The sequence below is a fragment of the Actinomadura logoneensis genome (genome assembly GCF_003428695.1).
Classification (GTDB): Bacteria; Actinomycetota; Actinomycetes; order Streptosporangiales; family Streptosporangiaceae; genus Spirillospora; species Spirillospora logoneensis.
Genome location: NZ_QURH01000099.1, coordinates 1 through 55,559 on the forward strand (window position 1 = coordinate 1; position 55,559 = coordinate 55,559).

General features: G+C 71.5%; 52 protein-coding genes, 4 tRNA genes and 1 pseudogene. 30 read left to right on the forward strand and 27 right to left on the reverse strand.

Annotated features, from left to right (window positions below):
* Positions 1–128: 128 nt before the first annotated feature.
* The 4 genes from DZF91_RS04725 to DZF91_RS04740 all read left to right on the forward strand — a co-directional run bounded on the left by DZF91_RS04725 (position 129) and on the right by DZF91_RS04740 (position 3,684).
* Positions 129–1,205 (forward strand): FAD-dependent oxidoreductase, encoded by a 1,077-nt coding sequence (locus tag DZF91_RS04725; protein ID WP_117356271.1) that lies wholly within the window; start codon positions 129–131, stop codon positions 1,203–1,205.
* The gene (locus DZF91_RS04730) at positions 1,202–2,494 is read left to right on the forward strand and encodes a lysine N(6)-hydroxylase/L-ornithine N(5)-oxygenase family protein (RefSeq protein ID WP_199486414.1); all 1,293 of its coding nucleotides are present in this window, start codon (positions 1,202–1,204) and stop codon (positions 2,492–2,494) included. The genes DZF91_RS04725 and DZF91_RS04730 overlap by 4 nt, the downstream gene beginning before the upstream one ends.
* Before the next feature lie 5 nt (positions 2,495–2,499).
* Positions 2,500–2,844, forward strand: a complete 345-nt coding sequence (locus DZF91_RS04735; protein WP_117356320.1) for a hypothetical protein — start codon at positions 2,500–2,502, stop codon at positions 2,842–2,844.
* Positions 2,845–3,204: 360 nt separating this feature from the next.
* Entirely contained in the window at positions 3,205–3,684 is a 480-nt protein-coding gene (locus tag DZF91_RS04740) for a hypothetical protein (RefSeq protein WP_117356272.1), read from the forward strand.
* Positions 3,685–3,794: 110 nt separating this feature from the next.
* Here DZF91_RS04740 and DZF91_RS04745 read toward each other — a convergent pair whose 3' ends face one another.
* On the reverse strand, positions 3,795–4,547 hold the full coding sequence (locus DZF91_RS04745) for an isocitrate lyase/PEP mutase family protein (RefSeq protein WP_117356273.1): 753 nt from the start codon (positions 4,545–4,547) through the stop codon (positions 3,795–3,797).
* Between the two features lie 137 nt (positions 4,548–4,684).
* Positions 4,685–5,380, reverse strand: coding sequence for a peptidylprolyl isomerase (locus tag DZF91_RS04750; protein WP_117356274.1), 696 nt, complete (start codon positions 5,378–5,380; stop codon positions 4,685–4,687).
* A gap of 87 nt (positions 5,381–5,467) precedes the next feature.
* Here DZF91_RS04750 and DZF91_RS04755 point away from each other — a divergent pair, with 87 nt between their 5' ends.
* Positions 5,468–5,686 (forward strand): DUF2277 domain-containing protein, encoded by a 219-nt coding sequence (locus DZF91_RS04755; protein ID WP_117356275.1) that lies wholly within the window; start codon positions 5,468–5,470, stop codon positions 5,684–5,686.
* 263 nt (positions 5,687–5,949) lie between these two features.
* Here the strand turns inward: DZF91_RS04755 and DZF91_RS04760 are convergent, their stop codons facing one another.
* Both DZF91_RS04760 and DZF91_RS04765 read right to left on the reverse strand, forming a co-directional pair.
* Positions 5,950–6,978 (reverse strand): aspartate-semialdehyde dehydrogenase, encoded by a 1,029-nt coding sequence (locus DZF91_RS04760; RefSeq protein ID WP_117356276.1) that lies wholly within the window; start codon positions 6,976–6,978, stop codon positions 5,950–5,952.
* A 224-nt stretch (positions 6,979–7,202) separates the two neighbouring features.
* Positions 7,203–8,357: an acyl-CoA dehydrogenase family protein gene (locus tag DZF91_RS04765; protein WP_117356277.1), complete on the reverse strand. Its 1,155-nt coding sequence runs from the start codon at positions 8,355–8,357 to the stop codon at positions 7,203–7,205.
* 132 nt (positions 8,358–8,489) lie between these two features.
* On the opposite strand from DZF91_RS04765, the gene DZF91_RS04770 reads away from it, so the two are divergent.
* A complete protein-coding gene (locus tag DZF91_RS04770; RefSeq protein ID WP_117356278.1) occupies positions 8,490–8,810 on the forward strand; it encodes a PspC domain-containing protein in 321 nt (106 codons plus the stop codon).
* A gap of 69 nt (positions 8,811–8,879) precedes the next feature.
* On the opposite strand, the gene DZF91_RS41780 is transcribed toward DZF91_RS04770, so the two are convergent.
* Together DZF91_RS41780 and DZF91_RS04780 are read right to left on the reverse strand one after the other, a co-directional pair.
* Positions 8,880–10,814: an MFS transporter gene (locus DZF91_RS41780; RefSeq protein WP_117356279.1), complete on the reverse strand. Its 1,935-nt coding sequence runs from the start codon at positions 10,812–10,814 to the stop codon at positions 8,880–8,882.
* 141 nt (positions 10,815–10,955) lie between these two features.
* The gene (locus DZF91_RS04780; protein WP_117356321.1) at positions 10,956–11,297 is read right to left on the reverse strand and encodes a metallopeptidase family protein; all 342 of its coding nucleotides are present in this window, start codon (positions 11,295–11,297) and stop codon (positions 10,956–10,958) included.
* Positions 11,298–12,047: 750 nt separating this feature from the next.
* Between DZF91_RS04780 and DZF91_RS41785 the strand changes: the two are divergent.
* The 10 genes and pseudogenes from DZF91_RS41785 to DZF91_RS04830 form a co-directional block, all read left to right on the forward strand.
* Positions 12,048–12,545: pseudogene (locus DZF91_RS41785) on the forward strand (metallophosphoesterase family protein); the annotation flags it as partial.
* A 518-nt stretch (positions 12,546–13,063) separates the two neighbouring features.
* Positions 13,064–13,136 (forward strand) — tRNA-Glu (locus tag DZF91_RS04790).
* Between the two features lie 572 nt (positions 13,137–13,708).
* A complete protein-coding gene (locus tag DZF91_RS39435) occupies positions 13,709–14,524 on the forward strand; it encodes a CHAP domain-containing protein (protein WP_158587850.1) in 816 nt (271 codons plus the stop codon).
* 191 nt (positions 14,525–14,715) lie between these two features.
* Positions 14,716–15,759 carry a ParB/Srx family N-terminal domain-containing protein gene (locus DZF91_RS04800; RefSeq protein WP_117356280.1) on the forward strand — a complete coding sequence of 348 codons (1,044 nt, stop codon included), beginning with the start codon at positions 14,716–14,718 and terminating at the stop codon, positions 15,757–15,759.
* Between the two features lie 178 nt (positions 15,760–15,937).
* Entirely contained in the window at positions 15,938–17,575 is a 1,638-nt protein-coding gene (locus DZF91_RS04805) for a serine/threonine-protein kinase (protein WP_235834088.1), read from the forward strand.
* A 95-nt stretch (positions 17,576–17,670) separates the two neighbouring features.
* A complete protein-coding gene (locus DZF91_RS04810; protein ID WP_117356281.1) occupies positions 17,671–20,244 on the forward strand; it encodes an ATP-binding protein in 2,574 nt (857 codons plus the stop codon).
* Positions 20,245–20,327: 83 nt separating this feature from the next.
* On the forward strand, positions 20,328–20,843 hold the full coding sequence (locus tag DZF91_RS04815) for a hypothetical protein (protein WP_117356282.1): 516 nt from the start codon (positions 20,328–20,330) through the stop codon (positions 20,841–20,843).
* Between the two features lie 250 nt (positions 20,844–21,093).
* The gene (locus DZF91_RS04820) at positions 21,094–21,852 is read left to right on the forward strand and encodes a L,D-transpeptidase family protein (RefSeq protein WP_117356283.1); all 759 of its coding nucleotides are present in this window, start codon (positions 21,094–21,096) and stop codon (positions 21,850–21,852) included.
* Between the two features lie 290 nt (positions 21,853–22,142).
* Complete coding sequence (locus DZF91_RS04825) at positions 22,143–22,532, forward strand: BlaI/MecI/CopY family transcriptional regulator (protein WP_117356284.1); 390 nt, start codon at positions 22,143–22,145, stop codon at positions 22,530–22,532.
* A gap of 151 nt (positions 22,533–22,683) precedes the next feature.
* Positions 22,684–23,523, forward strand: a complete 840-nt coding sequence (locus tag DZF91_RS04830) for an arylamine N-acetyltransferase family protein (RefSeq protein WP_117356285.1) — start codon at positions 22,684–22,686, stop codon at positions 23,521–23,523.
* On the opposite strand, the gene DZF91_RS04835 is transcribed toward DZF91_RS04830, so the two are convergent.
* The 3 genes from DZF91_RS04835 to DZF91_RS04845 form a co-directional block, all read right to left on the reverse strand.
* Positions 23,520–26,324 carry an FAD-binding and (Fe-S)-binding domain-containing protein gene (locus tag DZF91_RS04835; protein ID WP_117356286.1) on the reverse strand — a complete coding sequence of 935 codons (2,805 nt, stop codon included), beginning with the start codon at positions 26,322–26,324 and terminating at the stop codon, positions 23,520–23,522. The genes DZF91_RS04830 and DZF91_RS04835 overlap by 4 nt on opposite strands.
* 163 nt (positions 26,325–26,487) lie before the next feature.
* Positions 26,488–26,799, reverse strand: coding sequence for a DUF397 domain-containing protein (locus tag DZF91_RS43070; protein ID WP_407920880.1), 312 nt, complete (start codon positions 26,797–26,799; stop codon positions 26,488–26,490).
* 139 nt (positions 26,800–26,938) lie between these two features.
* Complete coding sequence (locus tag DZF91_RS04845) at positions 26,939–27,811, reverse strand: helix-turn-helix domain-containing protein (RefSeq protein ID WP_117356288.1); 873 nt, start codon at positions 27,809–27,811, stop codon at positions 26,939–26,941.
* Positions 27,812–28,679: 868 nt separating this feature from the next.
* Here DZF91_RS04845 and DZF91_RS04850 point away from each other — a divergent pair.
* Positions 28,680–30,530 carry a cyclic nucleotide-binding domain-containing protein gene (locus DZF91_RS04850; RefSeq protein ID WP_117356289.1) on the forward strand — a complete coding sequence of 617 codons (1,851 nt, stop codon included), beginning with the start codon at positions 28,680–28,682 and terminating at the stop codon, positions 30,528–30,530.
* Positions 30,531–30,708: 178 nt separating this feature from the next.
* Here DZF91_RS04850 and DZF91_RS04855 read toward each other — a convergent pair whose 3' ends face one another.
* The gene (locus tag DZF91_RS04855) at positions 30,709–31,611 is read right to left on the reverse strand and encodes a GntR family transcriptional regulator (RefSeq protein WP_235834089.1); all 903 of its coding nucleotides are present in this window, start codon (positions 31,609–31,611) and stop codon (positions 30,709–30,711) included.
* Between the two features lie 251 nt (positions 31,612–31,862).
* On the opposite strand from DZF91_RS04855, the gene DZF91_RS04860 reads away from it, so the two are divergent.
* The gene (locus DZF91_RS04860) at positions 31,863–33,092 is read left to right on the forward strand and encodes an NRAMP family divalent metal transporter (protein ID WP_117356291.1); all 1,230 of its coding nucleotides are present in this window, start codon (positions 31,863–31,865) and stop codon (positions 33,090–33,092) included.
* Positions 33,093–33,116: 24 nt separating this feature from the next.
* Here the strand turns inward: DZF91_RS04860 and DZF91_RS04865 are convergent, their stop codons facing one another.
* From DZF91_RS04865 to DZF91_RS04875, 3 genes are all read right to left on the reverse strand, one after another.
* Positions 33,117–34,448, reverse strand: coding sequence for a sensor histidine kinase (locus tag DZF91_RS04865; protein ID WP_117356323.1), 1,332 nt, complete (start codon positions 34,446–34,448; stop codon positions 33,117–33,119).
* A 353-nt stretch (positions 34,449–34,801) separates the two neighbouring features.
* The gene (locus tag DZF91_RS04870) at positions 34,802–36,562 is read right to left on the reverse strand and encodes an adenylate/guanylate cyclase domain-containing protein (RefSeq protein WP_235834090.1); all 1,761 of its coding nucleotides are present in this window, start codon (positions 36,560–36,562) and stop codon (positions 34,802–34,804) included.
* Positions 36,563–36,763: 201 nt separating this feature from the next.
* The gene (locus tag DZF91_RS04875) at positions 36,764–38,176 is read right to left on the reverse strand and encodes an amino acid permease (RefSeq protein WP_117356292.1); all 1,413 of its coding nucleotides are present in this window, start codon (positions 38,174–38,176) and stop codon (positions 36,764–36,766) included.
* 336 nt (positions 38,177–38,512) lie between these two features.
* Between DZF91_RS04875 and DZF91_RS04880 the strand changes: the two genes are divergently transcribed.
* The 3 genes from DZF91_RS04880 to DZF91_RS04890 all read left to right on the forward strand — a co-directional run bounded on the left by DZF91_RS04880 (position 38,513) and on the right by DZF91_RS04890 (position 39,802).
* A complete protein-coding gene (locus tag DZF91_RS04880) occupies positions 38,513–39,466 on the forward strand; it encodes an ABC transporter substrate-binding protein (protein ID WP_158587851.1) in 954 nt (317 codons plus the stop codon).
* Positions 39,467–39,629: 163 nt separating this feature from the next.
* Positions 39,630–39,704: transfer RNA gene (locus DZF91_RS04885), tRNA-Asp, on the forward strand.
* Positions 39,705–39,728: 24 nt separating this feature from the next.
* Positions 39,729–39,802 (forward strand) — tRNA-Phe (locus DZF91_RS04890).
* Between the two features lie 87 nt (positions 39,803–39,889).
* Here the strand turns inward: DZF91_RS04890 and DZF91_RS04895 are convergent.
* The 10 genes from DZF91_RS04895 to DZF91_RS04935 form a co-directional block, all read right to left on the reverse strand.
* On the reverse strand, positions 39,890–41,260 hold the full coding sequence (locus tag DZF91_RS04895) for a tyrosine-type recombinase/integrase (protein WP_117356294.1): 1,371 nt from the start codon (positions 41,258–41,260) through the stop codon (positions 39,890–39,892).
* Entirely contained in the window at positions 41,260–41,439 is a 180-nt protein-coding gene (locus DZF91_RS04900) for a helix-turn-helix domain-containing protein (protein WP_117356295.1), read from the reverse strand. Before DZF91_RS04900 ends, DZF91_RS04895 begins: the two co-directional genes overlap by 1 nt.
* Positions 41,421–42,851 (reverse strand): replication initiator, encoded by a 1,431-nt coding sequence (locus tag DZF91_RS04905; RefSeq protein WP_117356296.1) that lies wholly within the window; start codon positions 42,849–42,851, stop codon positions 41,421–41,423. The genes DZF91_RS04900 and DZF91_RS04905 overlap by 19 nt, the downstream gene beginning before the upstream one ends.
* A gap of 81 nt (positions 42,852–42,932) precedes the next feature.
* The gene (locus DZF91_RS39440; RefSeq protein ID WP_158587852.1) at positions 42,933–43,088 is read right to left on the reverse strand and encodes a hypothetical protein; all 156 of its coding nucleotides are present in this window, start codon (positions 43,086–43,088) and stop codon (positions 42,933–42,935) included.
* A gap of 33 nt (positions 43,089–43,121) precedes the next feature.
* Entirely contained in the window at positions 43,122–43,421 is a 300-nt protein-coding gene (locus tag DZF91_RS04910) for a hypothetical protein (protein ID WP_147340995.1), read from the reverse strand.
* Complete coding sequence (locus DZF91_RS04915; RefSeq protein WP_117356298.1) at positions 43,421–43,753, reverse strand: hypothetical protein; 333 nt, start codon at positions 43,751–43,753, stop codon at positions 43,421–43,423. Before DZF91_RS04915 ends, DZF91_RS04910 begins: the two co-directional genes overlap by 1 nt.
* A 19-nt stretch (positions 43,754–43,772) precedes the next feature.
* Entirely contained in the window at positions 43,773–44,468 is a 696-nt protein-coding gene (locus DZF91_RS04920; protein WP_117356325.1) for a DUF2637 domain-containing protein, read from the reverse strand.
* Entirely contained in the window at positions 44,468–44,713 is a 246-nt protein-coding gene (locus tag DZF91_RS04925; protein WP_117356299.1) for a hypothetical protein, read from the reverse strand. Before DZF91_RS04925 ends, DZF91_RS04920 begins: the two co-directional genes overlap by 1 nt.
* Positions 44,714–44,803: 90 nt before the next feature.
* Entirely contained in the window at positions 44,804–46,168 is a 1,365-nt protein-coding gene (locus tag DZF91_RS04930; RefSeq protein ID WP_117356300.1) for an FtsK/SpoIIIE domain-containing protein, read from the reverse strand.
* Positions 46,169–46,186: 18 nt separating this feature from the next.
* Entirely contained in the window at positions 46,187–46,537 is a 351-nt protein-coding gene (locus DZF91_RS04935) for an SCO3933 family regulatory protein (protein ID WP_117356301.1), read from the reverse strand.
* A 135-nt stretch (positions 46,538–46,672) separates the two neighbouring features.
* On the opposite strand from DZF91_RS04935, the gene DZF91_RS04940 reads away from it, so the two are divergent.
* From DZF91_RS04940 to DZF91_RS04950, 3 genes are all read left to right on the forward strand, one after another.
* Positions 46,673–47,056, forward strand: coding sequence for a GntR family transcriptional regulator (locus DZF91_RS04940; RefSeq protein WP_117356302.1), 384 nt, complete (start codon positions 46,673–46,675; stop codon positions 47,054–47,056).
* Between the two features lie 272 nt (positions 47,057–47,328).
* Positions 47,329–48,372: an AAA family ATPase gene (locus DZF91_RS04945; protein ID WP_117356303.1), complete on the forward strand. Its 1,044-nt coding sequence runs from the start codon at positions 47,329–47,331 to the stop codon at positions 48,370–48,372.
* Complete coding sequence (locus DZF91_RS04950) at positions 48,369–48,920, forward strand: guanylate kinase (RefSeq protein ID WP_117356304.1); 552 nt, start codon at positions 48,369–48,371, stop codon at positions 48,918–48,920. The genes DZF91_RS04945 and DZF91_RS04950 overlap by 4 nt, the downstream gene beginning before the upstream one ends.
* Before the next feature lie 230 nt (positions 48,921–49,150).
* Here DZF91_RS04950 and DZF91_RS38765 read toward each other — a convergent pair whose 3' ends face one another.
* Both DZF91_RS38765 and DZF91_RS04955 read right to left on the reverse strand, forming a co-directional pair.
* Positions 49,151–49,423: a hypothetical protein gene (locus DZF91_RS38765; RefSeq protein ID WP_147340996.1), complete on the reverse strand. Its 273-nt coding sequence runs from the start codon at positions 49,421–49,423 to the stop codon at positions 49,151–49,153.
* 161 nt (positions 49,424–49,584) lie between these two features.
* Positions 49,585–49,821, reverse strand: coding sequence for a hypothetical protein (locus DZF91_RS04955; protein ID WP_117356305.1), 237 nt, complete (start codon positions 49,819–49,821; stop codon positions 49,585–49,587).
* Between the two features lie 155 nt (positions 49,822–49,976).
* On the opposite strand from DZF91_RS04955, the gene DZF91_RS04960 reads away from it, so the two are divergent.
* From DZF91_RS04960 to DZF91_RS04965, 3 genes are all read left to right on the forward strand, one after another.
* Positions 49,977–50,897, forward strand: coding sequence for an AAA family ATPase (locus tag DZF91_RS04960; protein WP_199486415.1), 921 nt, complete (start codon positions 49,977–49,979; stop codon positions 50,895–50,897).
* Between the two features lie 441 nt (positions 50,898–51,338).
* Positions 51,339–52,259: a restriction endonuclease gene (locus DZF91_RS38770; RefSeq protein WP_147340997.1), complete on the forward strand. Its 921-nt coding sequence runs from the start codon at positions 51,339–51,341 to the stop codon at positions 52,257–52,259.
* Positions 52,260–52,300: 41 nt separating this feature from the next.
* Entirely contained in the window at positions 52,301–52,792 is a 492-nt protein-coding gene (locus tag DZF91_RS04965; RefSeq protein WP_158587853.1) for a restriction endonuclease, read from the forward strand.
* 209 nt (positions 52,793–53,001) lie between these two features.
* Here DZF91_RS04965 and DZF91_RS43075 read toward each other — a convergent pair whose 3' ends face one another.
* On the reverse strand, positions 53,002–53,907 hold the full coding sequence (locus tag DZF91_RS43075; RefSeq protein ID WP_407920881.1) for a GNAT family N-acetyltransferase: 906 nt from the start codon (positions 53,905–53,907) through the stop codon (positions 53,002–53,004).
* Between DZF91_RS43075 and DZF91_RS04975 the strand changes: the two genes are divergently transcribed.
* From DZF91_RS04975 to DZF91_RS04980, 3 genes are all read left to right on the forward strand, one after another.
* Positions 53,837–54,061 (forward strand): hypothetical protein, encoded by a 225-nt coding sequence (locus DZF91_RS04975; protein ID WP_235834091.1) that lies wholly within the window; start codon positions 53,837–53,839, stop codon positions 54,059–54,061. The two genes, DZF91_RS43075 and DZF91_RS04975, sit on opposite strands and share 71 nt — an antisense overlap.
* A 72-nt stretch (positions 54,062–54,133) precedes the next feature.
* A tRNA-OTHER gene (locus DZF91_RS39445) sits at positions 54,134–54,206 on the forward strand.
* Between the two features lie 86 nt (positions 54,207–54,292).
* Positions 54,293–55,231, forward strand: a complete 939-nt coding sequence (locus DZF91_RS04980) for a tyrosine-type recombinase/integrase (RefSeq protein WP_117356309.1) — start codon at positions 54,293–54,295, stop codon at positions 55,229–55,231.
* 45 nt (positions 55,232–55,276) lie between these two features.
* Here the strand turns inward: DZF91_RS04980 and DZF91_RS04985 are convergent, their stop codons facing one another.
* Positions 55,277–55,507 (reverse strand): hypothetical protein, encoded by a 231-nt coding sequence (locus DZF91_RS04985; protein ID WP_199486417.1) that lies wholly within the window; start codon positions 55,505–55,507, stop codon positions 55,277–55,279.
* Positions 55,508–55,559: the final 52 nt, after the last annotated feature.

The window sequence follows — 55,559 nt, forward strand, 5'->3', positions numbered from 1 at the left end:
CTCGCCGCCCGCCTGCTGCTGCCGCTCCGCGACGACCCGCGCGCCCGCCCCCTGCTCGCCGCGCTCACCGGCGCGCCGTCCGCGCCGCCTACTCCGTCCACCTCGGAGGCGTCGCCGGAGCATCGGCCATGAGGATCTGCGTGGTCGGGGCGGGGCTCGCCGGCGCGCTGCTCGCCTGGCGGCTGCGGCTCACCGACCGGACCGCGGAGGTCGAGCTCTCCGGCCCGCCCGAACCCGCCGACGCGACCGCCGCGTCCGGCGGCCTGGTGCGCGGCTACGAGCCCGACGCCGGGCAGCGCGCCCAGGCGACCGCGTCGCTCGCCGAGCTGTACGGCAGCCGGCTGCTGCGCGGCTGGGCGGAGTACCGGGAGACGGGCTCGGTGTACATCCAGGCCGGACCGCCGCCGCACCCGTCCGACCTGGCCGGGATCTGCGCGGCGCTGCCCGGCTCGGCCGCGCTCGCCGACGCGCCCGGCTTCCCGGACCGTCCGCCCGCCGTCGTCGAGCGGCGCGCCGGGCACGTGTCGCCGGGCGCGCTGCGCCGCGAGATCGTCGCGGACTTCCTGCGGATCGGCGGACACCGCGCCACCGCGTCCGCCACCGCCCTCACCGAGGAGCCGGACGGCGCGCTCACCCTGCACCACTGCACGCCATCCCCCGCGCACGGCATGACCACGGCGCGTGCGGGGTGCGGCGGGTCCTGCGGGACGTTCGACCTGGTCGTGCTGGCCGCCGGGCCGTGGACGCCCGGCCTGCTCGCCCGCTTCGGCCTGCCGTGCGACGGGCTGCGCACCAAGCGCATCCAGTACGCGGTGCACCGCGCCGAGAACCCGCCCGTCCGGGGGTTCGTGGACGAGACGACCAGCCTCTACGGACGCCCCCACCGCGACGGCCTGCTGATCGGCGTGCCCAGCGACCGCTACGACGTCGACCCCGACGACCGGCGGCCCGAGCCGGCGCTCGCGCACGCCGCGTCCGCGCTGGCCCGCGTCACCTTCCCCGCGCTGCGGCTCGGCCCGGCGGTCCGGACCGTCGTCGCCGCCGACTGCTACCACCCCGACCCCGGTCTGCGGCTGCGGCCGGTCACCGGCGCGCCGCCCCGGCTGTCGACCTTCACCGGCGGCAGCGGCGGCGCGGCCAAGACCGCGCTCGCCGCGTCCCTGTCCGCCGCCGGAGAACTGCTGCGGATCCGTACCCCCGCATGACCCTCGTGGAGGCACTGCCCATGTCCGAGTTCGACATCCCCCACCACCACACCGTCGGCGTCGGCGCGGGTCCGGCGAACCTGAGCCTGGCCGCCCTGTTCGAGGCCGTCGCGCCGCACCGGCTGGTCCTGCTGGAACGGCGCCCCGCCGCGTCCTGGCACCCGCAGCTTCTGCTGTCGGGCGTCCGGATGCAGACGTCCTGGCTGAAGGACCTGGTCTCGCTCGTCGACCCCACCCACCGGCTGTCGTTCGTCAACTACATGGTCTCCACCGGACGGATCTACGCGCTCATCAACGCCCAGTTCAACGTCATCCCGCGCCGGGAGTACCAGCGGTACCTGGCCTGGGCGAGCGAACAGCTCGACGGCATCCGCTACGGCGTCCAGGTGGACGAGATCTCCTACGGCGAGGACGTCGGGTTCTCCTACGTCAGCGACGGCCGGACGATCGCCCGCTCGGACCACCTCGTCCTCGGCCTGGGCAGCGTCCCGTACGTCCCGCCGGGCCTGTCCGGGATCCAGGGGGACGACGCGTTCGTGCCCGAGGAGCTGGCCGCGCGGCTGCCCGCCATGGACCGGGCCGCGCCCGTCTCGGTCGTCGGCGGCGGCCAGACCGGCGCCGAGTGCGTCATGGAACTGCTCGGCGCGGGCTTCACCGACATCACCTGGCTCGGCCGGCGGCCCTGGTTCCAGCCGATGGACGACTCGCCGCCCGCCAACGACTTCTACCGTCCGGCGTACGTGCAGTTCCTCCAGCAGGTCACCCGCGAGACGCGGCGGCGGCTCGTGGAGGGCCAGACGCTCACCGGCGACGCGATCACGCCGGGCATCCTGCAGGCCATCTACCAGGCCAACTACGACGGGATGCTCCGGCTCGACCGGTACCCGCTGACGATGCGTCCCGGCCGGGACGTCACACTGGCCGAACGCGACGGCGACGGCTTCGTGCTGTCGGCGACGTCGGCGACCGGCCACGAGAAGGTCGCCGCGCGGTACGTCGTGTTCGCCACCGGACGCGCGTTCGCCCCGCCGCCGCTCGCCCCGGCGCTCACCGAGCTGATCGACCACGACGACGCCGGGCAGATGATCGTCGACTCGGACTACTCGCTGCGCTGGAAGAACGCCGACCGCAACAAGATCTTCGTGCAGAACCGGGCGCGGTTCACGCACGGCGTCGCCGACGCGAACCTGACCCTGCTCCCGGTCCGCGCCGCGACGATCATCAACTCGCTGTTCGAGCGGGAGGTCTACACGGTCCGCGACGCCGAGCCCAGCGTCGTGTGGGGGTGAGCGGCGTGCCGATCGACTACGACGGCCGGGTGTTCCGCTCGTCGGCGGCCGAGACGGCGTCCGCCGGCGAGGTCCCGGTCGGCCGCTACCACCAGGCCGGCGACACCGTCTGGGCCGACTTCGACGGAGGCCGCGTCGTCCGCGGCTACCTGGTCGGCCGGCGCGCCCCCGACGACAGCCTGGAGCTGGCGTACTGCCAGGTCCTCGCGGACGCGACGGTGGTCAGCGGCCGGGTCCGCTCGACGCCCGAGCTGCTGCCGGACGGCCGCGTCCGGCTCCGCGAGGAGTGGGAGCGCTACGGCCCGCACGCCTCCCGCGGCGTCTCGGTGATCGAAGAGATCCCCGCCTGACCCTCCGCCGGTACCGCGCGTCATGCGCAGGCCCCGCGTCCCACCGCGGCGCCCGCGGGACGTGCCGGTCCCGGGCATATGCCGGTCCCGGGCACATGCCGGTCCCGCGGCACGTCGCGGTGCCCGCACGTGCGCCGGTGTCCCCCGCCCCTCCGGGACGCCGGTCGCGGACGGCCCGTGGAGAGCCCCGTCCTCCACGGGCCGTGCGCGGGGCGGTCCCCTTCGCCACCTGGGGATGACTCCATGGCGCCCACGGGTGGCCTGCCGGGTACACCCGGGCGCTACGGGGTGGACGGATGCCCCTTCGCGGCGGACAGTGATGCGAAGGGGTCACACAGCGTCGAGCGGGGGCGAGACGTGATGAGGAGGACCGTCGTCGCGGCGGGCGCGATCCTGCTGTGCCCGGTCACGGCGCTCAGCGGGTGCGCGCGCGGGTCCGTCGGCTCGACCATCAAGCCGGTCGGGGTCGTGACCGTCGACTCCCACCGCGGCTGCAAGCCCGGCTCCCGGATCGGCGCGTGGCACGGCCTTCCCGAGATCGAGGGGACGGGACGGAACGCGACCCTGTGGGCGCTCGCCGACCGCGTTCCGTTCCGGGCCGACCGCGACGTCCGGCTCACCCTGCGGATGACGGGCGGCGGCGACCTTCGCGTGCGGACGCGCGGACCGGGGACGCCCGACCTCGCGCCGCTGTCCGGCCCGTCCCCGGGCGGGGCCTCCTACGACCGTCCGGGCGACGAGTGGACGCTGGTGTACCGCTTCCCCAGCGCGGGATGCTGGCACCTCAAGCTCCACCGCGACGCCTCGGTGGCGGGCCTCTGGCTGACCGTCCGCCCGTAGGCGACCTGCCACCGGCCCGGCGCGGGCAGGGCCGGAGCCGGGGCGTGACCGGGACGGCATGACCGCCCGGTCATAACGTCGCCCGGCCGGGCGGCGATCATCACATCCGGTCAGGAGCGCAGGTCCGTGACGTAGTCCTTCAGGGCGCCCATGGCGTGGCGGTGCGCCTGCGGCCCCCAGGAGATCCGCGCGACGCCCAGCTCGGCGAGACGGGAGACCGTCAGGCCGGGCAGGCAGAGCGCGTTGACCGGCCCCGGCAGCTCCTTGACGAGCGTCGCGAGGGCGGTCTCGTCCCGGAGCAGGATCGGGTAGACCGAGTCGGCGCCGGCCTCCAGGTAGCGGCGGCCGCGGTCGAGCGCGGCGTCGATGTCCTCCGGGGTCGGCTCGCCCTTGCCGAGGAAGACGTCCACGCGGGCATTGATCACCAGGTCGGTGCCGTTCGCGCGCGCCGCCTCCCGGACGGCCGCCAGGTACTCGGCCTGCGCGGACGCGTCCGTCAGCCGGCCCGCGCCGTGGTCGGTGTCCTCCAGGTTGCAGCCGACCGCGCCGATCTCGGCCAGCCGGGCGACCAGGTCGGCGGCGGGCAGGCCGTACCCGGCCTCGGCGTCCACGGTGACCGGCAGATCCTCGGCGGCCCGGACGATCCGCGCGGCGACCGCGAACATCTCCTCCATCGGGGCGCCCTCGTGGTCCTCGTACCCCAGCGACGCGGCGATGGCGGCGCTGGCGGTCGCGAGCGCCGGATATCCGGTGGTCGCGACGACGCGGGCGCTCGCGGCGTCCCACACGTTCGGCAGGATCAGCGGGTCGCCCGGACGGTGCAGCTCGCGCAGCCGTGCGGCCCGGTCGTTATGGGCGGTCATGGCGGTCCTCTCGTTCGGGTTCGGTGGTGTCCACACACAAGACGCCGGAACGGGCCGGGATGTGACACCCCGGCCCGCCCTGGGCGGAACGCCCGCCGTGCTCCCGGTCAGCCGTGCTCCGGTCAGCGGTGCTCCGGTCAGCCGTGCGCGGTCACCCGGATGATCTTCACAGGGTGCTTGGGCAGGCCGTCCTGCGGGCCGCTCTGCGGGATGATGCCGCCCGCGGCGATCTCGTCCAGCACCTCCATGCCCCGGGTGACCTTTCCGAGAACGGTGTACGCGGGCGGGATGTTCGCGTGCGTGTGGACGATGAAGAACTGGCTGCCGTTGGTGTCCGGCCCCCAGTTGCCCATCGCCACGGTGCCGCGCGGGTAGGTCTCCTTGCCGGTCAGCTCGTCGTCGAACTTGTACCCGGGCCCGCCCTCCTCGGCGCGGTAGATGTCGCCGCACTGCAGGACACCGAGCCGCTCGGAGTTGGTCAGCCGCCAGCACTGCGTGTGGTCGTAGAACTTCTGCCTGGTCAGGCTGACGAAGCTGGCGACGGCGCAGGGCGCGTTCCGCCGGTCCATGCGGATCCGGACCTCGCCGTGGTTGGTGACGATCCGGACGTCCACCGTCCCGTGCGCGCGGGCCTTCGCCTTCGGCGGGTGGACGGGCTTGGCGGCCGGGTTGTCGGGCGTCGGGGTGAAGACGCAGTGGGCCGTCCGCGCCTTCGACGCCGGGGCCGCCGGGGCTGCGGCGTTCGCGGCGGCGGACGGGACGGCGACGGCCGCTCCGGTGAGAGCGGCGAGGGTGGTGGCGGTCAGGACCTGGGACATCCGGCGCGTTCTCATCCCGCCAACCTAGAGATCATCTCGTCCGGCGGGCTTCGGCAAAACCCCACGAAAGCGAATGTCGGTGGCGTGGGTCACCATGGAGGTATGTGCCGAAGCATCAAGACGCTCCGCCCGCCCTACGCCGAGGACGTCTCCGAGGACGACGTGCGCGCGGCGGCGCTCCAGTACGTCCGGAAGATCTCGGGCTTCCGCGCCCCGGCCGCGCACAACGCCGAGGCGTTCGACCGCGCCGTGGAGGAGATCACCCGCGCCAGCGCCGCCCTGCTCGACTCCCTGGAGATCCGCGGAGCGGCCAAGGTCTGACCCTCCGACCGGACGGACGGTCGGAGAACGGCGACCGGCCGACCGCGTGAAACGACGGCCGGCCGGTCGACGATGCCCATGATCACTCGAGGGATGCCCGCCTCCCCTCCGAGCGAGGCCCCCGTGGCCGCCCCGCGAGGCACCGTGGCGGCTCGGGCGAGGCTCACTCGACGGGTACGGCGTGGGCCTGCTCGACGGATTCGCCGGTGGTGCCCGCTCGGCGAGTTCGCCGGGGGCCCACGCGGCGGGTTCGGCGGTGGGGCCTACTCGGCGAGTTCGGCGGCGACGAGCTCGGCGATCTGGACGGCGTTGAGGGCCGCGCCCTTGCGCAGGTTGTCGCCCGCCGCGAACAGCGCGAGGCCGTTCTCCACCGTCTCGTCGCGGCGGATGCGGCCGACGTAGGTCGGGTCCTGCCCGGCGGCCTGCAGCGGGGTCGGGACGTCGGTGAGCGCGACGCCGGGCGCGTCCGCGAGCAGCTCGGCGGCGCGCTCCGGGCTGATCGGACGGTCGAACCGCGCGTTGATCTGCAGCGAGTGCCCGGTGAAGACCGGCACCCGGACGCAGGTCCCGGAGACCTTCAGGCCCGGGATGCCGAGGATCTTGCGGCTCTCGTTGCGGAGCTTCTGCTCCTCGTCGGTCTCGGCCAGCCCGTCGTCCACGATCGAGCCCGCCATCGGCAGCACGTTGAACGCGATCGGGCGGACGTACACGTCCGGCTCGGGGAACGTGACGGCCGAACCGTCGTGGGTGAGCGCGTCCGCGCCCTCGACGACCTTCACCGCCTGGCGGTGCAGCTCGTCCACGCCGGCGAGGCCGCTGCCGGATACCGCCTGGTAGGTGGCGACGACCAGCGCGGACAGCCCGGCCTCCTCGTGCAGCGGGCGCAGCACGGGCATCGCGGCCATGGTGGTGCAGTTCGGGTTCGCGATGATCCCCTTGGGCCGGACGCGGGCGGCCTCGGGGTTGACCTCGGAGACCACCAGCGGGACGTCCGGGTCCATCCGCCAGCCGGACGAGTTGTCGATCACGACGGCCCCGGCCGCGGCGACCTTCGGCGCGATCGCGAGCGAGGTGGTCTTGCCGGCCGAGAAGATCACGATGTCCAGGCCGCTGTAGTCGGCGGTCGCGGCGTCCTCGACGGTGATCTCCGTGTCGCCCCAGGCCAGCGTCCGCCCGGCCGACCGCGCCGAGGCGAAGAGCCGGAGCTCGTCCACCGGGAAGTTCCGCTCGGCGAGGATCCTGAGCATGACCCCGCCGACCTGTCCGGTGGCGCCGACGATCCCGATTCTCATGCCGCTCCCTACGCTGATGCCGTGACCTGGGATAACAGAGTCTGCCGAGCCCCCGGGGGAGCCGTCCAGTCAGTTACCCTTCAGAACGACTTTAAGCACTGCTACACGGTGTTCGCGCTCACCCGAAAGATCGACGGCGCCGGCACGCCCACCGGACGGCCGCGCCGACCACTCTTCCGGCCCCCGCCGATCGAGCCCCGCGCGAGCCCGCACCGGCGGAACGATCAGCGGAAGGCGTCCAGGCCGGTGATCGCCTTGCCCAGGGTCAGCAGGTGGACCTCCTGGGTCCCCTCGTAGGTCAGCACCGACTCCAGGTTGTTCATGTGCCTGATCACCGGATACTCCAGCGTGATCCCGTTCGCGCCGAGGATCGTCCGGGCCTCGCGGGCGACGTCGATCGCGGCGCGGACGTTCGCGAGCTTGCCGAACGAGACCTGCTGCGGGGTGACCCGGCCCTCGTCCTTGGTGCGGCCGATGTGCAGCGCGACCAGCCCGGCCTGCCCCAGCGCGACCTCCATCCAGGCCAGTTTCTCCTGGGTGAGCTGGAACGCGCCGATCGGACGGCCGAACTGCTCGCGCGTCCGCGCGTACTCCACGGCCGCCTCGTAACACGTCCGCCCCGCCCCGACCGCGCCCCACAGGATGCCGTAGCGCGCCTCGGACAGGCAGCTCAGCGGCCCCTTCAGCCCGGTCACCCCCGGCAGGACGGCGTCACCCGGCAGCCGCACCCCGTCCAGCACCAGCTCGGACGTCACCGACGCGCGCAACGACATCTTCCGGTGGATGTCGGACGCGCTGAACCCCGGCGTCCCGGTCGGGACGACGAACCCGCGGATCCCCTCGTCCTCGACCCTCGCCCAGACGACCGCGACGTCCGCGACCGACCCGTTGGTGATCCACATCTTGGCGCCGTCCAGCACCCAGTCCGAGCCGTCGCGGCGCGCCCGGGTGCGCATGTCGCCGGGGTCGGAACCGCGGTCGGGCTCGGTGAGGCCGAAGCAGCCGATCGCCTCGCCCGCCGCCATCCGCGGCAGCCACGCGGTCTTCTGCTCCTCCGAGCCGAACCTGTGGATCGCCGCCATCGCCAGCGAGCCCTGCACGGACACGAAGCTGCGCAGTCCCGAGTCGGCCGCCTCCAGCTCCCGGCACGCCACGCCGTAGGCGACGGCGCTCGCCCCCGCGCAGCCGTACCCGTCCAGATGCATCCCGAGGAGACCGAGTTTCCCCAGCTCAGGAGCCAGTTCACGGGCGGGGAACGTGCCGTCCTCGAACCACTGCGCCAACCGCGGGGTGATCTTCTCGGCGACGAACGCGCGGACGGTGTCCCGGACCATCCGCTCCTCGCCGGTGAGGCCGTCGTCCACGCGCAGCACGTCCATCGGGCATCCCATCCGTCGGGGGCAGGGGCGACGCCGCAAGGGTATGACGGCCCTTTTCTCGGGGACGCTCTCAGGGTCGGTTCAGGGCGAATCCCGATGCCGCGACGCGGCCGGGAGGGGGAGGATCGGAGTATGAACACGCAGAACGACACCAAGCAGCTCCGCCGCACCCGCGACGGCCGGATGATCGCCGGGGTCTGCTCCGGCGTCGGCCGCTACCTGGGAATCGACCCGAACATGGTCCGGCTGGGCCTCGGCGTCTTCACCCTGTTCGGCGGCGCGGGCATCGCGCTCTACATCATCGCCTGGCTGGTCATGCCCGAGGACGGCGCCGAGTCGTCCGTCGCCGAGGACCTCTTCCAGAAGGCCAAGGAGTCGCCGACCGTCCAGGACGCGACCCAGAAGGCCACGCAGAAGGCCAAGGAGACCTTCGGCGGCAAGAACCACCAGTGATCAACCGGCACCGGGAACCACCGGTGATCACGCGCCGTCCGCGTTGACGTCACCCGGGCCGTCGCGGGCTCACGACGCCGACGCGGACGGCCAGACGCCGCCGGATCGCGGAGACCGCGCCTCACCGGGCCGGGTCTCCGCGCCGCCGGGCGTCTCCGTCCCTGCGGCGGCGCCGTCCGCCACCACGTAAGACCCGCCCGGCCCGGACGAAACCCGCGGCTGCTGCGGCGCCTGCGGCTCGGACGAGGCCCGCGGGTGCTGCGACTCGTGCAACGCGGCCGGAACCTGAGGGTGCTGCGGCTCGGTCGGGGCATCCGGATGCCGCGCCCCGGACGCACCGCCCCGGTGCTCCAGCCCCGGCGGAACGTGAGGGTGCTGCGGTCCGGACGCAACGCGCGGGTGCTGCGAGCCGGGCGGAACGTGAGGATGCTGAGCCCCAGGCGGAACGTGCGGGCCCGGCGACCCGGGCGGAAGGTGCGGGGGCTGCGGCGGGCGCGGCTTGGACGGAGCGACCGTCGCCTGCGCCTCCCCCAAAGGCGAGGGGCCAGGGGAATCGTGCGTCCGGCGAGGATCGGCGCCGGGTTCGCCTGATGTGCCGCCGTCGCCGTGGGCCTCCCGGGCCAACTGCTCACCCCGCTCGTCCGGCCCCTGCCGCCCCTCCTGCGCCTGCTGGTCGGCCCGCCCACGCGCCAGGCCCCGCCGCCCGTCCCCGGCGACGGCGGGCGGCTCGTGAGGCGTGGCCGAGCGCTCCCGGGCCGCGGTGATCAAGGCGCCGCGGAGCTGGTTCCAGGTGAGGGTGAGCATCGCGGCGACCGAGAGGCCGAGCACTCCCGCGAGCGCGACGACGGTCTCCGGGCCGAGGTACTGCGCCGCCGCACCGCCCGCGAGGATCCCGATGCCCTGGCCCGCGAGGATGCCGGACTGGGCGAGGCCGAACGCGCGCGCACGGCCGTCCGCCGGGACGGCCGCGACGAACGCGGCGTTCGCGGCGAGCTGGTAGGCGCCGCCCACCCCGGACAGGGCGTAGATCGCGACCACGCCCCACAGCGGCGGATGCGCGCCCGCCACGATCAGCGGCGCGCAGGACAGCATGGCCATCCACCCCATCGAGCGCAGCCGGTTCGTCGGCCGGACGCAGCGGCTGAACACGAACGCGCCGATCACCATCCCGGTCGGCATCGCCGACATCAGCACCCCGACCGTGAGGGCGCTGTGGTCGAACGTGGCCGCGTACGGCGCGGCGATGCCCTCCGGGAGGACGTAGAACGCGCACAGCCACGCGAACAGCACCAGCACCCGCAGCACGGGGTCGCCGAACACCAGGCGCGCGCCGTCCCGCGTGCCGCGCCACAGGCTCCGGGTCTCCCGCTCGCGTTCGCGCGGCGCGGGCCGTCCGCGCAGCCCGGCCAGCAGGATCAGCGCGGACGCCGCGAACGTCACGGCGTTGATCCCGAGCGCCTGGTAGGTGCCGACCACCGCCACGATCGCGCCGCCCGCCGCGAACCCCAGCATCTGGGTGCCCTGGTGGGTGATGTTGTTGATGGCCGATCCGGCGACATACCTGTCACCCTCCAGGACGTCCGGGAGCAGGGCCGCGCGGGCGGCGGTGAACGGCGCGCCGAGCAGGACGGTGAGGAACAGCAGCACGCACAGCGCCCAGAACGGCATCGCGCGCAGCGCCATCAGCGCCACCAGGACCGTCCGTGCGAGGTCGCACGCCACCATGACGGTGCGCCGCGGGAACAGGTCGGCCAGCCCGGACAGCACCGGCCCGCCGACGATCGGCGGCAGGTAGGTCAGCGCGTAGGTGAGGGCCGTGTACAGCGCCGAGCCGGTCCGCTGGAACACCAGGACGGCCAGCGCCACCTGCGCGAGCTGGTCGCCGACGAACGACAGCGCCTGGGCCAGCCACAGCGCGCGGAACTCCCCCACCGCGAACACCTCGCGATAGGTGGCCTGCGCCTCCGCCGGCCGCCGGTGCCGACCGCTCTGCCGTCCAGCCACGCGCTCTCCACTCCGCTCTCCCCTCCTCCCATTAACTCACGCTGCGTGGCAGTTATGTGACCTACCGTGCCCAATTCATGGCACTCATTGCCGAGCGGACGCCTTGATCCGCCCGTGATCTGCGCCGACCCGCCCCGGCGGTCAGTACCCGAGCTCGTGCAGCCGGGCGTCGCCGATGCCGAAATGATGGGCGATCTCGTGCACGACGGTGATCCGGACCTCCTCGACGACCTCCTCGGCCGTCCGGCAGGTCCGCAGGATCTCGTCACGGTAGATCGAGATCTGATCGGGCAGGACCCCGGCGTACCAGTCACCGCGCTCGGTGAGGGGTACCCCCCGATACAGGCCGAGCAGACCTGGCTCCGGCGCCTCGTCCTCGACGACGATGACGACGTTGCGCATGTGCGCGGTCAGCTCGGCCGGGATGGTGTCGAGGGCCTGCGAGACCAGGTCCTCGAACGCCTCCCGCGACATCTCGATCACATCGCCCATTCTGCTCCACCGGAGGGAGACGCCTTGCCGCGCAGCAGCCGGAAGCCCCGCATCCCGGCCTTCCGCGTCCGCCTGCCCGCCCCCGTCCACACCCGCCTGTCGGCCGCGGCGACCCGCCTGCGGACGCCGCGCATGCGCCGCACGGGCCGGGTCCTGGCGGTGATCGCCGTCGGGCTGCTCGGCGGCCTCGCCGGACTCCTGGTGGGCGGACGGGTCGACACCCCCGTCGGCCCCACGGACGTGGCGCTCTCCCTCCGCGCGTCCTGGGACGGCGGGACGACCATCGCCATCCCGCCCCTCGGCGCCCTGCACCTGGACACCCACTGGGGCCCGGTCGCGCTGCGCGCCCAGGTCACCCAGCTGCGCCTGGAGGACGCCCGCGCGTTCATCGAGAGCGCCGACATCTCCGACCGGCAGATGACCGACCGGATCGCCGGACAGCTCTGGCACGGCGTCTGGACCATGCTGCTCCGCGCCGTCCTGGCCGCCCTGTTCTGCGCGTTCGTCGCCGGCCTGCTGATCTTCCGCTCCTGGCGGCGCGCGCTCGCCGGCTCCGGCGTCGCGCTCGCCGGGATGCTCGCGGTCGCCCTGGCCGCCTGGCTCTCCTTCAGCCCCTCGTCCCTGGCCGAACCGCGCTACACCGGCCTGCTCGCCAACGCGCCCCGCGTCGTCGGCGACGCCCGCAACCTGGTCGAGCGCTTCACCTCCTACCGCGCGCAGCTCGCCCGCCTGGTCGGCAACATGTCCCGGCTGTACGCCGCGACGTCCAGCCTCCCGACCTACGAGCCCGACCCGTCCACGCTGCGGATCGTGCACGTCTCCGACATCCACCTGAACCCGGCCGCGTGGGACGTGATCCGCTCGGTCGCCGACCAGTTCCAGGCCGACCTGATCATCGACACCGGCGACCTCATGGACCACGGCACCCGCGCCGAGGACAAGTTCGCCGACGACATCTCGACCTTCCGCGTCCCGTACGTCTACGTGCGCGGCAACCACGACGCGCGCGGCACCCAGAAGGCCGTCGCGCGGCAGAAGAACGGCGTCGTCCTGGACGACACGACCAAGCAGATCGAGAACCTCACGATCTACGGCGTCGGCGACCCCCGCTACACCCCGGACAAGTCCACCCGCGGCGACAGCGTCGGCGACGACCAGATGCGCGCCGAGGGCCTGCGCCTGGCCGAGAAGCTCCGCGCGTCCGGCACCCGCCCCGACATCGTGCTCGCCCACGACCCGGCCGAGGGCGCCGCCTTCTCCGGCCTGACCCCGCTGGTCCTCTCGGGCCACCGGCACAAGCGCGACACCTCCCTCCTCCCGACCGGCACCCGCCTGTTCGTCCAGGGCTCCACCGGCGGCGCGGGCCTGCGCGGCCTCGAACACGAGGAGCCGACCCCGATCGAGCTGTCCGTCCTCTACTTCAGCCGCGCCACCCACCGCCTCCAGGGCTGGGACGACCTGCGCCTCGGCGGCCTCGGCCTGACGTCCGCGCAGATCGAACGCCACCTCGAACCCAAGCCCGACCACCCCGTCACACCGCCCGCCCCGTCCCCCGCCCCGACCCCGTCCTCCCCCTTCCCGTCCCTGCCCGCGTCCCAGTGGCCGACGAGAACCCCGTCCGCACCGACCTGCCCGCGTCCCAGTGGCCGACGAGAACCCCGTCCGCACCGACGACTTCGCCGTCCCGTCCATAACCGTTTGTGCGTCCGCCCACGTTGTCCCCTATGCTGGGCACAGGTGGGCCACGCCCACCTTGGGCCCCCTTCGTCTAGCGGCCTAGGACGCCGCCCTTTCAAGGCGGTAGCGCCGGTTCGAATCCGGTAGGGGGTACGTCACAGACAGCCATTGCCCCGCCCGCGCCAGCGGCCGGGGCATTCGCTTTTGCGGGCATTAGCGCGCCTTGGGCCACTTGTCACTGCACCGGCTCAAACAAGACCGGACCGCACGCACTCTTTGCCCCAATGGCTGGTCACTTTCGAACGCGCCGCTCTACGCCGGGCAAGTGATCGCCAGACGCCTGCCGTCGGTGACCGTCACACCTTGCGGGCTGACATCAGCTGCCAATGGCGGACTGTGCGTGGGGCAGCGGTCGCTGGGGTGGGTGTGCTTGGGGTGGAAGTGGGATTAAGGGGGTGTTTGGGGGGTTTACGGGCTGTCAGGGGGTGGGGCTTACAGGCTGACAACAGGGGATTCTTGTGGACGGGGTGGATTGTCGGGGAGCATGATCCGCGCTCGGGGTGAGGCCGCTGTGGGGTGGTGCTCGCCCTGGGTGCCGGGGTCCCTCGCGCCTCACCCGCCGCCGCATCGGGGACGCCGGCGTTCGGGTCCGTCCCGGGCCGCCGTGTCGCGGGCCGGGTGACGGGCCGAAGTTCCATCCTCCGACCCTGGTGAAAGGGAAGAGCATGAAGTTGCTCGGCAAGGCTCTGACCGCGGCGACCGCCGTGGCTGCGCTTGGTGGGGGCGTTCTCGCCACCGCGGGACCCGCGTCCGCCGCCGGTCGTAACGGGACGTGCGACAACGGCGAGTTCTGCCTGTACTACAACAGCAACCAGAAGGGTTCGCTCTCGGACTTCACCGGGTCGATCAGCAACTACGGGGACAAGCAGCCCGGTTGCTACGACTTCAAGAGCGCGGGCGCCGGCAAGGGGAAGTGCGTCAAGAACGCCGCCGCGTCGGTCTGGAACCGCAGCAGCAAGACCGTGCGGGTGTACTTCAACAGCAACTACGGCGGTCGGTACCAGGACTTCAAGCCGGGCGTTAAGGGCAACCTCAACGCCGGTCTGAAGAACCAGAACGCCTCCCACTCGTTCGGCGTGCCGAAGCCGGGCGGCGGCCAGACGCCTCGCAACGACTACGACCACAACGCGCGCGGCTTCGCCCAGAACAACTGCACCGCCTTCGCGGCCTGGCGCATCGCGAGCCGGCTCGGGGTCCGCAACTTCAACAACCACTGGAAGACGACCTGGGGCAACGCCGGCATGTGGGACAACGCCGCGCGCCGGGTCGGTGTGCGGGTCGACAAGACGCCGAAGGTCGGCGCGATCGCCGTCAACGACGTCCACAAGGTCGGCCACGTCGCGTACGTGAACAAGGTGTACTCGGACGGCTCGTTCGACGTCGAGGAGTACAACTGGAACACCCCGCTGCACTACGGCACGCGCCACCACCTGCGGGTGAGCAACGCGCAGTCGGCCTTCCAGTGGATGCTCCACTTCTGATCGCCCGACTCCGGTTCCCCGCCGCGGCGCGGCGGGGAACCGGCCCCGGGTGAGTGTTCAGCCCCAGTACCCGGACCGTTCCGACGTATGTCGCCAGGACGGAACCGAAGGCCGTCAGCGTCGCCGTCGGAAGACGGTGGTCGCGTCGCGGACCTGGGAGGGCCGCGACGCCGGGTTCGAGGAGCTGGTCGATGCGGGTCGGAGTGCTTTCGCTGCGCGTGGCGGTCGCCGGGGCGGCACTGGCGGCAGGGGGCGGACTCGCGGCGCCGGCGCAGGCCGCGCCGTCGTTCTGCGGGCATGACCAGCGTGCGACGCCCGACGCGCGGTACCTGTGCGTCAAGACCGGCGACCTGCTGGACGTGCGGATCGGCGACGTCAAGCCGACCCAGCCGTCGCTCGGATACGACGAGGTCTACTACAAGCTCGGGCGTTACACGCTGGGCAAGGACGCGGTCAACAAGAAGTTCGACGACTGGTGCGAGGCGGACGGACGGGTCGCCGCGGCGAGCGTGAAGCCGGGCGCCCGACTGGACGATCCGTCCTCGTTCACCTGCGAGCTGCCGGTCGGCGGGGAGACAGCCGCCAGCGTCGCGGCGATGAAGACGGTCGTCATCGGCCCTGGCGGCCGTCCGTACCTGACGGACGGGCACCACACGCTCACCTCGTTCGCCGAGACCCCGGACGGCGGTCTCGACATGCATGTGCGACTCCGCGTGCTGGGGAACCTCAGCACCTTGCCCCGGAAGAGGTTCTGGGCGGAGATGGCCGCGCACAAGTGGGACTACCTGCGTGACCCGGAAGGCAAGCCCGTCAAGGTGAACAAGCTGCCGGACAGTGTCGGGCTGTCGAACTTCCAGGACGACAAGTACCGCAGCCTTCTCTACTTCGGCCGCGACATCGGCTACACGCAGAACAGCGTCCCGTTCCAGGAGTTTTACTGGGGTAGCTGGGTGCGGGACGGCAAGCCGGTCGACCTTTCCACGTGGAACGCAAACGACCTGGCGAGCTACCTGAGCACCGTCAAGACGCTGACTCAGAAGATGACGGCCCTGCCGAAGAGCACGGTCGTGGACAGCGGATTCACCGCCGGGCAACTCGGTGCGCTCGACCAGTGGAATGCCGGGGCGCCCGCCACCAAGGGCGAGTTCGACAAGCTCAGCAAGCCCTACGACGCGTCCAAGCCAGGCAAGCTCGCGTACGCGCTGGAGTACAAGCGCGTCCATGGGCTGAACTGACGTCCGGCGCGAACACGAAGCGAACCGAGCCGGACGACGTTCCTGGTCGTCGTCCGGCCCGGAATCGGCATTGCGCAATTGCGCGGGGGTTGCGCAGAGCTGCCCGTTCTCCCGGGCCGCGGACGAAGACGACGCACAGACTGGACGGCGAGGTTGACGCCGTTTCGGGAAGGTGCGCGTGGACGAGTCGTGGCGGGTGGCCGGGGTTTCGCCGTTGGAGAGCGGGGACCCGCGGCAGGTCGGGAACTACCGGCTGCTCGGCAGGCTGGGCGCGGGCGGGATGGGCGAGGTCTTCCTCGGCAGGTCGCCGGGTGGGCGGCCGGTCGCGGTGAAGGTCATCCGGCCCGGGATCGCGGCGCACGCGCGGTTCGCCCGGGAGGTGGAGGCGGCCCGGCGCGTCGGCGGGTTCCACACCGCGCAGGTCGTGGACGCCGACGCGGAGGCGCGGCCCCCGTGGCTCGTCACGGCGTACGTGGCGGGCCCCTCGCTGCGCGAGGCCGTCGAGGAGCACGGGCCGCTGCCGGCGCACACCGTGCTGGCGCTGGGCGCGGGACTGGTCGAGGGGCTCGGGGCGGTCCACGCCTGCGGGATCGTCCACCGCGACCTCAAGCCCGCGAACGTGCTGATCGCCTCGGACGGGCCGCGCATCATCGACTTCGGCATCGCGCGGGCCGTGGACGCGTCGTTGATCACCGCGTCCGGGTCGATGGTGGGGACGCCCGGGTACATGTCGCCCGAGCAGGTGCGCGGCGAGCACGAGCTGGATCCCGCGAGCGACGTGTTCTCGCTCGGCTGCGTCCTGGCGTACGCGGCGACGGGCACCGGCCCGTTCGAGGCCGGGTCGACGGCGGGGGCGATCCAACGGATCCTGTTCTCCGAGCCGGATCTGAGCCTGGTCCCGGACGGGGTGCGCGAACTGGTCGCCGACTGCCTGGCCAAGGACCCCGCGAAGCGGCCGGGCGTGGACGATCTGGCCCGGCGGCTGGCGGGCAAGGCGGCGGGGCCGGGATGGCTTCCGACGGCGGTCGACTCGATGGTGGCCGAGCGGTCCGTCGAGTTGCCGACCAGTCCGGACGTCCCGGGTGCCCCGCCCACCCGGAAGGACGCGCGGCACCGCCCGCGACCTGCGAAGAGGTGGAGGCGCCGGTACCTGGTCGGGGCTCTGGCCGCCGCCGTGTGCACGATCGTCTCGGCGGGAGCCGTGGCGGCGTGGGCGTCGGGGTTCCCCTCGCGCGGGTCGCACGAGTCGTCCTCGCCGCGGTTGGTCGCGCCTCCGATCGCGTCGGCGCCGACCTCCGCGTCCACGGCTCCGACCGCGACACCGACCACCGGCGGGACGGACCGGACGTCCGGCGCGGAACCCACCGCCGACGACTCGTCCGGTGCGTCCCCGGCGCGGACGCCGGTGCGCAAGGCCGGGCCGTCGAGCGCTCCGTGGACGAACTGCCGTCCGTACGTGCCCGTGGCGCGGGCGCAGCTCGCGATCGATCCGTGCGTGCGCCTCTCGCGGCACGGGCTCGACATGGTGGTGAACGTCCGGGCGCTGAGCTCGGCGGGGACGTCCGGGACCGTGTCGGTGTGGGTCTGGGTCGCCAACGAGACCAACAGCAAGTACCGCGCGAGTCTGCACCGGTGCCGCGTGTCCCTCGCGTCGTCCGAGGACGAGGGGATGTGCGGCCCGTTCTCCTACACGCCCGACGGTTCGGGCACGTATCACGTGGCGGCGAGCGCGGCCCGGTCCGGCCAGGCGCTTCCGCCGGAATGGCCGCCGCAGTTCACCGGGACCGGGACGCAGCCGGTGACCTGGTCAGGCTGACCCTTCCCGGTCGCTCGGGGGCGTCGGGCGGTTACGTGGGGGTTCGGGCGTTTACACTGTGGCCCACCGCACACGGACTGCCACTGGGGAGACGCATGGGCCGGATGCCGCGTCCCGGACGCCGCCCGCTGCCCGTGCCCGATCCGGGCAGTCCGCTCGGCCTCTTCGCCCGTGACCTGCGCGCCCTGCGCGAACGCGCCGGGGACCCCAGCTACCAGGCGCTCGCCCAACAGAGCGGCCGGCTCGGCTCGCCGTACTCGGCGACCTCCCTCCGCAACGCCGCGTCCGGACGGGCCGTCCCCTCGTGGGAGCTGACGCGGACGTTCGTCCGGGCGTGCGCGGCGTTCGCCCGCGAGCATCCCGAGCGGGCCGACGACCGGCCGCACGCCTGGGATGAACCGGTCCTCCTCGACGCCTGGCAGGCGCGCTGGCGCGAGGCGGCGCTGCACGACGCGCTCGCGGACGCCCCGTCCCGGTCCGCGCCGCGGGACGCGCCGCGGAGCCGTCCGCCCAGGCCGCTGACCAGGTTCGTCGGCCGCGGGAGCGAGCTGGACGAGGGCGCGCGGCTGCTCGGCGCGGCCCGGCTCGTGACGCTCACCGGCGTCGGCGGCGTCGGGAAGACGCGGCTGGCGCTGCGGCTGGCCGAGACCGTCGCGGACCTCTTCCCGGGCGGGGTGCGCTGGGCGGAACTGGCCGCGCTGACCGCTCCGGAGATGGTCGGGCACACCGTCGCCGCCGCCCTCGGCGTCCCTCTGGAAGGTCGCACGCCGCTGGACGCCGTCGCCGAGGCGCTGGGGCCGCGCGCGCCGGACGGCGACGTCCTGCTCGTCCTGGACAACTGCGAACACCTCCTCGACGCGACCGCCGCGCTGTGCCACGCGCTGCTGCAGGCCGTCCCGAACCTGCGCGTCCTGGCGAGCAGCCGGCAGCCGCTGAACGTGCCGGGCGAGCACGTCCTCCGCGTCGGCCCCCTACCCGTCCCCGGCGACGCGCCCCCGCCCGAGCACACCGACGCGCACAGCAACCCGCTGCCCGAGGACGCCGGTTGCGGCGCGGCCGTGGAGTTGTTCGTCGACCGGGCGGCGGCGGCCGTGCCCGGGTTCCGGCTGACCACGGAGAACCGCGCGGCGGTCGAGCGGCTGTGCCGGAGGCTGGAGGGCCTGCCCCTCGCCCTCGAACTGGCAGCCCGGTGGCTGCGCCTGCTGTCCGTCGAGGAGCTTCTCGAACGGCTCGACCAGCGCCTGAACCTCCTCGGCGCGGCGGGCGCGGACCGGACCGCCCCCGCCCGCCACCGCACGCTGCGCGCCGTCTTCGACTGGAGCCACGACCTGTGCCCGCCGGAGGAACGGCTCGTCTGGGAACGCCTGTCGGTGTGCGCGGACGGGGTCCGCCTGGCCGACGCCGAAGCCCTGTGCGCGGACGCCGGGCTGGGTACAACCGCCGGGCCGGGCACGGACGGCGGGCTGGGCGCGAGTGCCGTCCTGGACGCCATCGCCGGGCTGGTCGACAAGTCCCTTCTCCTCAGGGTCGAGTCGGGCGACCGGACCCGGCTCCGGATGCTGGAGACCGTCCGGCTGTACGGACGGGAGTGCCTGGCCGCCTCGCGGCGGGAGGCCGACGCGCGGAGCCGCCACCGCGCCCACTACCTGGGGCTCGCCCGCCGGGCCGAGGCCGAGTACGGCACCGCCCGGCAGCAGTCGTGGCTGCTCAGGCTCACCGGCGAGCACGCCAACCTGCGCCAGGCCCTGAGGACGGCGGACGGCGCGGAACCCGGCACGTTCGAGGGCGCCTTCGGCCTGTGGCTGTACTGGATCGCGGGCGGCGACATCGGCGAGGGCGCGCACTGGATGCGCCAGCTCGCCGAGAGGCATCCGACACCTCCGGACGACGCGTCCGCGCCCGCCTGGTGCCGCGCGATGTGGACGACCGCCTTCCTGGTCCGCATGCACGGCGACGTCGAGAGCGCGGAAAGCGTGATCGACCGCATCGACGCCGTCCTCGCCGAGCACGGCGCACGCGGCGCGGACGAAGGCGAATGGGCCGGGATCGCGGCCGCCACCGCTCAGCTGCGCGGGCTGTCCGCGCTGCTCCTGAGCGACGCCGAGGGCACCGAGAAGCACTCGGCCGCCGCGTTGCGCACCGCCGAGCGGCCCAGCATGCTGACCCGCCAGCAGGCCCTCGCCCAGCTCGGGCTGGCGGCGTCCATGCGCGGACGGCACGAGGAGGCCGCGCGGCTCATCGGCCGCGCGCTGGAGATCGCCGAGGCGAGCGGCGAGAGCTGGCACCGCTCCTACCTGCTGTGGATCCTCGCCATCGAGGACATCGAGACCGGGGCGCCGGACCGGGCCCTCCGGCTGCTGCGCAGCAGCCTCGCGCTGAAGCGCCGCCTCGGCGACCGGCTGGGCGCGGCGACGGTGAGCGAGACGCTCGCCGGGGTGCTGGCGCGGTGCGGCGATCCGCGCACGGCGGCCGTCCTGATGGGGGCCGCGCAGGCGGCCTGGCAGCCCGCCGGGGCGCCGCAGCTCTGGGGGTTCGCGGCGCTCGTCGAGCATCGGGAGCGCGCCGTCGCCGAGGTGCGGCGGCTTCTCGGGCGGGACGCGTTCGAGCGCAGCCACGGCGAGGGCGGACGGGCCGGGCTGGACCGCGTCCTGGACGCCGTCCTCGACTGACCCCCGAAAAGATGATCAATAAGTCGGACGGGGGATGTAGCATCCCACCACTTCCATCACTCCCCCGCACAAAAGGTGTCAGCATGAAGAAACTCTCCGCAGCCGTCCTCGGCGGTGCGGTTCTGGCGACGACGCTCGCCACGGCGCTCCCGGCGTCGGCGGACACCGGGCACCGGGTCGCCCCGGGCTCGTCCTTCCGGTCCGGGTCCGACGTCTCGTCCGCCGCGAAGATGGTGCGGACGGGCAAGATCCACTACTACAAGGCCAAGGAGATCCGCGGCGCGAAGGTCTGGGGCCACTGGTACTGGGCGCGCAAGGGCAACGGGCCCGCGTTCGTCTTCCTGGTGACCAAGGTCAAGGACACCCGCGGGGACGGCAAGAGCGCCGGGTTCTGCTACGACCTGTGGGGCGGCAAGAGCCACGAGCCGGTCCGCGACATGTGCTACGTCAACCGGCTCGGCGCGGGCAAGACCCGCCGGATCGCCGGGGCGATCGACGGCGCCGACCACTTCCGCGTCTACGCGGCCGTCGGCCGCCTGGACACCAAGAAGCACATCTTCTACACCTCGCTCAACGGTCCCAAGCTGCGGGTCCGCTGAACCGAGCGCACACGCGGGTTTTGACGACGGCCGGGCCCTTCGGGTTCGGCCGTCATTCCGTGGGCATTCGCACCCTTCGCCCCACTTGTCTCCCGGCGCCCGGGGGACTACTCAAGAGGGAGATCACCCTCCGACTTTTCGAGCGTCCGGGCCTCCGGGCTCACGAACCCGCATCGGGAACCCGCCCCGGGAAGCCCGACCCCTCGACCCCCCGAACTCCCGAACTCCCGAACTCCCCGAGGAGAGTTGAATGCGCCGAATCCTGCTTGGTCTCGTCCCGCTGGCGATCGCCGGGACGGTCTCGACGGCGCTGGCCGGCACCGCCGAGGCCGCCGTGAACCGAGCACCGGATCGGGCGGCCCTGGCCCCGCACGCCGCGCCGGGCGCGAAGGACGGCGTCACGGCCGCGGCCCGCACCCTGCACTACGGCGACAAGGGCGCGGCCGTGAAGTACCTCCAGAACCGGCTGCGCGCGCTGCACTACGACCCGGGCGCGGTCGACGGCCGGTACGGCAAGGACCTGCGCTACGCGGTGTACGCCTTCCAGAAGGTCAACCGCATCACCCCGAGCAGCACCGTCGGGGCCAGGACGTGGAAGGCCCTCGCGCACCCGGCGCAGCCGCCGCGCGTCCTCAAGGGAGGGGCGGCCAACCGCGTCGAGGTGTCCAAGAAGCACCAGCTCGTGGTCGTGTACCGGAACAACAAGGTGCAGCTGGTCACGCTCACGTCCACCGGGTCCGGCAAGCGGTACTGCTCGCAGGGCAAGTGCTCGTACGCCACGACGCCGTCCGGGAACTTCCGCGTCCTGCGCAAGATCAACGGCTGGCGGCACGCGCCGCTCGGCGGGCTCTACAAGCCGCTGTACTTCCACGGCGGTTACGCGCTGCACGGGTCGCCGAGCGTCCCGCTGTACCCCGCGTCGCACGGCTGCGCCCGCATCCCGATGTACCACACGGCGGACCTGCTGTTCCGTCTCGTCCCCGTCGGCACCGCCGTCTACGTGCGCTGACCGTTCCGGCACGGCGCGGTGGAGGGGTCGCCCACCGCGCCGGGTCGGTCCGGGGGCCCGGGGGTCGGTGGCGGGCTCCGGTCGGTCTGGCCCGGCGCGATGGGCGTCTTGCGGAACAGATTGATTACTCTCCGCAGCCTCTTCATTACCCTGGAGCATGATCGGTAACCGCGCGATGGGCATCCGGTGAGACGAACGGGGAACCGGGAGCGGCGAGACGTCCGGGAGCGGGCCGCGCGGTTTACGATTGCCCCAACATGCAAATGTCGGACGCAGCGGGGACGGTTCCGGTGACGCGCAGACGGCTGGGGCAACTGGAGGCGGAGGTGCTGGCCGCGCTGGCCGCCGCCGAGCGGCCGGTCTCGACCGCGCAGCTACGCGACGCGCTGACCGGCGCCCCCGCCTACACGACGGTGAACACGATCCTGTTCCGGCTGCTCGGCAAGGGCCTGGTCAGCCGGATGCGCGAGGGCCGGCACTTCCTCTACAAGCTGGCCGTGGACGAGTCCCTGCTGGTCGCCGACCAGATGCGCGCCCGGCTGCGGGTCGCCAGCGATCCCCGCGAGGTGCTCGCCCGCTTCGTCGCGACGCTGAGCCGCGAGGAGGAGCTGACGCTGCGCGCGATCCTGGCCCACCCTCACGAACCCGCCCGCGAACACCCCGACCTCGAACGGACGTGACCTCACCGCGCGGACCTGGGCCGGTCGCACCGTTGTCAGGCACTCACGTGCCGGGTGTCCGGTTTCACCCGGCGCCTGCGGTATTCCTTCGTCCGGGCGTGACAATGACCGTGTTGACCTCAAGCGTGACTGAGGTCCTACCGTTCTCGCCATGGACGACATGTGGCACGGCGACGACCTCGATCTGGACGCCTACCTGAACCGCATCGGCTTCACCGGGGAACGCGCCCCCACGCTCGCCGCGCTGCGCGCCCTCCAGCGGGGACACACCACCTCGATCCCCTTCGAGAACCTGGAGCCGGTGCTCGGCCGGCCCGTCCTGCTGGACGTGCCGTCCCTCCAGGAGAAGCTGGTCCGCTCCCCGCGCGGCGGCTACTGCTTCGAGCACACCGCGCTGTTCGCGGCGGTGCTGGAGCGGTTCGGGTTCGACTTCACCGCGCTCGTCGGCCGCGTCGTGATCGGCGCGCCGGAGGGGTCGGTCCGGCCCGCGACGCACGCGCTGGTGGTCGTGCGTCCCGAGGACGACGAGCGCGAGTGGCTGTGCGACGTCGGGTTCGGTTCCGGGCCGCTGGAGCCGCTGGTGCTGGCGGAGGGCATCGAGGTCGAGCAGGACGGCTGGGGGTTCCGCCTCGTCCGGTTGCCTGACGACGAGTTCGGCGTCCGGCACTGGACGCTGTACCAGGACGGTCCGGACGGCTGGGTGCGGCGGCACGTGTTCGCGCAGGTCCCGGCGTTCCCGGTGGACTACGCGGTGGCCAGCCACTACGTCGCCACGCACGAGCGCTCGCCGTTCACCGGGCGGGTCTTCGCGCAGAAGTTCACCACCGACTCGCTCCGCCAGCTCGACAACCTGACCCTCACCACGATCCGGCCGGACGGCAAGCGCGAGATCCGCGAACTGGAGCTCTCCGAATTCGCCGGAGTGCTCGCCGACTTCGGCCTCGTCCCGCCCGCCGAGGACCTCGAGGCGCTGCTGAAGGTCGTCGGCTAGAGCGCGTCCGCCAGGAGCTCGGCCAGGTGGACGGCGCGGCGGCCCGTCCCCTGGCCGATCTGGATCCGGCACGAGAAGCCGTCCGCCAGCACCAGGGACGCGTCGCGCGCCTTCGGGTACAGCTCGCGTTCGGCGCAGCCCTGCGAGACCTCCCAGTGCCCGCGCGCGAACCCGAAGTCGCCCGCGAGCCCGCAGCAGCCCGCGCCGACCACGTCCGTCCGGACGCCTAGCCGGTCGAGAACGCGCAGGTCAGGGGCGTAGGAGCCCTTCGCCTCCTGATGGCAGTGGACCTGCGCGACGGCGTCCCCGCCGACCGTTCCGAACGGCCACGGATCGGCGTCCGCGACGAGTTCGGCGAGCGTGACGACGGAGGCGGCGAGCCGCCGGGCGCGCGGGTCGTCCGGCAGCAGTTCGGGGGCCTCGGCACGCAGCATGACCGTGCAGGACGGTTCGAGGCCGAGGATCGGCAGCCCGGCGTCCAGCGCCGGTTCGAGCACGTCCAGCGTCCGGCGCAGAACGCGTCGGACGACGTCCAGCTGCCCGGTCGAGTGCCACGTCAGCCCGCAGCAGACGGCGCGCGGCGGCAGCACGGCCCGGTACCCGGTCGCAGTCAGAACGGCCACGGCCGCGCGCCCGACCTCGGGCGTGTGGAACGCGGTGAACGTGTCCGGCCACAGCACGACCGCCCGCCCGTCCCCCGCATCAGGCCGTCCACGACGCGACCGCGCGTCGGCGCGGAGGGTGCGGCGGAGGGGGCTGATCGCGAAAGGCGGGAGGTCGCGGCGCGGTTCGATGCCCGCCGCGCGCTTCACCGCCCCCGCGATGACCGGTCGGCGCAGCGCCGCGTTCGCGACCGCCGCGACGCCCGGGACGGCCGTCGCGAGCCGGGACCACAGCGGCAGCCATCCCATCGAGTAGTGCGCCATCGGACGCACCCTGCCCGCGTAGTGCCGGTGCAGGAACTCGGACTTGTACGTGGCCATGTCGACGTTGACCGGGCAGTCGCTCGCGCACGCCTTGCAGGACAGGCACAGGTCCAGGGCGTCGCGCGCCTCGGTCGAGCGCCAGCCGTCCGGCAGCGACTCGCCGCGGAGCAGTTCGGCCAGCACCCGCGCGCGCCCGCGCGTCGAGTGGACCTCGTCGCGGGTCACCTTGAACGACGGGCACATGGACGTCCCGCCGCGGACGGTCCGGCACGTGCCGACGCCGACGCACCGCTGCACGGCGGCGGCGAACGAGCCGCCGTCCCCGGTCAGCGCGTGCACGGGCGTGATCGTGAGTCGGTCCGCGCCCGGGCCGGGACGCAGCCGCTCGTCCAGCGGCTCCGGGTCGGTGACGACACCGGGGTTGAACGCCCGGCCGGGGTCGAAGAGGTGCTTGAACGCGGCAAAAGCCGTCCGCAGCTCCGGCGAGTACATGCGGTCCAGCAGCTCGGAGCGGGCGCGGCCGTCGCCGTGCTCGCCCGAGACCGAGCCGCCGTGCGCGACGACGAGGCCGGCCGCGTCCTCGGCGAACCCCCGGTACGCCTCCGGACGCGCCGCCAGCGGGAAGTCGAGCCGCACGTGGAGGCAGCCCTCGCCGAAATGCCCGAACGGAACGCCGCGCAGCCCGTGCGTCCGCATCAGCGCGTACAGTTCCCGCAGGTAGGACGCCAGGCGGTCGGGCGGGACGGCCGAGTCCTCCCAGCCGGGCCACGCCTCGCCGCCGTCCGGCAGCCGGGTCACGATGCCCGCGCCCGCCTCCCTGATCCACCACAGCTCCCGCATCCGGCGCGGATCGTCCACGACGACCGAGTGCGGCGCGACGCGGGCCAGCGCCGCCGCGGCCTCGCGCGCCGCCTCCGGCGTGTCCCCTCCGGCCTCGCAGTACAGCCAGCCGCCGCCCGCCGGCAGGTCGGATCCGGCGGTGCGCCGTCCGGGGCGGGCGCGCAGGGCCGCGAGCAGGTCGCTCGCCATCCCCTCGACGGTCAGCGCCGCGCCGGACGCCGCGATCGCGGGCGCGGCCTCGGCCGCCGCGTACACGTCCGGGAAGCCGAGCACCGCGAGCGCCCGCGCCTTCGGCGGCGCCACGAGCCGGACGGTCGCCTCGGTGACGATCCCGCACGTCCCCTCGGCCCCGACCAGCGCCTTCGCGACGTCGAACCCGTTCTCGGGGAGCAGGTGGTGCAGGCCGTAGCCGGACCCCTGCCGCTCGAACCGCCCGAGCTCGGTGCGCAGCACGCCCAGGTGCGCGTCGCGGAGCGCGCGCAGCCCGCGGTCGAGCGCCGGATCGTCGACACCGCCGCGGCGGGCGGTGACGTGCCGCCCGTCCGGCAGGAGGAGCCGCAGTTCCAGGACGTTCGCGGCGGTCGTGCCGTACGCGACGCTGTGCGAGCCGCACGCGTTGTTGCCGATCATCCCGCCGAGCGTGCACCGCGAGTGCGTGGACGGGTCGGGCCCGAACGTCAGCCCGTGCTCCGCCGCGGCGGCGCGCAGGTCGTCCAGGACCACCCCCGGTTCGACCACGGCCGTCCGGGCCTCGGGATCGACCGCGCGGACCGCCGTCAGGTGGCGCGAGACGTCCACGACCAGGCCGTCGCCGATCGCGTTCCCGGCCACGGACGTCCCGCCGCCACGGACGGTCACCGGGATCCCGGCCTCGGCCGCCGCCCGCCGGATCCGCTCCAGGTCCCCCGCGGTGCGCGGCTCGGCCACCGCGACCGGCACCCGCCGGTACAGGGACGCGTCCGAGGAGTAGGCCGCCCGCGTCGTCAGATCGGTGCGGACGATTCCGGAGAGTTCTCCGGCCAGGAACCCGAACATGCCCTCACGGTAACCAGAGTCGCCCGGCCTCCCCGTGGCCGGAGCGGGACGCCGCCGGAGCGGGACGCCGCCGGAGCGGGACGCCGCCGGAGCGGGACGCCGCCGCAGCGCGCCGCCGTCCCGCTTCGCACACTCGAACACACGGAATTCCGTGAAGCGGGAATCAGCCGGATCTTGGCACCATGTCACATCGTCCGGCGCGAATAGTTGTCAGAAGTCCGCGCCACCGCTCGTGGCTCAGCTCCATCTCTCCGCGCTCGGGCGCCCGCGAATCCCGCACGAGCACCACGGCGCGCCAGGGCGCGACCTCGACACACTCCTCCTGAGCACCGCTCACGCTGCTCTTGCGCCAGGTCAGCGCGTCCCCCCGGTCCGACCGAACGACCATCCAGCAACCCTCCATACATTGCTGGCGGGAGTCACCTCGCCCGTGAACGGACCGGCACACCCACCGAGCCAGGGTCGAATAGGGCATAACTCACCACAGCCTTGTGGCCTCTCCGCTCATGAGTGTAGGCGTTTGTCCTTTTCGCGCCTACACTTCGCCACAAGATCAAGTTACGCCCTATATGACCTGACGGCCCGATAGGTGTGCGTTTCGAGTTATCCCTCCCTCACCCCTCCAACTCTTCGGCGACCTGCCGGATGAGTTCGACGGTCCGGTCGGCCGGGAGCGCGGCTTCAAGCATGCGTTCGAATATGTCGCGGTACTCGGCGACCTGCGGATCCTCGCCGGTGATCGTCGCCGCGGTGCCGGGCCTGCCCTCCAGGTACAGCACGTCCGACAGCTCGCCCTCGAACTCCAGCAGGACGAACGGTCCGTACACGCCCTGGTGGTAGCCGGCCCGGAACGGGATGACCCGGACGACGAGCCGGTCCTCGTTCTCGACGCGGTCGACGATGTGCTTGAGCTGCGCCGGCATGATGCCCGGATCCTCGCCGACCCCGACGTGGCGGCGGATGGCGGCCTCGTCGAGCAGGTAGTACTGCCGGGGCGGGTTCGCGCGCTCGCGCAGCCGGCGCTGCCGCTCCAGGCGGAGCTCGATCGCCATCTGCTGGGCGGTCGGGTTCGCGAGGTCGGACGTGATCACCTGCGCGTAGTCCGAGGTCTGCAGCAGTCCCGGGATCAGCGCGTTGTGGAACTGCCGGATGACCGACGACCCGGCCGTGTAGCCGGTGAGGCTCAGCAGGCCGTCGCTGACCAGGCTCCGGTACTTGTTCCACCACGGCGTCTCGCGCGCGCCGCGGGCGAGAGTCTGCAACCGCTCCTGGCGGCTCTCGGACGTCACGTCGTACGTCATCAGCAGCGCCTGGAGATCGGTGCGGGTGATGGAGCTCTTCCCGCCCTCGACCCGGATCAGTTTGGACGGCGACCACTCCAGGGTGCGCGCCACCTGCTCCTGGGTCAGACCCTTCTCCTTGCGGAGCCTGACGAGTTCGCTGCGCAGCAACGCGCTGTCGACTACAGGACCCTGGTCCGTGGCCATCTCAGCCTCATCCTCACTGGAACGGGCGCAGGTGGGCGCGTCCGGCGTCCAAGCCCCGAACGAGCGGCACCTTCACCCGCTATCCGCTCGTTCTCACGTTGTGTAGTTGGAAGCATATAGCCGGTTGCCACATGGCAACCAGTAACAAGTCACATTGCTGGCGGTCGAGACGGAAGCAACCGGCCCGCCACCCGTCCACCCGCCGGGAGGCGTCCCGCCATCCGGCGACCGCCGAGGGCCGAACCACCGGGCCGCCCGCCCGAGAAGTGGTCGCGACTCCACCTCTGTCATGGTTTCAATCCTCTTCCTTGCGGTAAGGCAGGTGTTAGGATGCAATGTAGCAAATCGGTAGACGCTCGGATGCTCCACACCAGACTGAAGGGTTCGGGGCCCGGCCATCCCTCACCGCGCGTGAGGAGTTGCGGCTCCGTCCGCGGAGGCGCGAGCGCGCCGATCGACGCGCCGAAGCCCGGGAGGCACTGACGACGGACGCCAACCGCCCTACGGGGACGTGAGCAGAGCCGCCCCGGATCCGTCTCGACCACCGGTTCGCAGGCCAGGGGGATCGAGAGGGGACCGGGGGCGGCTCCGCAGGGGATCGCCAGGTCGCCCGCCGGAACTCGCCGTCCGCACCGAACATCCGGCTGCGGGCGCGATGACCAGCGGAAACGATGACGGTCTTCGTCAATCAAAGCACGCTCGACCGGTTCTCACCAGAGCCGGATCGGCTTCCGTTCCGGCAGCGCTCCAGCGTTGCGGGAGAGGTCGCGGAGGCCGACCACGGCGGGCCCGGCGCCCCGGCGCCCGGCCCGTGCAGCGCTTCGATTCCGGCGGTTCGAACCGCCCCCTCCCCCCTGTTGAGGGTTCTATGACCACATATCCGGATCGGCACAACCTTTTCGATCCCGACGAGCCCCCCGAACCCCACGAACCCCCTGCCTCCAAGCCCCGGCAGACCCCCGAGCCCCGCGAGTCCGCCGAACCCCGCGAGCCCGCCGGATCCCGCGAGAGCGCCGGACCCGCCGACGACACCGCCGCCCGCGCCGACGACTCCGACGAGAAGACCCGGCGCGACCGTCCGGCGGAGGAACTGCTCCGCGAGCGGGTCGACCGGCTCCGTGCCCAGGCGGAGCGGTTCGGCCCGCGCGGCGAGCGGCCCTACGCGCGGGAGCTGCGGATCACCGCCCAGGAAGGACGGTGCACCGCGCCGGAGGGACGCACCGCGCCGACCGCGGACACCTCGGACAGCTCAGCGGGCACCTCAGCGGGCATCGGTGACGATCTGCTCGCCCCGACCCAGCCGATGGCCTGGCCCCTCGAGGAGGACGGCGCGGCGGCCCCCGCGCGTCCGGGCGGGACCGGTTCCGGAGAGTGGCCGCAACTGGCCGGGACCGGTGCCCGCGGACTCCCGCCCGTCCCGGCGGCCGGGTTCGGACGCGCGCCGGGCCGAGCCGTCGAGGGGGCGGCCCGGCCCGGCGTCCCCTCCGTTCCGGAGGTCGTCCCGGACGCCGTCGCGGCGGCCCTGCCGGGCACGGTGCCGAGCGCCATGCCGGGCGAGCTCGCGGCGGCGGCCTCCGGGGGCGGCGGGCTGCCGCCGTTCCCCGGCCCCTTCGACGAGCCCGCGCTGCCCGAGCCGGAGGGCTGGACGGCGGGCTCGGCGGACTTCTGGTCGGCGCTGACCTCGGTCGAGCGGATGCGCTTCCTCAGGTCGTCCGCAGCGGAGGTCTTCCCCGCCGGGCACGTGCTGTGGCGGCAGGACGTGCTCGCCGACCACGTCGCGGTCATCTGGTCGGGGAAGGTGACGATCCGGGTGAACGAGAACGGCGTGGAGCGCATCGTGGCGGTGCGCGGCCCCGGCGATCTGATCGGCGAGCGGGCCGCGCTGCTGGTGCGGACGCGTTCGGCCACCGTCGTCGCGCTCGACCGGCTCACCGTGCTGCGGATGCCCATCGGCGAGTTCGCCGCGTTCCTGGCGGCGTTCCCGCGCGTCCTGGCCGTGCTCGACCAGCAGATGTACGCGCGGCTCACCCAGCCGCGGATCGGCGGGTACGACGCCCCGGCGGTCGCGCGGCCGACGCTGCCCGCCTTCCGCGGCTCGGGCCCGCCCCGGCTCCCGCGCGACCTGGCGGGCACGCACGAGTGGGCCGGCCAGGTCTGCTCGATCATGTTCGTGGACGTCGTGGGCTTCTCGGCCCCGCACCGCAACGACCAGGACCGGATGGAGCTGCGGCGCGTCCTGTACGAGGCGGTGCCGGCGGCGCTGGAGGGCTCGGGCGTCCCCTGGGCGGCCTGCTACCACGAGGACCGCGGCGACGGCATCCTCATCGTCGTCCCGCCGCAGACCCCGCCCGACCAGGTGGTCACCCCGATGCTGTCGCTGCTCACCGCGCGGCTGCGCCGGCACAACCACGCCGCGAGCGAGGCGATGCGGCTGCGCGTCCGGATGTCGCTGCACATCGGCCCGGTGATGCCCGACCGGGAGGGCGTGAACAGCGCGGCGGTCATCCAGGCCGCCCGCCTGCTGGACGCCCCCGACCTGCGGCACCGCATGGCCGACACCGACGCGGACGTGGGGTTCGTGGCGTCCGAGTACGTGTACGACAACGTCCTGGCCTGGGGGCCGGGCCTCATCAACCCGCGCTCGTTCCAGCGCATCCGCTTCCGCGCGAAGAACGCCGCCTACACCGGCTTCATGCACCTCTCGCAGGCCACCTCCTGACCGTCGGACCGCGATCACCCCGCCGGACGGCGGCACGGGAGCACGCCGGCCGGTTCGCGGTCCACCCGGACACCGTCCCCCGCCTCGGGCGGGGGACGGCCTCAGGAGGCGACTCGACGAGGTCCGCCGAGTCCCGCGGCGCGCGAGCCCGCGGGGCTCGGTCGTGCGCCGCCCGGGATCAGCGGGACCGGGGGCGGCGGGGGGCCGGGGGCCTGTCGCGGAAGCCCTCGGTGAGCTGGCGCTCGGCCTGGTCGAGGTAGTCGGCCATGCGGTCGGCGGCTTCGTCGAAGGCGCCCCGGTCCAGCAGCGCGGCGATCTCCTTGTTGCGGGCGAGGTAGGGCTCGTGGAAGGGGCCCGGGTCGGTCATGGAGTGGAAGGCGAGGCGGCCCTCGGCGAGGAGCTGCCGCATCGTCCGGTTCAGGCGCGGGCTGCCGTGCAGGGCGACGACCGCCTGGTGGAAGTGCATGTTGGCGCTGCCGACGGCCGTCCAGTCTCCGGCCTCGGCCGCCTTCAGTCCCTCGGCGACGGCGGCGCGCACGGCCGCGGGGTCGGCCGCCCCGGGGTGGAGCGCCGCGTGCCGGAGCGCGGTGAGCTCCAGGACGCGGCGGGCGGCGTAGATGTCGTGCAGGTCGTCCTCGGTCAGGTCGCGGACGCGGACGCCCCGGTGCAGTTCGAGGACGAGCAGCCCCTCGTGCCCGAGCAGCCGGAACGCCTCGCGCAGGGTGTTGCGGGAGACCGAGAGGGCGGCCATCAGGTCCGGATCGGAGTCCGACAGCGGATCGCCGGGCCGCAGGTCGCCCTCGATGATCGCCGTGCGGAGCACCTCGGCGGCCTGCTCGGCGAGGCTCATCCGGCCCATCCCGGCGTTGGCCGCCGCGAGCGCGGCCCACTTGCCCGCTCCGCGCGCCGCCGACGCCCTTCCGGCCTGTTCCGGGACGCTCCCCGCACGCGCCGGAACGTGCCCTGACCGCTCGGGAACGTGCCCTGACCGCTGGGGGACGTGCCCTGGCCGCTCGGGGGCGTTCCCGCCCGGGCCGTCGCCGGGTCCGTCGCCGGGTCCGTCGGCAGTGTCTGGCCGCATCCGGTCACGCTCCCTGGTGCGCCGCCGGGCGGCGGAGATCCACTCGCCGTCCGCGCAGTCTGGAGGATTGTTGAACAACCCCTACGACACCGTAGGACGGCGCGGAAGGCAAGCGCCGACCGCCGGCCGCGAAGGAGCGAATGCAGAATTGTCCAACAAGAGGCTTGTTGGACATGGGGACGGAACCTACCGTCGGTCTGGACGCCGCGGACCCGGACTGTCCGCGGCCCGGCCAGGCCAGGGAGGCCGCCATGGCCCACTCCTCCACCGAGACCGCTCCCGCCCGGCAGGCCCGCCGCGCACGCCGCCTGCCGCCCGTCTTCGGGGCGATGTTCCTGATGGCCACCAGCGCCATCGGCCCGGGCTTCATCACCCAGACCACCAGGTTCACCGCACAGCTCGGCGCCGCGTTCGCGTTCGCGATCCTCGCCTCGGTGCTTCTCGACATCGCCGTCCAGCTCAATGTCTGGCGGATCGTCGGGGTCGCCGGCCGGCGCGCCCAGGACCTCGGCAACACCGTGCTGCCCGGCGCCGGCTACGTGCTCGCCGGGCTGGACGTCGTCGGCGGCCTGATCTTCAACCTGGGCAACGTGGCGGGCTGCGCGCTCGGCCTGAACGCCCTCCTCGGCCTGGACGTCCGGACCGGCGGCGCGGTCTCCGCGCTGCTGGCGGTGGCGGTCTTCCTGGTCCGGCGGGCCGGGACGGTGATGGACCGGGTCGTCGTCGTCCTCGGCGCGCTGATGATCGCGATGACGCTCTACGTGGTGTTCGTGTCGCGTCCGCCCGTCCGGGACGCGCTGCGGCAGACCGTCGCGCCGGACCGGCTGGACTTCCTGGTGATCACGACCCTCGTCGGCGGGACGGTCGGCGGCTACATCGTCTACTCCGGCGCGCACCGGATGCTCGACTCCGGCGTCACCGGCGCGGACCGGGTCGGCGAGATCACGCGCGCGTCCGTCAACGGGATCCTGCTCACCGCGCTCATGCGGGTCCTGCTGTTCCTGGCCGTGCTCGGCGTCGTCGCGGGCGGGTACGTCCTGAACCCGGACAACCCGGCGCCGTCGGCGTTCCAGCACGCCCTGGGCGAGGCGGGCGTCCGGCTGTTCGGGCTCGTCATGTGGATCGCCGCGATCACCTCGGTGATCGGCGCGTCCTACACGTCGGTGTCGTTCACCGTCTCGTTCCACCCGCTGGTCGAGAGGTACCGGAACGCGCTGGTCGTCGCGTTCGTCGCCGTGACGGCGGTGCTCTACCTGGCGATCGGGGCCGGTCCCGTGCGGCTGCTCGTGCTCGCGGGCGCGCTGAACGGGCTGATCCTGCCGGTCGGGCTCGGGCTGCTGCTGTGGGTCGCCGCGCGCCGCTCGGACGACCTGCTGCACGCCTACCGCTATCCGCGCTGGCTGCTGGCGGCGGGACTGGTCGCGTGGGTCATCACCCTGTACCTCTCGTGGACGTCCCTGACCAAGCTCGGCACCCTCTGACACGGCCGTCCCGAGTCCTCCCGGTCACCGCGTCCCCCGTCCCTTCACCGGACGGACCCGGGGCAGCCGGAGGACGAACCGGGCACCCTGCTCGCTGTCGGCGAGCGTCAGGGTGCCGCCGTGGGAGCGGGCGATCTCGCGGGCGATCGGCAGGCCGAGGCCGGTGCCCGTGGGGTCGCGGTCGCGGCTCTCGCGGAGCCGGACGAAGCGCTGGAAGACCAGCTCTCGGTCCTGCGGCGGGATGCCCGCGCCGTCGTCGGTGACGGTCAGCACCGCGTCGTCCCCCTCGGCGGCGACCGACACCCAGATCCGGGAGGCGGCGTGCCGTTCGGCGTTGGTGAGCAGGTTGGTCAGCAGCCGCGCGAGCTGGAGCCGGTCGCCGCGCACCACGACGCCCTGGTCGAGGTCCGTCAGGGTGTGGGTGTCCCGGACGGCGCGGGCGAGCTCGGTCGAGACCAGCAGGGCGAGGTCGACCTCGTCGTCACCGGCCTCCGAGGAGGCGTCCAGGCGGGCGAGCGCGAGCAGGTCGGTGACGATCGCGTTCAGCCGGTCCAGGGACACCAGCACGTTCTGCGCGACGCGCGGCCAGTCGGCCTGGTCGGGGTACAGCAGCGCCTCCTCCAGTTGGGTGCGCGCGCCGGCGATCGGGCTGCGCAGGTCGTGGGACGCGTCGGAGGTGAACCGGCGCTGCCGCTCCAGCGCCGCGTCCAGCCGGTCCAGGGTGGAGTTCGCGGTCTCGGCGAGGTGCCGGATCTCGTCCTTGACCGGCGGCACCGGCACCCGCCGGGCGGACTCGGTCGCGGTGATCTCGGCGAGCTCGGACCGGATCGCGTTCACCGGGGCGAGCGTCCGGTCGACGGTCCGCCGGGTGAGCACCACGGTCAGCAGGACGACCAGCAGTCCCGTCGCGAGGAGGAACGCCAGCAGCGGCCCGCTCGCGTACCAGGGGCCGGCCCTCTCGGCGGCGTAGACCGTCCAGTCGCCGTCCGGCTGGAACACGCGGAAGGCGATGACGTCCATGCAGCCGTGCAGGCCGTGCGGCGGGCAGAGCACCCGGTAGGCGCTGACGGTGTCCTCGCCGGGGACGAACGACGCGATGGGCGGCTTGCCGATCAGGTCCCGCGTCGCCGACACCACCCGGCCGCGCGCGTCGAGCACCTCGGCGGCCTCGATGCCCTCGGTCGGCGGAAGCTGGCCGGGGAGCCGGTCGCGCTTGATCATCTGGATGATGCGGAGCGCCGCCGTCGTGGTCTGCTGCCGGTCGTAGTCCTCGACCCGGCCGCGCACGCCCACCACGACGAGCACGCCGACGATCACGCAGGCCAGGGCCGCCACGCTCCCGGCGACCAACGGCATGCGCACGCGTATCGGCAAGGTCCGCAGTCTGGTCACCCGTCCTCCCGTGGGGAGGTAACCACTCCATGTTTCCCGTTTCCCTCTCGCCACAGGCCAACCGGCGATAAGAGGGAGCAAAGAACTCGTCATTTTGCGACGACAAGCCCTCAAAAGCGGCCTAGTTACCTCAGATCGGTCAGCGCGCTTCCCCTGCCCGTACCGCCGGAAACGCCCGACCTTCCCTTCTTCGGCGCACGCGCGCCGCACCCCGTCGGCACGTCGCAACGTACGCGACCGCGCCCGCGCCCGCGCCCGCGTCCGCGTCCGGCAGACCGTGCCCTGCCTCCGTCCCCCTTCCGCTCCGCCCTGCGCGGTCAGCCCGCCGCGTCCGGCTCGCCCTCCGCAACGGGACGGCGGCGGACCGGCACCCGCGGGCGCGGCAGTCGCGGGAAGCGGCGGGGATCGCGCTGACCGTCCGGAGCAGCGGGCTCGGCATCGGCGGCGTCCAGGACGGCCCGGTCCGGCGGGCACGGGAGGGCGAGGCGGGTCGGCCGGCCGCGTCCGCGCAGGATGATGTTCCGGCCGAGCCGCCACTGCCCGGCCTCCGCCTCGGCGGCGAGCCCGACGACCGTCCCGGACGCCAGCACCCGCTCGTCGTGGCTCTTGGCGAGGTCGCTGAGCCGCGCGGCCTCGTTCACCGGATCGCCGATGACGGTGTACTCGAAGCGCTGCTCGGCCCCGATGTACCCGGCGACGACCGGACCGGCCGACACGCCGATGCCCGCGGCCACCCCGGGGACCTCCTCGCGCAGCCGCCGGCCCAGCTCGCGCGCCGCGCCGAGGGCCGCCCCGGCGGCGTCGTCCAGCCCGGACGGCGCGCCGAAGATCGCCAGCGCCGCGTCCCCCTCGAACTTGTTGATCCAGCCCGCGTGCGCCCCGACCACCCGGACCACCACGGCGAAGAACGCGTTGAGCAGCTCGACGACCTGGTCCGGGGACCGGGTCTCGGCCAGCCGGGTCGAGCCGGCGAGGTCCACGAACAGCACCGCGACGTCCCGGGTCTCGCCGCCGAGCTCGATGTCGTGCTCGAACGCCAGGTCCGCGACCTCCTCGCCGACGTGCCGGCCGAACAGGTCCCGCAGCCGCTCGTGCTCGCGCAGCCCGGCGACCATGTCGTTGAACCCGGCCTGGAGCTGCCCGACCTCGCTCGCGTCGTACACCTGCACCTCGGCGGACAGGTCGCCGCGCGCGACCCGCGTCATCCCGCCCCGCACCGCCTTGATCGGGTCGGCGATCGCCCGGACGGCCAGGAACGTCACGCCCGTCCCGACGCCGATGGCGGTCGTGCCGAGCGCCAGGATCGTCAGGGCCAGCTGGGTCGTCCGGATGCCGGGCGTCACCAGCGCGGCCACCCCGACGCAGAGCAGCCCGAACACCGGGACGGCGGTGCCGAGCGCCCAGGCGAGCATGACCCGCGTCGTCACCCCCGGCAGCCGGACCTCTCCCGGCACCGTCCCGTCCGGCGTAGGGGAGGCGGCCGGCGCCGCCGAAGGGGCCGCCGCGGAGGCGGGAGGGGCGCTCTTCAGGGCGAGGGCGGCGGCCGGACGCAGGAGGCGTTCGGAGAGCAGGTAGACCAGCGTGCACGTGGTGATCGCGCCGAGCAGGCAGGTGGACCCGACCTTCGTCGCCATCCGGGCGTTGAACAGCGCCGCGTCCAGCGCCGCCCAGCCGACCGCGCCGACCATCCACAGCATCCCGACCAGGAGGGTCAGCCGGAGCGGGCCGAGCAGCACCGCCCGCCGCTGCACCGCGTCCGGGACGCCGCCGTCGCGGGCCAGCCTGATGACCGGACGCCACAGGACCAGGCCGGTGGCCATCGCGACCGGACCGGCGAGCACCGGATAGCTGAAGAACGCGACGGTGTTCACGAGCCGGACGTGCTCGATGCCGTGGATGGGCGGGTCCGGGATGACGAAGGTGGCGAACAGCAGCACCACCAGCGCGCCGCCCAGGTTCGCCGTGGCCACCACGATCAGCAGCACCCAGCGGACGCGCAGCTCCAGCATCGTCCGCGGCGCGATGGGGATGAGGTCGAGTCGCGCGGCCAGGCCGCGCTTCACGGTCCTGCCGGTCACCGGTCCTCCCCCGTCGGGTGCGTCCACGATAGATCGCGCCCGGCCGGCGGCCCAGTCCGACTCACCCCGCGATGCCCGCGTTCACCCCACGATGCACCCCCGTAACGGCCGGTCCTGGCCGAAAGTCCCGAAAACGCGGCGGAGGCCCCCAGCGGATGCTGGGGACCCCCGTGCGCGGAACGCCTCGCTTCGGCGGGGACGTCAGACCGTGGCGGGCGCCTCTTCGGCCTGCTCCGCGCCGCGCACCGACGAGCGGCGCACGAACGGCCAGGCGACCAGCATGATCGCGGCCCAGCCGAGCATCACCCACAGCGCGATGCGGGTGTCGGCCTCCCACGCGATCGTCACCGTGACGAACGCGAAGAACGCCAGCACCAGGTAGCTGGTGTAGGGCGCGCCGGGCATCCGGAAGGACGACGCGGGCAGCTCACCGCGCGCGACCTTCCGCCGGTACACCAGGTGCGAGACCACGATGACGCTCCAGACGAGCAGCGCGCCGCCGGTCGAGACCGAGGTGATGTAGTCGAACGCCTTGCCCGGCGCGACCGCGTTCACGACCACGCCGATGCCCATGACCAGCGCGGAGATCACGACGGTCAGCACCGGGACGCCGCGTCCGTTCAGCCGGCTCAGGATCGCCGGGCCGTCGCCGTTCACGCCCGCCGTCCGCAGCATCCGGGACGTGGAGTACAGCCCGCCCGCGTTGCAGGACGACAGCGCCGAGGTGAGCACGACGAAGTTCACGATGTCGCCGCCGTGCGCGATGCCGACCTTGTCGAAGGCGAGCACGAACGGGCTGGAGTCCGGGGTGAACTCCGACCAGGGCACCACCGACAGGATGACCAGCAGCGAGCCGAGGTAGAACAGCGCGAACCGGATCGGCAGCGAGTTGATCGCGCGCGGGATGTTCTTCTCCGGGTCCTTGGCCTCGGCGGCGGTCACGCCGACCAGCTCGACGCCCAGGTAGGCGAACAGCACCATCTGCAGCGTCATGATCACCGGGGACGCGCCCTCGGGGAAGAACCCGCCGTGCGACCAGAGGTTGTCCACCGCGGCGGTCTTGCCCGCGTCGCCGAACCCGAACGCGACGACGGCGATCCCGATCGCGATCATCGCGACGATCGCGACCACCTTGATCATCGCGAACCAGAACTCGAGCTCGCCGAAGAGCTTCACCGAGATCAGGTTCACCGCGAACAGGATGATCAGCGCGATCAGCGCCGTCTTCCACTGGTCGAAGTGCGGGAACCACTTCTGGATGTACTTGCCGGCGGCGGTCAGCTCGGCCATCCCGGTGGTGACCCAGATGATCCAGTACGTCCAGGTGGTGGCGTAGCCCCAGAACGGACCGAGGAACTCGCGCGCGTACCCGGCGAAGCCGCCCTCGGCGCGGCGGTACATGAGAAGCTCGCCGAGCGCGCGGACGACGAAGAACAGCATCAGGCCGGCCACCAGGTAGGTGACGATCAGGCCCGGTCCGGCCTTGGCGATGTTCTTGCCCGCGCCGAGGAACAGGCCGGTGCCGATCGTCCCGCCGATGGCGAGCATCTGGATCTGACGGGTGCCGAGCCCCCGCTGGTACCCCTCGCCGGGGGTGGATTCGGAGTCAGCCATGAGCCGCCTTTCTCGTTCCGGACGCACCCGATGGGAGCGGTGCGCCACCACGGGGAGCTGGTGCAGAAGGCTACAAAAGCGAACTACGTGCTTTAAGCGCCACACCATGCACCAAACCCGGTACCTGACCGCGACCGGCCCGTTACCTGGCGTGGATCTTCCTCCCCGGATTCCAGATCGGGACACCTCCGACATCCACCCCGAAACCAGCAGGAGCGGTCCTGAAGGCCCGTCCCCACCGCGCCGCCCGACGTTTCCGCACTCCCGCCCCCCGCGGAGATGATCTTCCGTACACTGACGCCTCTTCGCAGCTCCCCCCGACGAGGAAACCCCCGCATGAAACGCTCCCTCCTCGGGCTCGCGGCGGTCGCCGCGTGCCTCGCCCTGTCCGCCGCCGGCTGCGGCTCCTCCGAAGGACTCGAGAAGCCCGTCCTGACCGTCGGCGTCGTCCCCGTCCCCGACTCCGCGCCCCTCGCCATCGCCCAGCAGCGGGGCTACTTCAAGGACGAGGGCCTCACCGTCAAGATCCGGCCGGTCAAGGCGTCCCCGGACGCGACGCCCCTGCTGCTCAACGGCTCCCTGGACCTGGCGCTGCTGAACTACGTCTCCACGTTTACCGCCCAGGACAAGGGCACGGCCGCCTTCCGCGTGGTCGCCGACTCCTACCGGGGCTCCAACGGCTCGTTCGCGGTCCTGACCGGCACGGCCCCGGGCGTCCAGGGACTCGCCGGACTGCGCGGGCGCAAGATCGCCGTCCCGGCCGTGCGCAGCGTCACGGACCTGCTCCTCGCCGTCCAGCTCCGCAACGCCGGCCTCGACCGCGACAAGGACGTCACCGTCGTCCCCGTCCCGCTGCCGAACATGGGCGCGGCCCTCAGGCAGGGCACCGTGGACGCGGTCGCCGCCGCCGAGCCGTTCGTCACCGACATCCAGGCCGCCCACGGCGGACACCTGCTCTCCGACCTGGTCACCGGCCCCACCGAGGACTTCCCGATCTCCGGCTGGGGCGGCACCGCCAAGTTCGCCGAGAAGAACCCGAGGACCGTCGCCGCCTTCCAGCGCGCCATCGCCCGCGCGAACAGGGCCGCCGCCGACCGCGCGACGGTCACCAGGGCCATCCCGACCTACACCCAGATCCCCGCCGTCACCGCCGCCAAGATCTCCCTGGGCGCCTACCCCACCCGCCTGGACGCCGCGAAACTCCAGCAGGTCGCCACCCTCATGACCCAGTACGGCTACCTCCAGAACACCCCCGACGTCCGCAAGATGATCACCCCGGCCCCGAAGTGACCGGCCCCGGCGAACCGGGGCCAACCCCTCCGATCCGGCCGCCGCTTACCGAGTTGGCACTCACCTCGGGCATCCCGTAAGCTCATGCCTGTCGCCGAGAGCGAGGGCCGAAAAAGCCCCGGTCACGGAACACCTCCGAACCAGCTAGACTCGGAGCACGCAAGGTCCTGTGGAGCAGCTAGGAGTGCTCGCCACCCTGTCAAGGTGGAGGCCGCGGGTTCAAATCCCGTCAGGACCGCAAGACGCGCCCGTCGCGCGTCATGGGTAGGTAGCTCAGTCGGTACGAGCGTCCGCCTGAAAAGCGGAAGGTCGGCGGTTCGACCCCGCCCCTGCCCACACTCTCTGAACAGCCAAAAAGCCCGGACACGTGATCGTGTCCGGGCTTTTTGACAGCAACGGTGACAGCAACGTCCCGCTACGAGCTCAGCCGAGGACGTCCCCCAGCTTCCCGAGCGCCGCCCGCTTCTCCTCAAGCGAGGTGTGAGCGTAGATCGTCATCGTGACGTCGATGTCACTGTGTCCCGCGATCTCCCGGACGACATCCGGGGCCACTCCGAGGTGGAGCAGCAGCGAGACGCAGGTGTGCCGCATGTCATGGAACCGGACGCCATCCAGACCCGCCGCCTCACGGACACGGCCCCAGCTCCGACGCAGGTTGTCCGGCTCCATCGGCGTCCCAACACGCGACGGGAAGACGAGCCCGTGTTCCTGCCAGTCCGGCCAGGCCTCCGCGCGCTCCTCCAACTGGCGGGCCCGGTGCTTCGCCAGACTGACCGCGCAGAACAGCGGCAGCGGGATGGTCCGCTCGGAGTCCTCGCTCTTGGGCGCGACGAACCGCAGCGCTCCCCCGACCCGCTGAAGGGTCTGCACCACTTCGAGCGAGCCGCCCTCGACTCCTTGGCCTGAGCAGGTCTTGCAGTCCGGACCGTCAGTCTCACCGCCCTCCCCATCGCAGGCCCGGCAGCAGATCCAGGTCACGTCATCCCAGCGCAGGCCGAGGAGTTCCCCACGCCGCAGGCCGAGGCAGAGCGCCAAGACGTACAGGGCGTGAAGCCGCTCGTCCTCCGCCGCCCGCAGGACTGCGCGGGCCTGATCAATCGTGAGGCCCCGGTTGACCCGGTACTTGGGCGCGGAGACCCGGACGAGCTTGGCGACGTTGCGGGGCACGATCTCCTCCCGGACAGCCGACTCCAGGGCGTTCCGGAGGACAGCGTGGATCGACTGGACCATGCGGGTTGAGAGCAGCGAATCGCAGCACTTCCCGCCCTTGAGGGCACAGCAGCGCGGGACATCCCGTGCGGCGTCGACCCCGTGCTTGCAGCAGAGGCACTGAGCCCGGACACGCGAGATGAAAGCTCGGACGTCCCGTGCGGCCAGCTTCCCGAGCCGCTTATTGCCCAGCTCAGGGATCAGGTAGAGCCGAATGACGCCCTCGTATCCCTGGACCGTCTTGGGCTTCCGTTCAGGCCGGACGATGTGTTCCAGCCAGTACGCGAGGTACTGCGCGAGAGTCCAGCTCTCGGCCGAGACAGGGATGCCCTGGTCGGCCTGCTCCAGGAGCTTCGTCAGCTTCTTACGGGCCTCCTCGTGTGTCCTGCCGTAGCCCTGCACCCGCTTGAGAGTGCCCGCTGTGGTGGGAACGTAGGCGGAGAAGCCGTAGCGGCCGTCCTTGCGCTGGTAGATCGTTCCTTCGCCGTTGGCCCGCTTACGGGACCGGGAACGGCGAGCCTTGGCGGGCTTCCGCTTCTCCGGCTCCTCCGGCTCGTCCGGGAACGCGAGAGTGGTGACAGACATCAGGCAGCAACCTCCGAGAGCTGGTCAAGGCACTCCACGAGCGCACTGACGGGAACGAGACGGCGACGGCCGATCTTGACCGTGCGGAGCTGGTTGGAGCGGATGAGGTTGTAGAGGGTCCAGCGGCTCACGCGGAGCCGCTCGGCGGCTTCGTCGACGGTCAGGACGAGTTCGGGCATGTGGACCTCCCTTGCGGCGAGCTGGACGGGTCGTACAGCCGGACCGGATAGCCGGAGAGCGCGGCGGACAGGATGGATTCACCAGGCGTGAGGCCGCGCCCCGCATAGGACCAGTGCGCGATCACAAGCACCTGGTCTTCGGGGGTGAGGGGTAGGCGTCCGGTCGAGGTCTCGTGTTGTTGCTGGTTGTGAGTAATGCGTGCCTGGCGTAGTGCGCCGAGGGTGGTGGAGTAGCGGCGGCTTTTGGTGGAGAAGTGGCCGCGGAAGCCGAGCATGTGAGCCCACTCGGTCAGGCGGAGGGCGGCCAGGCCGTCGAGGGAGCCGAGGCGCAGGCATTCGGCGATCAGGCGGCGGGCGTGCGGGGTGACCGGGAGGGCGTTGAGGTTGTCAGCTGGGCCGATGCGGCGGTCGAGGGTGCCCAGGCACTCGGCGGCTTTGGTGGCGTACTTGGCGATGTAGCCGGCCACGGCTTGGTCGGTGAGGTCTCCGCTGGTGGTGATCGGGCGGACGTCGAGTTGGGTGCCCCAGGTGAGGCGGCGGGACGGGACGACGGGAGCGTCCGGGGTGGTGACCGAGACCGCCGGAACGGCCTGAGTGATGGCCTCGGCGAGGGCGTCATAGGTGGCCCAGGACGGGGGCGGTGAGGTCGGGCCGTCCGGGCCGTCGAGGCGGATGACGGCGTGGAAGTGGACGATGCCCCGGCGCTGGTACTCGGCGACCTTGGCGAACGAGAGGGTCGCGGCGGCGTTCAGTTCGGCAAGGGTGAGGCCCGCGGCTTTGGCGACGCGGCGGCGGAGGGCGAGGATGAAGCGGCGCCACAGTTCCGGGGCGAGAGCGTTGAACAGGACCGAGCCTGCGTAGTCGTAGCAGTCGGGGCACAGCGGTTCGCCGAGTCGCGCATCGTCGGTGTTGTGGCGGGCGGTGCAGGAAGCGGGGCGGCCGTGGGGACAGGATCCGGCGTTGCGGCGGGGGTGGCAGGGCTGGACGTGGCCGTTCTTCTCCCGGCGGGTGTGGACAGGGCCGAAGGAGGGGGCGGTGAGGGTGACGAACGCGGCGGGGTGCGAGGTCACCGAGTCGGGGACGCCCTTTCCGCCGACCAGGCCCGCGCGGATGAGTTGGTAGGTGTCGGCCCGGTAGGTCTCGGCGCAGGCCGGGCAGCGGGACGCGCGGCGGGTCTTGCAGGCGACGCGGAGGACGCCGCCGGGTTCGTGGGCGGTGGTGTAGCGGTGGAGCTGTTCGCCGGTCAGCGGGTCGCGGTGTTCGACGCGGCCGCGCAGGCGGATCGGTTGGGCGCATCCGTTGAGGCGGCGCAGACGGGCCGCGAGACGCGGGTAGTCGGGGCCGTCGAGGTAGGCAGCGAGGGAGAACGCGGCGAGCGGGGTGACCAGCGGTGCGGCGGATGAGTGCGTCATGGTCGGCGGTCCTCCTGTCTGGGGTCGGTGCCGGGGCCGTGCGCGGCCGGCCCCGGCAAGGGCGGCGTGTGGCGAGGGGGGTCAGAAGGCGGTGGCGAAGCGGGCCAGGCCCTCGGCGATGTGGCCGAGGAGGGCGAAGAGGCCCTTGGTCGTGTGGGCGGCGATGGCCGGGTTGTTGACCACGAAGAGGATGAGGACGATCCAGAAGGCGGCGAATCCGAGGCGTCGGAAGAACATGGGCCGTGGTCCTTTCCAGGCGGGTGGGACGGTCTAGAGGAAGCCCGCGCCGAGGCAGGCGGGGCAGGTGTCGCCGTCGCTGGTCAGGCCGCCGGAGCCGCAGTCAGCGCAGCGGTAGCGGACGGGCGGCGGGATCAGCGGGCGCGGGAGTCGGATGGCCGCGCGGGTGGCGATCTCGAAGAGCGTGATCTCCTCCGAGCCGCACGAGTTGCAGGACGTCCCGTCCAGGTCGGACGGGAGGTCAGGCCAGTCGGAGGCGCGGGAGTGGCCGCAGGCCCGGCAGCGGTACCAGAACCGCGGTTCCGGTCCCGAGGTCGGAGGGATGGCGAGCATCAGGCGGCCCGGCCGGTCTTGGAGGCGCAGCGGCACTTCCCGGGGATGAACACCGCCTTGTAGGCGAGCGGCCCGAAGCACTTGGTCGCGGTGTAGTGGCCGCCCTCGGCGGTCCCGTCCTCCGGGGTGACGTCGAGGAGGGCCGCGATCCGGTCGATCTCGGCGCGCTGGCAGAACTCGCAGTCGTCCGAGTTGGTGAAGAACATCAGGTCACGGGTCCCGCGTGTGATCGGGACGCCGGGGTTCTCCTCCAGGAAGGCCGCCAGGGCGCGCAGGCCCAGGACGAACTTGAGGCGGTCGAAGAGCTCGAACGGGCGGATGAGGTCGGTCATCGTGCGTTCTCCCTTGGACTCAGGCGGCGGTCAGGTGGCCGAGCAGGTCGCGGGCGAGTTGGTCGGACACGCCCAGGCGGGCGCGTAGCGCGTCTGCGGGGATCGGGCACCCGTGACGGGCGTGGTGTTCGTCGGCGACGCGGCGCGCGAAGGCGACCAGCGGCGCGGGTGGTGAGGCGGGCTCATCCGCCGGAGCAGGCTCGGGACGAGCCGGGGCAGTGATCTGGGGGCGGACCGGAGCCGCAGCCGGAGCGGCGGGAGCGTCCGGCAGGGCGTCGGGGTTGCCGAAGGACGGCGGAACGGTCAGGGCGTCGGTAGCCGGTGCCCTCCGGGATCCCGCGTTGCGGCGTTCGAGCATGGAGACCGCGACCAGGAACGCACTGGCCGGAGTGGCGGCGACGACCCAGCCCCAGGCCGAGCGCTCCGCTTGGGCGAGGTTGGCGGCCAGCGAGAGCAGGATGCCGCCGACCAGGACAGCCGCGGGCCAGGACACCAGGGCTTCGGAGCGTCGGCCGGTTCGCCGGTCGCGCTGGCGTTCGCGGGCGGCCATGACGCACGTCAGGTCGATGCAGACCGCGACGGCCCAGGCCATTGGGCCGTGCTGTCCATGCTGGTCGGCGGTGTCGCGGATGTGGGTGAACGAGCCCGCCGCCGCGATGAGGGCCAGGACCAGCACCGGCCCGGAGTCCGCGAGCACCGCACGCGGACGCCCCATCAGGCGGCCCACCCAGCACCGACGACCTCGGCGAGCAGAGCGACCAACTCGGCGTCGCAGGTGTGGACGTCGGCCCAGTCGTCCGCGTCGGCCAGGCCGAGCGCGGTGAACGCGTCGGCGCACCGCGGGCAGCGGGCGACGTAGAGCCGCCGGGCGGCGTCCCAACCGACCGTCACCGGCGAGACGGGAACGGCGACAAGGGCAGGGCGCGGACGGCGCGGGAACGGGATGATGCGGGCGTTCATGGCGGGTACCTCCCAGGCGGTTCAGGCATGGATCGGGTAGGGACCTGGCGTGATCAGGGCTCACGCCGAGCCGAAGGAGCAGAGGCCGGCCTATGCGGCCTTGGGCCAGGCCCGCGCGGACGCAGGTGGGGCCGACGAGCCGATCAGGTCGCCCCAGGCCGGAGCGAGGTGGGCGTACTCGCGGGCGGCGGCTTCGGCGTCTTCCTCACTGACGTAGACCGAGCGCGCCCGGTACCAGGAGCCGTCCGTACCGGCGACGACGCAGACCCCGGGAGTCTCGGCGGGGATGGCGCGGGCCGCGTCCAGGGCGGCGGGGTCCATGTCGCCGAGCGTCATGTTCGCGGTCTCGGGATCGTTGACGCGGTGGCAGATTCGGCCGGAGAGCTGGGCGCGGAGCGCGGTGACGCCGGGCCCCAGGTCAGAGCCGATCCGCTGACCGCAGACCATCAGGTAGACCGCGAACGCACGGCCGAGCTGGGCGATACGCAGCAGCGCGGTTCCGGTCTTGGCGATCTCGTCCTTCTCGCTCTTGTCCGCCATGAGGAACAGTTCGGCGACCTCGTCCACCAGGACCACGATGGGAACCGGCCGCAGGTCCACCGGCAGCTTCCAGACGTTGCGCGCACCGTGCGCCCGGCACAGCGCCATCCGGTGTTCCAGTTCGCCCACCAGGTCTTCCAGCAGGACGACCGATTCCCTGCGCGTCGTGGCCAGCGCCGACAGGCGCGGAGCGTAGGGCGTGAGCTCGACCCCGCCCTTCAGGTCGAACCCGACGAGCGCGACCGGCTGAGGAGCAAGGCCCTTGATCACCGCGTTCATGAGCGTGGACTTGCCCGACTGCGTCGCCCCGGCGTTCAGGTGGTGGGGCATGGTCCGGAAGTCCATGACCCAGTCGTCGCCGTTCTCCAGCTTGCCCGGACGGACCTTGAGCAGTTCGCCGGTCTCCGGCGTCACCGTCACCTCGGTCAGCGGGTCGCGCATGGTCGCCCACAGCGTGACCCGACCGGGCCGGACGTCCACGACCCGAACCGAGTGGACGCGCCAGGCGTGCGCGATGCCCTCGGCGGCCCTCTCGTAGTCGGCGGGGACCTGTCCGTCCACGAGGCGGACGCGCACCCGCCAGCCCAGCCGAGTGGGCCGCATGAGGCCGAGTCGCGGCGCTTTCTCGACGTTGACTCGCCGAACCCGACGCCTGTACTGGACGACCGTCGCCGTGCTCCTGGCCGCTTCCCCGACGACCGGAAGAGCATCAAGCGTGAGCCGCCAGCGTCGCCGGCCTGTGGTGAGCGAGCAGCCGGACGCGACGTGATGCCACGTCAGGTAGGCCAGCACCGCGCGGCCGGGGAACTGGACGACGTACCACCACGACACGGGGTGGAAGCTGCGCCAGGCCCAGAGCCCGGCCGCCACCGCGGCAGCGGCCAGGCCCACCAGGGCGAGGATGACGTTCGCCATCTCGGGTCAGTCCCTTTCTCAGGCCGCGTCGGGAACGGCGGTGGCGGCGGGTGTGACGGCGTTGAGCTGCTTGGCGCGGTAGGCGATCCCCCACCGCTGGCGACCGCCGGTGTTCTGCTCCCAGGCCATCCCGACCAGGCCGACCGGCTGGACGACCTGTCCGACCGTCAGGTCCGGGTCGTGGGAGACGGCCACGTTGATCAGCTCGACGCGGCCCATCGCGTCGGCGGCGGACAGGCCGACGGTGAAGACGGTGTTGCCGTCCTTGTCGACCTTGATCTCTCCCGTCTCCTGCGAGACGAGCTTGGGCCGGGGCGGCGAGACGCAGACGAACGTCAGGGCCGCGGCGTCGACGGGGATGGTGCGCATGGTGACCTCCGGTGATCGAGTGACTACCTAGACAACATAGTCGTCTTAGTCGTCCAAGCTGTCAAGGACTTCCTTGTTCACTTGGTCGGCGAGCTGTGCTGAACTTGGGGGCGAGCCCCCGACGGAAGGCGGACGATGGTCAAGAAGACCGGGCGGCCCGGATACCTCCAGATCGCCGATGACCTGCGGAAACAGATCAACGACGGGACCTTGGCCCCCGGCGACGCACTGCCCTCGATCGCCGAGCTGGTGAAGCGGTACGAGTCGTCCACCGGCGTGGTGAAGTCCGCGATCGGCGTCCTCCGCACGGAGGGGAGGGTGATCGGCCAGCAGGGCAAGGGCGTGTTCGTCCGGGACGCGAGCGAGGCCGGCGCTCCCGGGGAACCGAACGCCGACGACCCGCTCATGAAGCAGCTTTCGGAGGTTCTGGCGGCCGTCCGGGACCTCGGCGAGCGTGTCGGCCGACTCGAGGCGGCGGTGTACCCAGCGACGCCGCGATCTGATCGACCCGGCAAATGATCTCGTCCAGCTCTTCTAGGATCAGTTCCAGACGTTCTTCCGGAGTCTGACCCCCGCCGCCGTTCGCCGTCACCGGGAACCGCCCCCTCGTGGTTCGTCCGCGCTGCCGTTCGGTGCACGAAATTCCATCGGAGAAGGCGCGTGATTCCCATCACAGGCGGTTCGCCAGGATGCTGAACAGCGGTTTATACATCCGCTTTCACAAGCCCCGCGCAGATCATTCAGACGCCCGGAACGCTCCGCTTTCTGCAATGATCGGAAAAGGTGGAACCATGGTCGCGACCAAGCCCCGTCCCGGATGGCAGCCCGAGCGCCTGCGCGAGCGGCGCGAGAGCCACGGCCTCAGCCTGGAGGCCGCGGGCGACCAGCTCAGACGGATCGGAGAGCGGCACGGGCTGCACATCGGAGGCGACTTCCAGACGCTCTGGCGGCACGAGAACGGCACCGTCTACCCCGGCCCCCACTACCGGCGCGCCTACTGCCTCATGTACCGCTCAACCGAGCCTGACCTCGGCTTTCGCCTCCCGCTCCCCGGCGAGAACGTGGCCGAGCCGACGGCGGCCGTCCCGGTCCCCAGCCCGGCGACCGAGCCAGGCGCCACCGAGGAGGCCGCGTCCACGATCACCAAGGGCCTGGACCAGGTCACCGACGCCACCCAGGACCGCGACCCCGAGGCGGGCGACGTCCTGAAGAACCGCGTCGTCACCGCCTGGCGAGGACGAGCCCTCACCGACGGCTCGAACAAGCCCGTCCTCGTCCTGGTCGGCGGCTACGCCGGATCGGGAAAGACCGAATTCGCCCGTTTCCTCGGCGACATCTCAGGCTGGACGTTCCTGGACAAGGACTCACTCACCCGGCGTCTCACAGAACGCCTCTTGGAGAGCATGGGCGGCGACCCTCACGACCGTCACACAAGCCTCTATATGGATCACGTGAGGCCACTCGAATACAAATGCCTCATGGATACCGCAAACGACAACATCGACTGCGGAATCTCCACGATCCTCGCGGCCCCGTTCATCGCGGAACTGAATGACGAGGCGTGGCTGAGCCGCCTCACGAACCGCTGCCGCGCGAAGGGCGTGGACGTCGCGGCGATCTGGGTGCGGTGCGACGCCGACTCGATGCGCGAGTACATCGAGTTCCGCGACGCCCCCCGCGACGCGTGGAAGCTGACCCACTGGGAGCAGTACGCCGAGGGCCTGAACACCCAGAGCAGCCCGCCCGGCGTCCACCTCACGATCGACAACCGCTTGGGCGCAGCGATCAGCATCGCCGACCAGACCAGGGAGGCGCTGCGTAAGATCCTGACGTGACCAGGCGCGGCGTCATCCTCTACGGCCCCCCGGCCAGCGGCAAGGACACGATCACGGCCGAACTGGCCCGGCTGGACGACCGGTTCGTCCTGCTGACCAAGCTCAAGGCCGGGACGGGCCGCAGCGCCGGCTACCGCTACGTGTCGGCGGCCGAACTGGACGCCCTCCGGGCCGAAGGCCGCCTGGTCATCGAGACTGAGCGCTACGGCAACCGCTACGCCGTCGACCGCCACGACATCGACGCCCTCATTGACGCCGGACGCATCCCGATCGTCCACATGGGTGACATCCCCGGCGTGACCGCCCTCAGCTCCGCCGTCCCACTCACCTGGACGCGCGTCCGCCTATGCGTCCCACGCGAGGTGACCGCCGCACGCTCAACCCACCGCGGAGACACCGACACCGCCAGCCGGCTAGCCGCATGGGACGAGGCCGAAGCCGACCGACGCACGAATGGTGAGGCCGTCACGTTCGACCTCACCATTCGCACTCACGAGACAGACCCAGCCGAGGCCGCCAAGCGCATCAGCCGGGCCACCCTCGGCTGAACCACGTCATGACGTGCGACGTCGAACAGGCGGCCAAGGCCAGACGTCGGCCCGCATCACCGCTTCGCGCAGTTGTCGAGGTGTAGAAGCCTCCACCAGCCGCGACCCCCAATGCAGGCGCACCAGCGCCCACCAATTACCGGTCGCACGCCCGTACCAGGCCGACAGCACACAGCCGAACTCACGCTTGAGCGCCGCCACCACCTGCTGTTCGTGCGGCGCTACGTCCATCACTCGACGCCCGGCCTGATGCCCCAGGACCGCAGCAGTTCGCCCACGGTCTCGGCCGCACGCGACGGCGCGTAGCACGGCCCGAGCCAGGCCCCAGTACTCGATCGGTACCACCACGTCCGCTCACCCCGAACGACACTCACCGTGTCGCCGACCGAGGACGTGAGCGAGGACCGGACGAGCAGTTCCGGCGGCGAGTTCGAGTACCGAGGCGCGGACGCCCAGCCGAGCCGTCCCAGATCCCGCGCGAGCCGATCCAGACGACGGCACACCCACCGTGTCCGCCACCGTTCGCCGAAGGATTCGGAAGACGGCGCAGCCGACGAGGCAGGGGGAACCCCCGCCGACCGCGCCGCCTTTCCTTCCCCTCCCACAGGGGCCGCCCTCCCAGCGGCCCCCTCCGGTGACGAGCCGCCCGGGGGGTCGGGAGCCATCACCGGTCCTCGTTCCGTACGGCCGCCTGCTGCCTCTCCTCCTCCAGGGCGGAGCGCAACGCGGTCGCGTCGGAACAGATCACTGTGGGGTCGATCCCTGCGGCGGGGTCGTGCAGGGATGCCACCCAGTCACCCAGCCGCCCGTCTAAGCGCGCGGAGCGCCAGATGCGATGGCCGGGGAAGTCGTTGCGGAGCTGGGCCAGGGCCACATCGTCGGGACACTGGTTGGGAGCCATGGCGAGACCTCACGAAGGACGCCGAATTCGTCCGGAAGAGAACGGATTCGTTCGCTGAAGTGGAACGCCACGAAGCATTCCGCGCACTCGACTTCCGCGGAGGAGCCTGACAGGGGGCCAGGCGGGGGCCAGACTTGGAGCACGGGAGGTCCGTGATGCCCACGCAGCGCCAACGCGACTTCGGCCAGTACCTCGCACGCCTGCGCGGCGACCGGAGCCAGCGCCAGCAGGCCGACCTACTGTGCTCGCTCTCTGGAAAAGCCACCCTCACCCGGAACGAGGTGTCCCGGTGGGAGCGAGGCGAGCGCATTCCGGACGACTGGTTGCCCTACATCGCCCGGGCCAGCGATGTCCCGCTCTCGGTCATCGAGGCCAAGGCCGCCCATGCCCGAGGCAAGATCCCAACCCCACCGGTCGACCTGTCGCCGTTCTTCCCCCAGGCCGAAGCACTGAAGGCCCGCATCGCCGGCGCCCTGCACACCCGCCGCGTCACCACCGCGACCGCGGCCCCGCTCCTGGTCCTGGTCGGCGGTTACGCCGGATCAGGCAAGACCGAGTTCGCGCGTTTCCTGTCGGACCTGACCGGCTGGGCCGTCCTGGACAAGGACGCCATGACCCGCCGCATGACCGAACGCCTGCTCATCTCCCTCGGCGGAGACCCCCACGACCGCCACACCGACCTCTACCAGCGCGAGATCCGCCCGCACGAGTACCGGTGCCTGATGAACAGCACCTACGCCAACATCGACGCCAACATCTCCATGATCGTCTCGGCTCCGTTCGCCACCGAGCTCCACACCCCGGGATGGCTCGACCGCCTCACCCACCGCTGCAAAGCCCGAGGCGTCGATGTTGCCGCCATCTGGATCCACAGCGACAACGACACCATGCACGACTACATCGAAACCCGAGATGCCCCGCGCGACGCCTGGAAGCTCAACCACTGGGACGAGTACACCAGCACCCTCCAGGACGCCCCGCCACCCGGCATCACCACCACGGTCGACAACCGCCACGGCGCAGCCGTCAGCCTCGCCGACCAAACCCGCACAGCCCTCCGTAAGCTCGTGAACTGATCAACCCTGCCCACCAGATTCAGCCCACAACTCGAACATGCTCACAGCCATCACTGCCAAGACGGCACACACCAACGACGAGATCAACCAGATGATCCAGATGATCATGAAGCTCCGCATCGCTGGGATCGTAGTGACCAGGTGACCCCAGAGCCCCGGATGAGAACTTTCTCTACGTCTTCAAGGGCGCCGCTCCGCGTCGCCAGCGGCCGCCCGCCCCGGCGCGCCGGGCGTGCGGCCTGTTCCGTCCGGTCCCGCCGCGCCGCGTCAGCCGTCCGCAACCAACTTTCCTGATCTCGTCCAACGCATAATGTGCTCACGAGTCGTTCCGTATGCCTAGGCTGCATACTGGGGGTTGTACGCGACCTTCAATGAGACGGTAACCCGGGCATCATCGACGCCCGTTATTGGGACCAGAGAAGAACATGGATAGGGGCAGCCGTGGACGCGGCGATCATTCGGGCCGGTGGCGTTGACCTGACACATATTATTCAGGCGTGCGATGAAGCTGGGATTGATGAAACGGTGATCATTGGCAGCGCCTTTGCTGATCAACTGATCGAGCGACCAGTGCCAGCAATTGTCATCGGCGTCCTGCGACCCACCACGCTCGACGACGTTGATAACTCGGATCCCAATTCCGATAAATCTCTCACACTTACAAATTTTGAAGTTCTTCTTCGCGTCGGTAGGGCACTTGAGAAAGGGGCCGCTACTTGCCTAGTCGTACCACCTCCATTGCGGCCGCCCAAGGGAATTTCATCACTGACGGTCATATCTAGCCCAGTCGACGACTTTGAAAGTCTACGCCTACACCTCTGGGCATTGACCGCAGCTCAATCTCGCGAAGATAGTCAGTCGTCTTCGCAGGAACCGGACAAACGCTACATAGATCAGAACTACTTCCTGCAATCATTGAGGGAGATTTCGCGAGGGAATGATCCGGGACGGCGGGCGATGCAAACAGAGCAACTAGCAGGTGAGCTTCTGCGAGCTGCCGGGGTTGCTTTCGCCGAACATTCCGAAATGAGCGCAGGCGATAGAGGGTACGACCTCGCAGTGCTGCCCGACCGTCTTTCGGGCGACATAACCTACATACAAATAAAAGCCGGACGTTTGGACGAGAGGCGACTGCATGATGAGGAGCTGCGCCTCCGGGAAGCTGTACTAAGGCGACATTGCCAATATGGCGTGCTTATCTATCATGATGCCGACGGGCGCAAACTGCCATCCAAGAGAGCTACGCCGCTGGTGGTCAGGATCGCCCTTGAAGACCTGATACACCGACTGGGAAACAAAGACTTTCGGCGCATCCTAAGCGAGGAGCTCGCCGAAGCAGCGGAGCGAGATCTAATATGGTGACGTATTCGGTCACTGTGATTAATTCGCTTCTCAGAACCTGCATGAATACCTCGCTTGCAACCACCGACCGAGGCAGGGCATTCGAAGAACTATTCTGCTACCTGCTGGATCAGGTCCCGGGTTTGAGGACCCGCAGAAATGCACTCAATCACTACAATAGCGAAGAGATCGATATCGCGGTAGCCAACACGCGAATGTCGAATGGATTGGCCTGCTTTCCGCATCTATTTCTGGTCGAATGCAAAAACTGGAGTAATCCAGTCGACTCCTCAACCATTGCAGAATTCATCGACAAGCTCGAGAACCGTCGCATTGAACTTGGCGTGCTCGTTGTCGCCAATGGAGTAACCGGCGATCCGGAAACACTTAAATCGGCTTACCATAAAGCAGCAATGGCCCAATCTCGAGGGCATCGTCTGATTGTTCTCTCGCTCGATGATCTCCTAAAGGCGTCAACTACGCGAGAGTTCACTGAGCTGTTGGTTGACCGGTTACTAGGTGTTGTAGTTTCCGGGACATTCCAGCTTCTGTAGATCACAAACCCCCTCCAGCGAGCAGCAAGGCTCACCGAGCGCGAACCAGGGGGCTGCGCCGCCCCCTGGACCCCCGCGAGCCGGGCCACTCATTCGCGCGGTTAGGTCTGTCACGAGGTTACGCGCCGTTCGCGCGAACGAGCACCCCGGAGCGGCGTGCGTCCGCGCGTAGAGTGCGGAGGCAAGCAACCCATCCGTTGGTTTAAATGTCAGGTGGCGGAAGTGCGCAGGCCCACGGCGTCATGCTGCCAGAAGACGTCCGGGTAAACGAGAGCGCCTGTCATCCACGGCTCGTGAGCGGGCAACCTGATTGTCTGGAAAGCGGGCATCGGGGATCCGCAGAGACGGTTGCGAAAGCCTAAGGCACCGCCCGGAGAGAACCCCAAACGCGGATAGAAGTCAGGCTCCCCTTCCAGAATCACCACCGGAACCGACCTGGTTGTTAGGGCGTCCAGACCGCGCCGCACAAGAGCAGTCCCGATGCCTCGCCGTTGCCGGCTGGGCAAGACTCCCAGCGGGCTCAGGACCTGCACCGGAACGAGCCGACGAGGAGCGTCTAGCCGACTCCCCGAGGACAGCACATGCCCGACGACCTGACCGACCTCCACGGCAACCAAAGACAAACCGTCTTGTGGTATGAACCGCTCTCGCAGTGCTTCCAGCAAGGCGACCACGTGGTCACCCTGGCGGCCGAACGCCTGTAGATGCACCTCTCGTACGGCCGCGTGATCACTAAGCCGTTCTTCGCGAAGATCCACCGGGGCACGTAGATGAACCAGTGGCAGAGGCGCATCAGATCTATTCTCACGATGCTGGGTGGACGTGCTAACGGGATTGCTAACGGCGGGCCGGGACGGAGGTGGATCTTGTTCTTCAGACTCGTAATGAATCGCTCGATATCCAAGCCTCACCGGGCGCTTCCGATGCAGGGCCTCCGGACGACGCGTCCGACATCGGGCCCATCGGAGCGACATCCGAACGCACTGGAACCACCCGCGACACCGGAGGTACTGTCTGGACGTGGACGAGGCAGAGCTGAGCGGAATGAGCTGGCGGAGCGAAGTACGCAAGCGACCTACCGCCGAGCAGGACCGGGACGCCCTGGCCCGTCTCATCGAGTACGACGCCGACCCATTCGAGGTCGAGCTGTACGAGCTGGCGACCGATCCGCGCACGCTGCTCGTGGACCGCGCCCAGCGGCGCCACGCGGGACAGCATGAGCGCCACGTCAGGCGGCTTAAGAGCCGAGGTCAACGCCCCCGCATGTGACAGCAACGATGACAGCAACAGCGGGCACCGGCCGCCACCACGAGGCCCCATCGAGCACCGTCCGACCTCGTGGGGCGTCCAGCCGGTAGGGGTGTTGCTCTACCTGAAAAGCGGAAGGTCGGCGGTTCGACCCCGCCCCTGCCCACATCTTGCCTCTGACCAGCGAGAACACCGGTAACGGGTTGATCACCCCAGGTGTATACCGCTGGAACAGAGGAAAACTTTCCCACGATGGGTACGCATCGCAGGCGGCCCAAGAACCTGCAGGCGGGTTCCTACCAGGCCGCGATCAACTCCTTCGCCCTCCACCTCAACGCTGAGGGCAAATCCCCTAAGACGGTACGAACCTACGTCGAAGCGACGCAATGGTTCGCCGCCGCGCACCTCCGCGACAAGACCACCCACACCGACTGGGACGACGTCATCCCCGACGACGTCCGGGCCTGGATGGTCTGGCTGCTCGATACCTACTCCGACAGCTACGCGAACAACCAGTACCGGGCCCTCCAGCAGTTCTTCCGCTGGTGGTCCGAGGACGAGGAACTCCCGAACCCGATGGCCAAGCTCCGGCCCCCGGCCGTGGGCGAAAAGGTCGTCCCCGTCTTCACCGAGGAAGAGCTCAACAAGCTCCTGCGCGGCTGCGAGGGCCGGACGTTCGTCCAGCGTCGCGACTTCGCCATCCTGACGCTCTTCCGCTCGACCGGGCTCCGCCTCTCGGAGCTCGTCGGCATCAAGTACAACCCCGAGGACCAGGACCGCAGCGACCTCGACCTGATGCGCCGCGAACTCCTGGTCACCGGCAAGGGCAACAAGCAGCGCATCGTCCGCTTCGGCCACGGAGCGGCCCGCGCCGTCGACCGCTACATCCGCGTCCGCGCCAAGCACACCGCGTCCAACCGTGCCCTCTGGCTCGGCGCCAACAACCGCCCGCCCATGACGGCGAACGACGTCTACCAGATGGTCGCCCGACGCGGTGAGGAGTGCGGCGTCGCCGTCAACCCGCACAAGTTCCGCCACCACTTCTCGCACACCTGGCTCGACCGGGGCGGCGCCGAAGGCGACCTGATGGAACTCAACGGCTGGACGTCCCCGCAGATGCTCCGCCGCTACGGCAAGAGCGCCGCCAGCAAACGCGCCCGCCGCACCTACGACCGCATCATGGAGGACTGAGCAGGAACGCGAAGGCCCCGGGCATCCGCCCGGGGCCTTCGTCGTTCACCGCTTCCGTCTCGCCTGCGCCGACCGTTTGGCTAGACGCAGCATGTAAGCCCGTTTCGCATGCTCGGCCCGCTGCCGCCGCTCCGCGGGAGCGAGCTGCTCGTCCGGATCAACCTCGCGCTCGAAGCGAGCGAGGAAGGCGTCACGGGCGGGCTGGGTCCGTTTCTTGCGGTCGTGCGTTCTGCTCCAGGAGGTCAGGGCGGCGATGCGCTTGTCGATACTGCTCACAATCACCTGCTTCACGAGTCGTCGCGCCGCTCACGAACGACCCCCCGCCGTC

What these genes read in the sequence shown, in the direction of transcription:
- DZF91_RS39440 (WP_158587852.1), bottom strand. Translation starts at nt 43,088, where the DNA reads ATGTTCTTCCGACGCCTCGGATTCGCCGCCTTCTGGATCGTCCTCATC.
- DZF91_RS04855 (WP_235834089.1), bottom strand. Translation starts at nt 31,611, where the DNA reads ATGCGGCCAGACACTGCCGACGGACCCGGCGACGGACCCGGCGACGGC.
- DZF91_RS04800 (WP_117356280.1), top strand. Translation starts at nt 14,716, where the DNA reads ATGCGGGTCGGAGTGCTTTCGCTGCGCGTGGCGGTCGCCGGGGCGGCA.
- DZF91_RS04895 (WP_117356294.1), bottom strand. Translation starts at nt 41,260, where the DNA reads ATGTCTGTCACCACTCTCGCGTTCCCGGACGAGCCGGAGGAGCCGGAG.
- DZF91_RS04830 (WP_117356285.1), top strand. Translation starts at nt 22,684, where the DNA reads ATGGACGACATGTGGCACGGCGACGACCTCGATCTGGACGCCTACCTG.
- DZF91_RS04930 (WP_117356300.1), bottom strand. Translation starts at nt 46,168, where the DNA reads ATGGCGAACGTCATCCTCGCCCTGGTGGGCCTGGCCGCTGCCGCGGTG.
- DZF91_RS04955 (WP_117356305.1), bottom strand. Translation starts at nt 49,821, where the DNA reads ATGGCTCCCAACCAGTGTCCCGACGATGTGGCCCTGGCCCAGCTCCGC.
- DZF91_RS04760 (WP_117356276.1), bottom strand. Translation starts at nt 6,978, where the DNA reads ATGAGAATCGGGATCGTCGGCGCCACCGGACAGGTCGGCGGGGTCATG.
- DZF91_RS04975 (WP_235834091.1), top strand. Translation starts at nt 53,837, where the DNA reads ATGAGCTGGCGGAGCGAAGTACGCAAGCGACCTACCGCCGAGCAGGAC.
- DZF91_RS04815 (WP_117356282.1), top strand. Translation starts at nt 20,328, where the DNA reads ATGAAGAAACTCTCCGCAGCCGTCCTCGGCGGTGCGGTTCTGGCGACG.
- DZF91_RS04845 (WP_117356288.1), bottom strand. Translation starts at nt 27,811, where the DNA reads ATGGCCACGGACCAGGGTCCTGTAGTCGACAGCGCGTTGCTGCGCAGC.
- DZF91_RS04900 (WP_117356295.1), bottom strand. Translation starts at nt 41,439, where the DNA reads ATGCCCGAACTCGTCCTGACCGTCGACGAAGCCGCCGAGCGGCTCCGC.
- DZF91_RS04810 (WP_117356281.1), top strand. Translation starts at nt 17,671, where the DNA reads ATGGGCCGGATGCCGCGTCCCGGACGCCGCCCGCTGCCCGTGCCCGAT.
- DZF91_RS39435 (WP_158587850.1), top strand. Translation starts at nt 13,709, where the DNA reads ATGAAGTTGCTCGGCAAGGCTCTGACCGCGGCGACCGCCGTGGCTGCG.
- DZF91_RS04725 (WP_117356271.1), top strand. Translation starts at nt 129, where the DNA reads ATGAGGATCTGCGTGGTCGGGGCGGGGCTCGCCGGCGCGCTGCTCGCC.
- DZF91_RS43070 (WP_407920880.1), bottom strand. Translation starts at nt 26,799, where the DNA reads ATGCCCTATTCGACCCTGGCTCGGTGGGTGTGCCGGTCCGTTCACGGG.
- DZF91_RS04755 (WP_117356275.1), top strand. Translation starts at nt 5,468, where the DNA reads ATGTGCCGAAGCATCAAGACGCTCCGCCCGCCCTACGCCGAGGACGTC.
- DZF91_RS04925 (WP_117356299.1), bottom strand. Translation starts at nt 44,713, where the DNA reads ATGAACGCCCGCATCATCCCGTTCCCGCGCCGTCCGCGCCCTGCCCTT.
- DZF91_RS04920 (WP_117356325.1), bottom strand. Translation starts at nt 44,468, where the DNA reads ATGGGGCGTCCGCGTGCGGTGCTCGCGGACTCCGGGCCGGTGCTGGTC.
- DZF91_RS04835 (WP_117356286.1), bottom strand. Translation starts at nt 26,324, where the DNA reads ATGTTCGGGTTCCTGGCCGGAGAACTCTCCGGAATCGTCCGCACCGAT.
- DZF91_RS04730 (WP_199486414.1), top strand. Translation starts at nt 1,202, where the DNA reads ATGACCCTCGTGGAGGCACTGCCCATGTCCGAGTTCGACATCCCCCAC.
- DZF91_RS04750 (WP_117356274.1), bottom strand. Translation starts at nt 5,380, where the DNA reads ATGAGAACGCGCCGGATGTCCCAGGTCCTGACCGCCACCACCCTCGCC.
- DZF91_RS04910 (WP_147340995.1), bottom strand. Translation starts at nt 43,421, where the DNA reads ATGCTCGCCATCCCTCCGACCTCGGGACCGGAACCGCGGTTCTGGTAC.
- DZF91_RS04740 (WP_117356272.1), top strand. Translation starts at nt 3,205, where the DNA reads ATGAGGAGGACCGTCGTCGCGGCGGGCGCGATCCTGCTGTGCCCGGTC.
- DZF91_RS04935 (WP_117356301.1), bottom strand. Translation starts at nt 46,537, where the DNA reads ATGCGCACCATCCCCGTCGACGCCGCGGCCCTGACGTTCGTCTGCGTC.
- DZF91_RS04745 (WP_117356273.1), bottom strand. Translation starts at nt 4,547, where the DNA reads ATGACCGCCCATAACGACCGGGCCGCACGGCTGCGCGAGCTGCACCGT.
- DZF91_RS04905 (WP_117356296.1), bottom strand. Translation starts at nt 42,851, where the DNA reads ATGACGCACTCATCCGCCGCACCGCTGGTCACCCCGCTCGCCGCGTTC.
- DZF91_RS04765 (WP_117356277.1), bottom strand. Translation starts at nt 8,357, where the DNA reads ATGGACGTGCTGCGCGTGGACGACGGCCTCACCGGCGAGGAGCGGATG.
- DZF91_RS04850 (WP_117356289.1), top strand. Translation starts at nt 28,680, where the DNA reads ATGACCACATATCCGGATCGGCACAACCTTTTCGATCCCGACGAGCCC.
- DZF91_RS04770 (WP_117356278.1), top strand. Translation starts at nt 8,490, where the DNA reads ATGAACACGCAGAACGACACCAAGCAGCTCCGCCGCACCCGCGACGGC.
- DZF91_RS04880 (WP_158587851.1), top strand. Translation starts at nt 38,513, where the DNA reads ATGAAACGCTCCCTCCTCGGGCTCGCGGCGGTCGCCGCGTGCCTCGCC.
- DZF91_RS04940 (WP_117356302.1), top strand. Translation starts at nt 46,673, where the DNA reads ATGGTCAAGAAGACCGGGCGGCCCGGATACCTCCAGATCGCCGATGAC.
- DZF91_RS04945 (WP_117356303.1), top strand. Translation starts at nt 47,329, where the DNA reads ATGGTCGCGACCAAGCCCCGTCCCGGATGGCAGCCCGAGCGCCTGCGC.
- DZF91_RS04960 (WP_199486415.1), top strand. Translation starts at nt 49,977, where the DNA reads ATGCCCACGCAGCGCCAACGCGACTTCGGCCAGTACCTCGCACGCCTG.
- DZF91_RS04915 (WP_117356298.1), bottom strand. Translation starts at nt 43,753, where the DNA reads ATGACCGACCTCATCCGCCCGTTCGAGCTCTTCGACCGCCTCAAGTTC.
- DZF91_RS04965 (WP_158587853.1), top strand. Translation starts at nt 52,301, where the DNA reads ATGAATACCTCGCTTGCAACCACCGACCGAGGCAGGGCATTCGAAGAA.
- DZF91_RS04875 (WP_117356292.1), bottom strand. Translation starts at nt 38,176, where the DNA reads ATGGCTGACTCCGAATCCACCCCCGGCGAGGGGTACCAGCGGGGGCTC.
- DZF91_RS04860 (WP_117356291.1), top strand. Translation starts at nt 31,863, where the DNA reads ATGGCCCACTCCTCCACCGAGACCGCTCCCGCCCGGCAGGCCCGCCGC.
- DZF91_RS04980 (WP_117356309.1), top strand. Translation starts at nt 54,293, where the DNA reads ATGGGTACGCATCGCAGGCGGCCCAAGAACCTGCAGGCGGGTTCCTAC.
- DZF91_RS04820 (WP_117356283.1), top strand. Translation starts at nt 21,094, where the DNA reads ATGCGCCGAATCCTGCTTGGTCTCGTCCCGCTGGCGATCGCCGGGACG.
- DZF91_RS04865 (WP_117356323.1), bottom strand. Translation starts at nt 34,448, where the DNA reads ATGCCGTTGGTCGCCGGGAGCGTGGCGGCCCTGGCCTGCGTGATCGTC.
- DZF91_RS43075 (WP_407920881.1), bottom strand. Translation starts at nt 53,907, where the DNA reads ATGAGACGGGCCAGGGCGTCCCGGTCCTGCTCGGCGGTAGGTCGCTTG.